The following is a 55,822-nucleotide window of genomic DNA, read 5'->3' as shown; positions in this document are numbered from 1 at the left end:
TCGACCGAACCGGGATCGCGCTCCACCGGCTCTCCGTATTTCGCCAAGAGATCGCGCCGCAGATCGAGGCACCGTCGCTCACCCGTAGGTGATAGCGTGACCTTTTGGAGGCCGCTGGCGTCGAACCAGAAGCTCGCGCGAAATGCGCGATCACCCGCGCTGTAATCCGCTTCTACATCGCGGGTGGTGTCACCCTGCACGGACTTGTCGCCCGCCGCCGCCTTCGCTTTGCCATTACCAGCCGCGATCACCTGTGCAGGTGTCATTCCCCACTTGGCATACTGCCAATGGGCCTGTGCAGGCGTCGCAGCCAGCAGCGCCACACCGGCGATAATCAGGTTTCGCATAGTTCCTCCCAACAAAGCAGTTGTATCCTATGGTCTACAGAGCATTCGGTTGCTAGCAACAACTATGTAGACTATCGGCTGTCGTTCTATCGGAGACATTGTGGTCCATCATCGTCGATGGACATCAGGGAGCGATTTGGCCGGAACGTGAGGTCGCTGCGCGAGGCAGCGGCTATCTCACAGGACGAGTTTGCGGATACGGTCGGCGTTCACCGGACCTATATGAGCGGGATAGAGCGCGGAAAGCGTGCGCCTACGATCATCGTCGTCGAGAAGCTGGCACTCGCGTTGAAGGTCGATCCGGGCGTTCTGTTTAAATAGCGCGGGTCATGTCTGCACCGGATTGACCCGATATGCCCTTTAGCATCCGTTCACGCAGGGACCGATAAACGCCGACCAGCCTATACCGAGCGATCTGGGATGGGCTGTATCTGTGACGTATCCGCCCTTTCTCGATCACGCCTGCCCGCTCCAGATAACGGATGGCAGCTATACTGATCTGAGGGTTGATCCCTATCGCCAATCCACCATCGACCAACAGCCTTTCCGTCAGCAAGTCGAACAGCTCTGCCGACCCATTCGCTGCGCGACAGATAGCCCGCATGACGTAGGCGAGATCGCCGATGCTAGGCAGGTCCGGTTCATCGAAAAACTCGAAGAGGTCGGTCCATCGGATTAGCCGGGCAGCATCTTGGCGCTCGACGCTCAGCAAAATGTTGACCAAACGCGCCATGTGCGGGGGGCAGCTTGCACCGCTATTTCCAATCGCATCCGACCCGTAGCGACCTCGCCGCTGACGGCGCACCTCAAAACGGATGCGGGAAGGCGTCTTGGCATAGACTGATAGAGTATGCCGACCATCAACCGTTGATGAGATCGTGGCGGTCAACGCCAGTCGATCACCATCTCGTTCCAGACTGGGCTGCTCCTGATATGCCGGGTACAGCGTAACACGCGAAGCGGTGTCCGCGTCGAGTATGGACACAGCGGCTCCCCTGACAGCGGGTATAGCGTTCCGGTGGAACCTCTCGAAATAGGTTTCGATCTGCGGAACTGCGATTTGCCCCCAACTCAGTCGGATTTCGCCGTCCGGCGATGCGATAACTTGATCGCTTCCGTCGAACCCGAACCCACCGTCGTATTCCGACAGCGTTCGGCTTAGCAGGATTTGCAACTGCGCGATGTAAGTGGGAATGAACGTGGCAAACGGATCATCACCAAGGAGGCTGTGGACAGGAGGACGATCCGGCAAATAGTTGTCTGAGCCATCGAGGCTGCGCGGGATGCCGGATGGTTCGACCGCGACGCCGAAGAGAGTCAGGACATCCATTGAGAATATCCGCGCCCGAAAATCCTCCTGATCGCCAAACCTCGCGATCAACGACGCGAGGGTGCGCGTGGGGTTCGCTGACAGCTCAGCGATGATTGCTCCCTCCGTCTCGCTGCAACGCGTTGCCGAAATCTTCAAGGACAACTTCAGCAAGGAGGGTTGGACAGTCTCGACAGTGACACCGCTCCTATTCGCATCGTGATTGCGTAGCCACGGCAGTGCAGGGTCGGACAACCGGGTAGCGAAAAAGGCGCGTCCATCGGCCAGCGTCGTGCGCCACTGTCCTGTCAGTTTCAGTTGCAGCTTGTCGATGCCCCATTCGCGCGTCTGTGGCGGGAAGTTCCGGTCGAAGCCGGGCAGTGAAGATGCGCGATCACGTTGCCTTGCCCTTACGATCTTCACCGCTGGTGGTCGCAATCGGATATCCTTCCTGCCGTTAAGTGCTCGCGCCCCACAATAGTAAGGGCATCGTCGCCGACGCCACCCGCGAAATCACGGGCGCTCACGCATGGGCGTGACAGCGAGATCATGCACCCACGTTTTTGCGCCAAGCTCACGCAGAAAGCGTTGCCAATAGTCCGGGCGGCGGAAGCGGATGTGTACCGCGTAATGGCACCGTCGACAGATTGGGTATGCGGATAGGGGAGCCGTGTAGTCCTCAAGGTGCCATTGGTGAGACAGCCCCAGGCCAGCAAGGCACACCGAACAGGACGAGGCAGGACGCAACCCGCCCTCGGCCAACGCATGACGGATCGCGCCGCCACCAGCGCGACGTTCGGCAGCGGTGAAGCCATTATAGCTGTTCCCGCTCATCGGTTTAGTGGGGCGACGGCGGGGACGATGTGACGCGCCAGACTGTGGGTATCCGTTCGCAAGCGTGCGATCAACGGCACCACCTCATCCGGCGACAGCTCGGGAACCTGTCCCTCAGTTGCAACCGCGTGCATGTCCTCCAGCGCGGCGGTGATAGTCGAGAAGGCAACGGCAACCCGGTTCACGCTGCCGCCCCCGACTGACTGGCAAGGATGCGGTAGACCGATGCTCGGGAAATGGAGAGCTTGGCCGCAATGGCGCTCGCGCCTACTCCTGTCTGTGCGAGAGCGCGGACGTCTTGGGCCTTGGCCCGCGCGGTCGGTGCTCGACCTCGATAGCGCCCCTCGCCCTTGGCTTTGGCGATGCCCTCGCGCTGCCGGGCCAACATTATACTCCTCTCGAACTCTGCGACGGCGGCGAACATCGTCAGCAGCATCCTGCCGCTCGGCGATTTCGTGTCCATTTCCGAACCGCCAAAATCGAGAACGCGAAGCGCGACCCCTTTACGCTCTAACGTTGAGACGATGGACAGCAGATCGGTCGTCGAACGCGCCAACCGGTCCAGCCGGGCGACGACTAGCGCGTCGCCTTCGCGCACGAACTCCAGCGCCAAATCGAGTTGGTCGCGGACAGCGACCGACGACACCTGTTCAGAGAACACCTTCGTGCAACCCGTTGCAACAAGCTGGCGCTGCTGCGCCTCCAGTCCAGCGAGCTGTTCCGCCGTACTGGTCCGGGCATATCCAATCAACATGGTCGATCCCCTTTGTTTACAAGAGGATAGCCGCCTGCCGAGCGCAGTCCAGACCTACGTTATTGTTTTATATGGATTTTCACTGACTTCTAAAACCCATGAGACAGCGTTTCATTGGCGAGGATCGGACCTGTGTGAGACAGCGATAACCGTTCGCCATGCTGTCTCACTGGAGCAAGGCCTTGTGACACCATACAACCACCGTTACCGATCACCACAAAGGCAAGTCCGATTTGCCTAAGGGAGAACATCATTGGAAACGCTGGATCATCGCCGCGCAGAGTTCGCTGCAAATGTATGGAACCATGCGGACGATCCATTCCAAATGTCTTTTGACGAGCGCCCTCCTTTGTCGGCAGCCGAAGTCGAGGCATTACGAGAGGTTATATCGACGGTCCTAGACGAAAGCCCTGAGCGTTCCGCGCAAATCATAGGGCGCGCGCTTGCGCGCGATCCCGTACTGATGGGGCATTGCCTGCAACTTGTCGGTCTAACCCGAAATAAAATAATCCAGGATTTGAAGGCTGCAACACGCACGGGAGCAGTCAAAGTTCAGGTGCCAAGCTCGTACAAGGGACTTCCGGGCAGCAACGCATGGAAGTATGCGGGGCCATACCTCACCAAAAAACTACAAACAGTTTTTTTGCCGTTCGCGAGCGACAGAACCGTACTAGACGCTGCAATTGAAGCGCTTAATCAGGCAACTTGGCCGGGGTACATCAGGCAAGAGCGCGCGAAACGCAGCGGTCACGAGGCAGAGTTCCGCATTGCAGCCTTGCACTTGGCGTGCGGCATACCGTTTGAGCCAGAGGAGAAGGCGCAAAACCCGCTATGCCGAGATTTGATTATCGGGAACGTATCATTTGATCTTGTCATACCGGGAGCAGCCCGCCCCGCTGTCTGCATCAAATCTACGGTCCATACTTCTAATATCGGTCAGTATGGCGAAAGCAAAGACCACTTAGAAGTCGACGAAGCAAAGCGCATGTTGGACAATGCGTATGGTAGCAATAACCGGCCAGTGCTGCTCGCCTTCATTGATGGCGTGGGCTTTGAAAGCAATCGAGCTGGTCTTCATGGTGTATTGGAAAAGGCGGATGAGTTTTGTCAGTTTAATACGATATGGAAGGCTATAATGATTTCCTCGACTAAGATATCGACGCCTATGACGTTCGTCATACCAAAAAACTCTCAGGCTAATCACAAGGCCTTTCTATCTCGCCACCAGGGCAACTCTCGCATAGTAGATCGAGAGAGCTACAATCTTACTGGGGACGAGATAGAGGCGGGCGAGGCCCTAATCCTTATTTGACTAGGCCGTCCAGCAAATCAGCGTCTTTAACGCGCTTTTGATATTGTGACTTCCTAGGTGCGCTACCAGTCGTCATTGTCGCGGAGTGGAGGATGTCGACCGACTTCCAGTCAGGCACCTCCCACTCCTCGCTGACCCGATCTTTGATGAGATTTGCGAAAGAACTGTTTATCTCGAAACCTATGCCCCTCCGCTCCATCACGCGGCAGACTTTTAAAGTTGTGCCAGACCCAACGAATGGATCGACAATGACATCGCCGGGGTCAGTGTATGAGGCCAAAAAAAAGGCAACCAGCTCCTCGGGGAAAGCTGCGACGTGGTAGTTGCCCTTTTTAACGTTTGGGGGACGATAGGCCGGTATTCTTAGAACGTTGCCCACACAACGACCCGCAGCATTTCGCTTCTCGCTACGGGGATCAGCGAGTAGATACTTCTGCGGAACGCGGGGTTTATGAAACTTGTAGGGCTTGCCGTCTTCCTCTTTTACAAACACTAGAAGATATTCAAACTTGTTATCAAAAAGCCTCTCGATATAATAGTTTGGCTGCGGCAAGGCATTCGGAATATACCAGATATTTACGTCATGGATTTTCCAATCACGCATCTTTGCCACTATATCGAACGCGATAGGGTAAAATACCTTCTGGTGCCGACGGGAGTTGACGTTAACAACCAGGATTGCTCCAGGCTTGGCTACTCGATAACACTCACGCCAAACCTCGTTCATCTCCTCAATATATTCGTCATATGCCACATGACCAATGGAACCGTCTCCACCTCCGTAATCCTTTAGGTTCCAATACGGCGGACTAGTAATCAGAAAGTCGACAGATGCGTCCTCCACGTTTTTCATGTTCCTCGCATCCGTGCAATAAAGGGTCTGACCACCGCTTATCTTCATCACTTACTCCAGAAGTATCTTAAAAATAAAAACACAACATCACAGTGCATACACATAACGACGACGTTCATCAGTTGCAGCCCAACTGAGAATACTCGTCTCTATCGGCCTCTGTGATGGCATATCGCGGGAGGCGTCTGATCTCTCTGAGCGTCGCACCGACCGATACGTCGCCGTACGCCTCTCCCTCTGTGCGAGGGGTGTGGCCTTGCATGCGATCCCTGATCTCCGGGTCCATGCGAACGTTTCGACTTTCTGTTTTGAATCGATGCCGCCAGCCGTGATTAGGCTGTACCGCAGGATCGTTGACGCCGATCTCGCGGACCCATCTCGCTAAAAACTCGCCCACCTTTTTTGACTGAGGGTTTTCATCCGCCCCTCCTCTGCGTCGCAACGGGTCGAAAAACAAATACCCCTTGGCCATTTTCGCAACAGCCGGAAATCCCTGTTCAACGAGATGGGGATGCAAGGCAACCGTTCGCGCTACGGACGTTTTGATAGGCCCGGCTTCCGGCGTGATGTGTATTGTCCAGATGCCATCAACTTGGGTGACGTCCTGGGAGCGGAGTTGGGTAATCTCGTTCACACGCGCGCCCGTATAAGCGCAAATCCAAGGCACCCATCGCCGCGCCAAAGCCCGTTCTGGTGAAAGGCGAGACGGTGGCGGCGTGAGCGTTGCCTTCAAAATCTGGTTGGCTTCCTCGTCGGTCAAACCCGGTCCACGCTTGCGAACCTTTTTCGCTCCTCGCACGCGGGTGGTCTCGGCAGGATTGTTAGGTATCTTGCGGTTCTCGACGGCCCAACGGAGCGTGGTTTTCAAAGCCGAGAGATACGTTTCCCCAACAGTCTTGGCGCTCAACCCGGAACCGTCTTTGCCAGCCTTGTGGAGCAGGTGGTCCTTCCATGCCACGACGTCTTCCGGCGTTATCTTGGCGGCGTCATCATGCCCGACGAACGCCACGAAGGCTGATAGCTGACGCCGCCACGCCTTGATCGTGGCCGCAGCGGGCTTCCGCTCTTTGGAGTAGCCATCGAACAGCCCCATCATAGACACCGGGGTCCGAGCCACTCGTTCGCGTTGGCGCTCAGCATCCAACCGATATTGCTCGGGCGAGAAAGTGTCATCCAACACGCGGACGGGATCGCCATTGGCCTCCTGCGCGAACCGACGCGCAGCCTCCATCTGACCGCGACCAACGAGCTTCGTCAGTCGACGGTGCAACAGGGTGCTAGGCGCGATCTGCCACCCGAAACGTTCTATCAGCGCCTCGACAATCCAATCGGTCATCATGGCGCTTTCGCTGCCTATCCTCATTCCGGCGGCGGCGTCTCCCAATAGGGCATCATAATCCCGCATAAGGTCGACCGCCCGATCTACATCGGTGATCGTATTCACCTCATCGACCATACGACCGACACGCTCCGCGAACCACAGACGCACGCCTTCTTCGGCTTCTTCCGCTGTCGGCTCTCGCTTGATGGTGTCAAGAACCACGGCTGGCGATCTGGTGCCGGTCGCCTCGGCCAGCAGACGGTCAAACTTTTCCAGTTCGCGGGCGAGCAAGTGCCGAGCCTCGGAAATGCTGCCGGAACCCAAGGACACCAGCACCTCGATTTTCCCGAAAGCGGCACGAGCGCGCTTGGGCACACCCCGCCGAAAGACGAGATGCTCGCCGCGTCGATACAGGTAACGATGCCCCTTCACCCGCTTCAAGGATTTCTCCCCTTTTTGTAGCAGATTTTGTAGCAAGCATCGTCGCAGAAAGCCCCGTTTACAAGGCTTTTTAGGCTTATCAGCAGCTTGACAGGTAAGTGGCGGAGAGGGAGGGATTCGAACCCTCGGTACCGTTGCCGGCACGCCGCATTTCGAGTGCGGTGCATTCGACCACTCTGCCACCTCTCCGCGAGGACGATCCGAAAAAGGCCGGTTGGCCTTCGGGGCTGATCGATTGGAGGCGCGCTGTTAGATCAGCTTTTTGCGCATTGCAAGCGCCTAAACTTGTGCGGCGCGATAAAGACATTAAATCGGGCGATATGGACGCCACCGACATGATGCCCCTGACCTCGCGCCTGGATGTGGACGCGCCGATGATCGCGACCGCGCGCTTCGCGATCGGGGATGTCGTGCGCCACCGCATGTTCGACATTCGCGGCGTCATCTTCGACGTCGACCCCGTCTTCGCCAACAGCGACGAATGGTATGACGCCATTCCCGAGCAGATCCGGCCCGCCAAGGACCAGCCCTTCTATCACCTGCTCGCGGAGAATGCCGAATCGAGCTATGTCGCCTATGTCAGCCAGCAGAATCTGTTGCACGACGACAGCGACGAACCGATCGAGCATCCCGCGATTCCCGGCCTGTTCACCGGCTATGCCGATGGGCGTTATCTGCTGCGGCGCGAACATCGCCACTGAGTCGGCTGCGGCAGCGGGGATTTGGGGTGCGCGGAACCCCTGACCCGGCATCAAAAGCTGCAATCCTTGGTTGACAATCGGGCCACCTTTGCCTAGCTGACCCTTCTTTCCCGACGGGCATTCCCGCGCGGGAGCCATGCATTTGGGAAGTGATAAGAGCCATGTTCGCAGTCGTGCGCACGGGCGGCAAGCAGTATCGCGTCGCCGCCGGAGATAAGATCGTCGTCGAGAAGATCGAGGGCGAAGCCGGCGCGTCGGTGACGCTGGGTGACGTTCTGCTGGCGGGCGAAGGCTCGGAGCTGAAGGCCGTCGACGGCATCACCGTTGCCGCCGAAATCATCGCACAGGCGAAGGCCGACAAGGTCATCGTCTTCAAGAAGCGTCGTCGCCACAACTATCGTCGTCGCAACGGCCACCGTCAGCAGCACACGATCCTGAAGATCGTGTCGGTCGGCGCCTGAATCTCAGCCGCGCCACCCAACGAAATCCAGGAGTAGTTCGCAATGGCACATAAGAAAGCAGGCGGTTCGTCGCGTAACGGTCGTGATTCGGCCGGCCGTCGCCTTGGCGTGAAGAAGTTCGGCGGCCAGGAAGCCATCGCCGGCAACATCCTCGTGCGTCAGCGCGGGACCAAGTTCTATCCGGGTCGCAACGTGGGCATGGGCAAGGACCATACCCTGTTTGCGCTCGTCGATGGCCGCGTCTCGTTCCACGAGGGCAAGCTGGGCCGTAAATTCTGCTCGGTCGAACTGGCCGCAGCGGCCGAATAATCGGGCAACCGCGCCGGGTTGCCCACCAGGGTGACCCGGGTTCCGCGCAGGAACCAGCAAAAAAGGGAGACGGGTCACCCCGGCTCCCTTTTTTTCATGCTCCCTCCACCGCCCCCGCGCCTGTCTCCGTCCCGTCATCGGGACGTGCCACAGGCGCCTGGCGTGACGAGGAGTTGTCGAGTGATGTTCGCGCGGACCCCAAGATTGTTGCTGCGGCCAGCCTGGCCGGAAGATGCCAGCGCCCTGACCCGGGCGATCGGCCATGAAGCCGTCGCCCGGATGGCGGCGCGTGTTCCCTACCCCTATGCGCAGGCCGATGCCGAGCGCTGGCTGGCCCTGCCCTGCGGCGCGACCGAGCCGCGCTTCCTGATCACCGCGCTGGATCGCGGCGGCGCGCCCGAACTGATCGGCGGCATCGCGATCATCACGGGCGATACCGGGCATGAGCTCGGCTATTGGCTGACCCCGGCGGCCTGGGGGCGCGGCTATGCGACCGAGGCGGGCCGCGCGGTCGTCGACATGGCGCGCCATGCCCTGCCGATCCGGCGGCTGGGCGCCTGGCACTTCGCCGACAACCCCGCCTCGGGGCAGGTGCTGACGAAGCTGGGCTTCCGCCCGAGCGGACAGCGCATGGCCCGCGCCTCCGCCGCGCGCGCGACATTGTCGCCCAGCATCCACTACGCGCTCGACCTGGATGACGACCGACGGGCGTCCATGCCCCTCGCCGCCTGAACCTCTTCGCCTTTCCATCACCGGAAAGGCGAAGCCGGGCCCCGTCCGAATCGCCGCGACTCGGGGGATGGGTCACGTCCTCCACGCGAGCGGCCGCGCGCGTTAACCATTCCCGCTTTGAGCACGTTATTTGCGCGCAACGACGCGATTCCTGTCCGTTCTGGTCGCATCTGCGAGCGCGTCCAAAAATTCACGGGGTCAGTGGGATAGATTTAGGCGATTGATAAGGATCAACGCCCCTGATGTGATATATCCATCAGCCGTCAGGGGGAAATCGATGGTCCATATTGCCCGTTCGCAGCCCTCACCCTGGGCGCTTAGATTTAGGCTCTCTCTCCCGTCCTCTTCGCTCGGCCGCGATCGTCGGGGCGTGGCGGTCGTGGAACTGGCGCTGGTGCTGCCCATCCTGTTGGGGCTGTTGATGGGGATCGTCAGCTTCGCCGACTATTTCCTGACCGCGCATATGGTGCAGCAGGCCGCCAACGATGCCGCCCGCGCCGCGCTGGCCGGGATCGATGCGGGCGAGCGCCGGACGATCGCGGTCGATACCGCCCGGCGGCTGCTCGGCGCGGCAGGCACGCTTCGGCCCGAACGGGGCGAGATCATCGCGGTCGAGCAGAATAATATCCTGACCGTCTCGATCCGCTATGATGCGCATGACGATCCTCTGCTGAACCTTCCCTTCGTGCCGACGCCCGGGCGCATACTGTCGGCCCGGGGCGTGGCGATGATCGGCGGCCTGTGAGGGCACGGCTCCGCGACGACCGGCGGGGCGGCGTCAGTATCCTGACCGCGATTTCCGCCATGGCGCTGATCGGCTGTGCGGCGCTGGGCGTCGATATCGGCATGCTCACCCTGTCGCAGCGCAAATTGCAGGGGGTGGCGGACCAGGCCGCGCTCGCCGCCGTCGCCTCCAGCCCCGAGCGGCGCGCCGAGGCGGTGCAGCGCCTGCTCGCGACGAACGGCCTGGTCCATGTATCGAGCACGCTGGCGATCGGCACCTACCGCGCCGACCGCTCGATCGCGCCGGAAAACCGCTTCGCGACGGGCGCGGATGGCGGGGCGATTCGGGTCGTGCTGCGCCAGCCGGTGCGGCTGTTTTTCGGGCGGGTGCTGACCGGCGATGCCCAGCGCCCCGTCGCGGCCAGCGCGGTGGCGCGGCGAGTCGATCTTGCCGCCTTCTCGCTCGGCACCCGGCTGGCGCAGGTTCAGGACGGGCTGCCCGGCGCGCTGCTCAGCGGCCTGGCGGGCAGCAACCTGTCGCTGTCGCTGCTCGATTACCGGGCGCTGGTCGACACGCGAATCGAGCTGCTGCCCATGATCAAGGCGCTCGGCACGCGGCTGAACCTGACCGGCGCCAGCTATAACGAGATACTGGCCGCCGACGTCACCCTGCCCACCTTGTTGAACGCCATGGCCGACACGACGGGCCAGGCGGGCACGGCCACGCTGCTGCGCCGTCTGGCCTTGCGGGTGCCGGGATCGCCGGTGCCGCTGACCCGGCTGATCGACCTGGGGCCGCTGGGCGATGCGACATCGGCGACATCGCGCGACCTGATCGGGGTCGATGCCTATTCGATGCTGCGCGAATCGCTGGCCATCGCCAATGGGCGGCGGCAGGTGGCGCTGGACCTGGGCGCGTCGGTGCCTGGACTGGTGTCGACCAGGGTGCTGCTGGCGATCGGCGAGCGGCCCGCCGCCTCGCCGTGGCTGGCGGTGACGCGCGACGGGTCGACGACCGTCCGCACCGCGCAACAGCGGTTGCTGGTCGATACCCAGATCGGGGTGCCGTTTCTCGCCAATATCCAGTTGCCGCTGTTCGTCGAGACCGCCTCGGCCCAGGCGCGGCTGAACGCGGTGCGCTGCACAGGCACGACCCCGACGGTGACGGTCGACAGCCTCCCCTCGCCCGGCACGCTGGCGGTCGCGCAGGTCGACCGGACGCTGTTCGACGACATGAACCGCGCGCCGATCACCGGCGCGGCGACGCTGCTCCAGATTCCGCTCGCCAAGGTCATGGGCCATGCGCGGATCGACCTGGCGAGCGACACCGCGTGGCAGCATATCCATTTCGACCAGACCGATATCGCCAATGCAATGACCAGGACGGTCACCGCCAATTCGGCGGTCCGCGGCATCGCCCAGTCGCTGATCCGGCAGGTCGACCTGCAACTGGTGCCGCTGGGCATCCCGATCGGGCTGGGCGGACTGACGGGCGCGGTTGGCGCGGCGCTGTTGCCGGTCGCCCCGGCGCTGGACCTGCTGATCGGCAACCTGACCGACCTGATGGGCCTGCATGTCGGCCAGGCCGATGTGACGATCAACGGCGTGCGGTGCGGCGGGGCCGTGCTGGTCGCCTGAATGGCGGGCAGGATGACGGGCGGGCTGGCCTCTTGGCGCGGCCCGGACTAAGAGCGCAGCCATGCATTTTCTCGATCAGGCCAAAATCTTCGTCCGCTCCGGCGCGGGCGGCCCCGGCGCCGTTTCCTTCCGGCGCGAGAAGTTCATGGAATATGGCGGCCCCGATGGCGGCAATGGCGGCAAGGGCGGCGACATCATCTTCGAGGCGGTCGCCGGACTGAACACGCTGATCGACTTCCGCTATACCCAGCATTTCCGCGCGCCGCGCGGCCATGGCGGGTCGGGGTCGAACCGCACCGGCGGCGGCGGCGACGATCTGGTCATCAAGGTGCCCGTCGGCACCCAGGTCCTGTCCGAGGACAAGGACGAAGTGCTGCTCGACTTCACCAAGGTCGGCCAGCGCGAGGTGTTCCTGCGCGGCGGCGACGGCGGACGCGGCAATGCCAGCTACAAGACCTCGACCAACCGCGCCCCGCGCCAGCACGGCACCGGCTGGCCGTCCGAGGAGGCATGGGTCTGGCTGCGGCTGAAGCTGCTGGCCGATGCGGGTCTGGTGGGCATGCCCAATGCGGGCAAGTCGACCTTCATCAACGCGGTGACGAACGCGCAGGCCAAGGTCGGCGCCTATGCCTTCACCACCACCCGGCCGCAGCTGGGCGTGGTGCGGCATCACCAGCGCGAATTCGTCGTCGCCGATATTCCCGGCCTGATCGAAGGCGCGGCGGACGGCGCCGGGATCGGCGACCGCTTCCTGGGTCATATCGAGCGGTGCCGCGTGCTGCTGCATCTGGTCGACGCCAATGATGCGGATGTCGCGCAAAGCTATCGCATCGTCCGCGACGAGCTGGAAGCCTATGGCGGCGGGCTTGCGGAAAAGCCGCACATCATCGCGCTCAACAAGATCGACACGCTGGACGACGAACTGATCGAGGCGCTGTCGGCCGAACTGGCCGAGGCGAGCGGCGCGGACGTGATCCCCTTGTCGGGCGCGGCCGGTATCGGCGTCGACTGGGTGCTCGACAAGCTGCTCGAGGCGATCGGGCCGGGGCCCGATTCGGTGCCGGAGGGTGACGAAGGCGAGGACGAAATCACGTGGTCGCCGCTGGCCTGACGGTGCGGGCGGCTGGCGCGGTGAGACACCCTGCCCTCCCCCATCCCCTCCCGCTTGCGGGAGGGAGAGCCAAGGTGGAACGCTTGCCCCACAACCTCTTCCCTCCCGCAAGCGGGAGGGGTTGGGGGGAGGGAAACGTGCCTCGCAGAGACCATCGCTCACGACATTCCTATCCTATGACCATTTCGCCATGATCTTCCCCCCCACCACCTGCCAGCGGCTGATCGTCAAGGTCGGCTCCGCCCTCCTCGTCACCCCGGAAGGCGAAGTCCGTCGCGACTGGCTGACCGGGCTGGTCGCCGACATCGCCGCGCGCGTCCGTGCAGGCCAGCAGATCGCGATCGTCTCCTCCGGCGCGATCGCGCTCGGCGCACGCCGCCTCGGTCTGCCCAAGGGCGGCCGCGCCAGCCTGGAGGATGCGCAGGCCGCCGCCGCGACCGGCCAGATCGCGCTCAGCCAGGCCTGGGCCGAGCTGCTCCAGGCGCAGGGTCTGACCGCCGCCCAGATGCTGGTGACGCTGGACGATCTGGAGGATCGCCGCCGCTATCTGAACGCGGCGGCGACGCTGGGGCGGTTGCTGGGGCTGGGCGTGGTGCCGGTCATCAACGAGAATGACAGCGTCGCGACCGAGGAAATCCGGTTCGGCGACAATGACCGGCTCGCCGCGCGGGTGGGCCAGGCGGCGGGCGCCAACGGGGTGCTGCTGCTCTCCGACGTGGACGGGCTGTACGACAGCAACCCGCATACCAATCCGGAGGCACGCCATATCGAACGGGTCGATCGGATCGACGCGGTCAGCGGCATGGCCGATGGCGGCTCGGCCTCGGGCATGGGCTCGGGCGGCATGGTGTCCAAGATCGCCGCCGCGCGCATCGCGGTCAGCGCGGGCGCCCACCTCGCCATCGCGTCGGGGCGGATCGAGCATCCGCTGTCGACCCCTGCGCGCCACACTATCTTCGTCGCCGAAAAGAGCGCACCCGCGCGCAAGGCATGGCTGGCGGGCGGGCTGACCGCGCGCGGAGCGATCACCGTGGATGCGGGCGCGGCCAAGGCGCTGGCCGAGGGCAACAGCCTGCTCGCCGCTGGAGCGACCGCCGTGCAGGGCCATTTCGCACGCGGTGACCTCGTCACGGTCGAGGGGCCGGGCGGCACCATCGCGCGCGGCCTCAGCGAATATGATTCGACCGAGGCGCGCGCACTGATCGGCACGCGGTCGGACCAGCAGGCGCGGATATTGGGCCATGCCCCGCGCGCCGCGCTGATCCATCGCAACCACCTCGCGCTGCTATGATCGTCGCGGTGACGGGAGCGACCGGTTTCGTCGGTCGCGCGGTGGTGGACCGCGCCGCCGGTTCGGGGCTGTCGCTGCGCGCGCTGACCCGGCGGGCCCAGCCGTCGCGCGCCGGCATCACCTGGATCGCGGGCGCGCTCGACAAGCCGGAGAGCCTCGCGACGCTGGTCGAGGGCGCGGATGCCGTGCTGCACATCGCGGGCGTGGTCAACGCACCCGATCGCGCGGGCTTCGTCGCGGGCAATATCGACGGCACCCGCGCCATGGTCGAGGCGGCCAAGGCGGCGGGCATCCGGCGCTTCGTCCATGTCTCCTCGCTGTCGGCGCGCGAGCCCGACCTCTCCACCTATGGCTGGTCCAAGCGGCAGGCCGAGGATGTGGTGACGGATAGCGGCCTCGACTGGACCATCGTCCGGCCCAGCGGCATCTATGGCCCCGGCGACATGGAGATGCGCGACATGTTCCGCGCCGCCAAACTAGGCCTCGCGCTGATGCCGCCGCCGGGCAAGCTGTCGCTGATCGCAGTCGAGGATTTCGCGCGGCTGCTGACCACGCTCGTCGCCGCCGACGGTCCGCGTGCGATGCTGGAGGTCGATGACGGCCAGGTCCTGACCCATACCGATCTCGCGACCGCGATCGGCGCGGCGGTGGGGCGGCGGGTGATGACGCTGCATCTGCCCAAGGCGCTGCTGAGCCTGGGCGCGAAGATCGACCGCAAGCTGCGCGGGAATGGCGCCAAGCTGACCCCCGACCGGGTCGGCTATCTCTGCCATCCCGACTGGACCGCCGACCCCGCGCGCCGCCCCGACCCCGCGCTTTGGGAACCGGCCATCGCGCTTTCCAAGGGGCTGGCGGATACGGCACGGTGGTATCGCGCCAACGGCTTGCTATAGCGAACGCCATCACGCGGTCGAAAAGCCGCCGCATTTGGGTGCCACTGGCCCCCTCGAAAGGATCATCATGAGCGACCGCCAAGCCATTTTCGACACCGTCGCGGCCCAGATCGCGCCCTTCAACAAAAAGGGTGTCGAACTGACCGAGGCGACGACCTTCCAGGGCGACCTGGAGTGGGACAGCCTGACCGTGATGGATTTCGTCGCCGCGATCGAGGACGAATTCGACATCATCATCACGATGAACATGCAGGCCGAGATCGAGAATGTCGGCCAGCTGGTCGACGCGGTCGAAAAGCTGAAGCAAGCCTGATCGCCTCCAAACGGACACCGACATGACCGAAGCCGCCGCCCAGCCCCACGCCCTGCCCGCCGACCCCGAGACGGTCGCCCCCGAGCATGACCTGCTGTCCAAGTTCGACGGCCTGATCGCCGAGCGGCAGAAGCTGCTCGACTCGGGCGTCACCGATCCCTTTGCGATCGTGATGGAACAGGTGAAGTCGCCCACCGAGGCGGTGATCCGGGGCAAGGACACGATCCTGCTCGGCACGTACAATTACATGGGCATGACCTTCGACGCGGACGTGATCGCGGCGGGCAAGACCGCGCTGGAACAGTTCGGCTCGGGCACCAATGGCAGCCGGATGCTCAACGGCACCTTTCACGACCATATGGAAGTCGAACAGGCGCTGCGCGATTTCTACGGCACGACCGGCGCGATCGTCTTCTCGACCGGCTATATGGCGAACCTCGGCATCATCTCGACGCTGGCGGGCAAGGGGGAATATGTCATCCTCGACGCCGACAGCCATGCCTCGATCTATGACGGCTGCCAGCAGGGCAATGCCGAGATCGTCCGCTTCCGCCACAATTCGGTCGAGGATCTCGACAAGCGGCTGGGCCGTCTGCCCAAGGAGCCCGCCAAGCTGGTGGTGCTGGAGGGCGTCTATTCGATGCTGGGCGACATCGCCCCGCTGAAGGAAATGGTCGCGGTCGCCAAGAAGCACGGGTGCATGGTGCTGGTCGACGAGGCGCATTCGATGGGCTTTTTCGGCCCCAACGGGCGCGGCGTGTACGAGGCGCAGGGGCTGGAAGGCCAGGTCGATTTCGTCGTCGGCACCTTCTCCAAGTCGGTCGGCACGGTCGGCGGCTTCGTCGTGTCCAACCATCCGAAGTTCGAGGCGGTGCGCCTGGCCTGCCGCCCGTATATCTTCACCGCCTCGCTGCCCCCCTCGGTGGTGGCGACCGCGACGACTTCGATCCGCAAGCTGATGACCGCGCACGAAAAGCGCGAGCGGCTGTGGTCGAACGCACGCGCGCTGCATGGTGGACTGAAGGCGATAGGGTTCAGGCTGGGCACCGAAAACTGCGACAGCGCGATCGTCGCGGTGATCCTGGACGACCAGGAACAGGCGGTCATCATGTGGCAGGCGCTGCTCGACGGCGGGCTCTACGTCAACATGGCGCGCCCGCCCGCGACCCCGGCGGGGACCTTCCTGCTGCGCTGCTCGATCTGCGCCGAGCATACGCCCGAACAGATCGAGACGGTGCTGGGCATGTTCCGGGCGGCGGGCCAGGCGGTCGGCGTTCTCGCCTGATCGGCCTATGCCCCTGGCGGCTTTGCAATATCCCATGCTTGCGATAGCGTGGCGACCGTGATCGAACAGGAGGACCAGGGAAGGGTCGGCCGGTGGCGGACCTTTGCGCTGATCGCCATGGCGCTGACCGGCGCGGCGACGCTGGTCCTGCTCATCGTCACGCTGGGCCATGCCAATCGCGAGCGGGACCGCGCGCTCGACCTGCAAAGCCGCAGCTATGACGTGATGATCCTGGCCCGCACCGTGGAGGGCACGATCGCCCGGTCGGAGGCGTCGCTGGGGCGGTACGTCATCTCGGGCGACAACAAGATCGGGCAAATCTATTCGGAAGAATGGTCGCTGGCGGCGGCGCAGCTCGACCGGCTGGACATGCTGGTCGAGGATTCCCGGCAGCAGCGGCTGGTCGACCAGTTGCGCGCCGCCTATGAGGCACGCGGGCGCGAGCTGTCGGCCATCGCCCTGTCGACCACCTATCACCGCGATCGCCAGGCCTATGCGCTCTACCATCAGGCGCGGCGGGCCGAGGCGCTGTTGCAGATCAACCGGACGCTCAACGTCCTGATCGCGGGCGAGCGCCGCCTGCTCGAACAACGCACCGCCGCAGCGCGCGACACGGTGCTGCATTCCAACAGGATCGCCAGCGGGCTGGGCCTGTTCGGGCTGGCGCTGGCGCTCGGCGCGATCCTGCTGGCTTGGATGATCGTCCATGCCGTCGGCGAGCGGGCGGAGGCGCGCGCCGAGGCGCATGCCGAACGCGCCCGTGCCGAGGAACTGGCGGACGCGGTCGATGCCGCGACCGAAGAACTCAAGCTCCAGGAAGCCAAGCTGCGCCAGGTGCAGAAGATGGATGCGCTGGGCCAGCTGACCGGCGGGATCGCGCATGATTTCAACAATATGCTGGCCGTCGTTCTGGGCGGGCTGGAACTGGCGCGCCGGGCGGACGGGGTGGAGGATGTCCGCCGCCATCTCGACAGCGCGACCGAGGGTGCGCACCGCGCCGCCGCGCTGACCCGGCGATTGCTGATGTTCAGCCGCGAGGAGGCGCTGACCCCCGAGCCGCTCGTGCCCCGGCAACTGGTGGCCGGGATGCGCGACCTGCTCGACCGGACGCTGGGCGACGGGGTGAAGGTAACGGTCGAGGACCGGACGACCGGCTGGATGCTGTTCGGCGACCGGACGCAGATGGAGAATGCGATCCTGAACCTCGCGGTGAATGCCCGCGACGCGATGGACGGGCGCGGCGAGCTGACCATCCGCACCGCCGAGGCGCATGTGATGGCGAACGAGCTGCCGCGCGCGGCGGCGGGTGACTATATCCTGTTGTCGGTGACCGACACCGGCGCGGGCATGTCCCCCGAGGTCGCCGAGCGGGTGTTCGAGCCCTTCTTCACCACCAAGCCCGCAGGCAAGGGCACCGGTCTGGGGCTCAGCCAGATTTTCGGGCTGGTCGGCCAGATGGACGGCGACGTCACCATCCGCACCGCGCCCGGCGCGGGCACCACGGTCCATCTCTATTTCCCGCGCCACCACGCCGCGACCGCCCCCGCCCCCGTGGCCGAGCCGGTCGCCCCCGCGCCGGACGCCGAGGATACCGGCGGCATGCGCATCCTGGTGGTCGAGGACGATCCGCGCGTGCTGTCGGCGACGATGGCCGCGCTGACCGAACTGGGGCATGATCCCCTGCCCTGCGGCGATCCGCGCGAGGCCGAGGGGATGCTGGCGCGCCAGGCCGACATCAGGCTGATCGTGTCGGACGTGCTGATGCCGCACCAGACCGGACCGGAGATGATCGCCACGCTCCGTCCCCGCTACCCCGAGGTCGCGGTATTGTTCGTCACCGGCTTCGCGGGCGATGCGCAGGCGACCGGGTTCGAGGGCTATGAGGTGCTGCGCAAGCCCTTTACCCTGGTGGGGCTGGAGCGGGCGGTGGCGGCGGCGCTGGCGCGCAATGTCGGGGATGGGTCGGTCAGCGCGGCGGCTTGAGCTGGGGTCGAGGCATGGCCCTCGATGTCACTCGCGCTGAACAGCCTTTTGCTGCCCCATACCGCACGCGACCTGGGTTCGGGCCCGGCGAAGTCGAGGCCCACGCCAATCCATCGCAAACAAGGGGTGACGCGCCCTTCCCCCGATCGTATAGCCATGGCCGTTTTATCGCGCGAGTGATGTCCCCCGCATGAAGTCCATCGATCGCTACATGGCCCGGCTGATCGCGTTGCCGCTGTTCGCGACGCTGATCATCTCGGCGATGCTGCTGGTGCTCGATCGCATCCGCCGCCTGTTCGAATTCGTCGCGACCGAAGGCGGGCCGATCAGCGTGGTATGGCGGATGCTCGCCAACCTGCTGCCCGAATATCTGGGGCTGGGCATTCCGATCGGGCTGATGCTGGGCATCCTGCTGGCCTTTCGACGCCTCGCCACCTCGTCCGAGCTGGACGTGATGCGCGGCGTCGGCATGAGCTATACGCGGCTGCTGCGCGTCCCCTATATGTACGCGATCGTGCTGGCCGCGCTGAACCTGGCGATCGTCGGCTATATCCAGCCGATCGCGCGCTATTATTATGAGGGGCTGCGCTACGAGCTGCGCACCGGCGCGCTGGGCGCCTCGATCAAGGTCGGCGAATTCACCCATCTGGGCGACCGCATGACGCTGCGCATCGAGGAGAGCCGCGAAAATGGCCGCGACCTGTCGGGCATCTTCGTCCACGCCAACACCTCCAAGGGCGACTGGATCGGCGTGACGGCGCAGCGCGGGCGGTTTCTGGCGACCGACGATCCCAATGTCATCATCTTCCGGCTGACCAACGGCACGCTGATCCACAACCGGCCCGAGTTCAAGGCGCCGCGCGTGCTGAGCTTCTCCAGCCACGACCTGCCGATCGACCTGCCCAAGTTCGACAATTTCCGCCAGCGCGGCGGCCGCGACCTGGAGTTCACCCTCCCCGAACTGGCCCGGCACGGCCAGGATGCCCAAAGCGCCGAGGCACGCGCGGGCAGCCGGGCGGAATTCCATTTCCGCGTGGTCGAGGTGGTGACGATGTTCCTGTTGCCGCTGCTCGCGGTGTCGCTGGGCATTCCACCCAAGCGATCGACCTCGGCGCTGGGCGTCTTCCTGTCGATCGTCATGCTCGTCACCTATTTCAAGGTGAACCAATATGCCGCCGATATCGGCGCGCTGGGCAAGGTCGATCCGCTGCTGGCGCTATGGGGGCCGTTCGCGGTCTTTGCGGGGCTGGTCCTCTGGATGTATTATGTGACCGCCTATGTCCCAGGCGGCCAGCCGATCGGGGCGCTGGAGCGCGGCGTGGCCAAGATCGCCAAGGCGATCGGCCGCTGGCTGCCCGGCCGCCGCCGGAAAAAGGCCTATACGGCATGAGCCTGTCCAACATTTTCCCGTCCAAGACGATCGCCATCTACATGGCGAAGATGTTCCTGATCCGCACCTTCGCCATCCTGTTCGCGGTGGCGCTGGTGCTCCAGACGCTGGACGTGTTGAGCGAGTCCGGCGCGGTGCTGGCCGCGCCCGGCAACGGCCAGGCGCAGGTGTGGCGTTACGTGTCGCTGCGCGCGCCGCAGATCATCTCGTTCCTGCTGCCCTTCTCGGTGCTGCTGGGCACCATCCTGACCTTCTTCACGATGAACCAGAATTCGGAAGTCATCGCGCTAAAGGCGGCGGGCATGTCCGCGCATCAGGTCCTCGCCCCGCTGCTGATCGCCAGTGCGGGCGTGGCGGTGGTCAGCTTCGTCTTCAACGACCGGATCGTACCGCGCGCCAGCGCGACGCTCAGCGCGTGGCAGAAGGTCCAGTATGGCCCGCTGCCCATCGACAGCGGCGACCGGTCCAATGTCTGGGTGCGCGACGGCGACGACCTGATCTCGGTCGATCTGATCCAGGGGCGCGGCGCCAGGACCCAGCTCGGCGGCGTGACGCTCTATGACCGGACGGGCGGCAGCCTGGTGGCGATCGTGCGTGCGCCGCGCGGGCAGCGCGACGGCGATGGCTGGCGGATCGGCCCTGCCACTCGGTTCCAGGTGGCGTCGGGCAAGGTCACCACCTTCCCCTCGCTGATCGTCGGCCGGGGCGTGACGCCCGAACAGCTGACCCTGGCCAGCGTCAGCGCCGACAACATGTCCTTCGACGCCTTGTCGAGCGCGATCGACGACCTGCGCGAGGCGGGCCGGCCGACCACCTCGCTGGAGGGATCGCTGTGGCACAAGCTGTCCGCGCCTATGTCGGCGATGCTGATGCCGCTGCTGGGCGCGGTCGCCGCCTTCGGCATCGCGCGTTCGGGCAAACTGTTCGTCCGCGCGGTGATCGGCATGGCGCTGGGCTTCGCCTATTTCGTGGCGGACAATTTCTCGATGGCGATGGGCGACCTGGGGGCGTACCCGCCCTTCCTCGCGGCATGGGCGCCGATCCTGCTGTTCCTGCTGATCGGCGAAGCGGTCCTGTTCCGGACCGAGGAATAGGGGCCAGATAGGATCGACATTCGGCCATGCCTTTCCTTCCCTCGCCCCTCGCAGAGGGGAGAGGGAAGAAGACGCAATACTGAATGTTGATCCAACCCAGCTTCGTCAGAAGCGCGGGCTAGGGATAGCAGCTGGACAGGGATTTCCCTTGGCCTTCGACTGCGCTCAGGCTGAACGGATGATGGGATTATCGGGAAGGCCGTTCGCGCCGAGCCAGGTCGAAGCGCACGCCCCCGTCCCTCGCCCGGCACCTTTCGCTCACTTCCCCCGGTGGAAGGTGCTCAGTCCGATCTTCGCGACCAGCCCCGGCAGACCCTTATAACTCGCCTTGTGATAGGGCGAGTTCGGCTCCAGCGCCGCGCTGATCCGGCGATGCGCCTCGCCCAGCGCATGATAGGGCAGCGACGGCAGCAGGTGGTGCAGCGCATGATAGCGCAGTCCCACCGGCGCCCACAGGCCGGGCAGCAAGGCGGGCGGCGGCACGTTGACCGAGTCGAGATATTGCGCGGTCACGGTCATCGGCTCGCCCTCATTCTCCCAGAGATGGGCAACGAGCGTCCGGACCTGGTTCAGCACCGCCACCGCCGAGCCGATCGCGAACCCGATCGCAAAGCCGCGCACCGGGATCACCCCCGTCGCGACCAGCGCCACCAACGCGATCGCCCAGATCGAGGCCGCCGCATCGGTCCGGTTGAAGCGGACCAGCGCCTCGCCCTCGGGCATGCGGCGGCGGAACTGCGGGTTGATCGCCAGCGCCGAATAGCGCTCGACCACGATCTTGCGCAGCCCCGGCACGACCCAGGACAAGGGCGACAGGATCGCGAAACGGATCAGCAACCCCAGCGGCGCCAGCGCGGACACCAGGACGAACATCGGCAAGGTCCACGGCTTCATCAGCGCCAGCGGCAGATATTCGGGATCGTCGGCCGTGCCATAGCGGGTCTTGGCATGGTGCAGATTGTGCACGCCCTCATACATGAAGGCGGGGGTCAGCAGCGGCACGCCGACCAGCGCGTTCCACCCCTCGCGGAAACGCGGCAGCGCCGAATGCTTCATATGGCTGACTTCGTGGATGAACAGCAGCGCGCGGTACAGCGCCAGCACCGACACGACCGACGCCGCGACGATCACCCCGGTCGACGAGGCTGTGACCGCCACCGCCAATGCGGCATAACCGACCAGCGCGCTGCCCACCATGTCGGCCCAATAGAGCCGGGGACGCGGCGCGATCAGGTCGCGGGTCAGTTCGGCGGCGGCGCGCAGCATCGCCTTGTCGTCCGCGATCGGGACACGCGCGGCGGGCGTCGCCGCAGCGGCGGGGACAGCCCGTTCGAAAGAAAGCGTCGATTCCATAGCTCTATCCTTTGCCCCCACATAGTGGCGACACGGTGGCATTCCCACGTCCGGCAATGACGGAATCCTCACTCGCCATGATCGAACCAGACGGTTAGGACATGGTTTTCCCGTTTCCGCTGGACCCGATCAGACATGGCCCTTTCGATCCGCCCCGTCGCCACCAAGCGCGACCGCAAGACCTTCGTGGACTTTCCCTTCGGTCTGTACGCGAACGATCCGCATTGGGTGCCGCCGCTGAAGGGCGAGGCGTTGGGGCTCATCACCCCGGAGAAGAACGGGTGGTACAGCCATGCCAAGGCACAGCTGTTCCTGGCGGAGGAGAATGGCCGCGTCGTCGGACGCATCTCCGCGCATCTCGACACGCTGGCGCTCGAGATGGATCCGTCCAAGGGCTTCGGGCCGGGCACCGGCTTCTGGGGCCTGATGGATGCCGAGCGGCAGGAGGTGTTCACCGCGCTGCTGGCCACGGCCGAGGGCTGGCTGCGCGAACAGGGCATGACCCGCGCGATCGGCCCCGTGTCGCAGTCGGTCTGGGAAGAGCCGGGCCTGCTGGTCCAGGGTTTCGACCAGGACCCGACGATCATGATGGGCCATGCGCGCCCCGAATATCAGGGCTGGATCGAGGCGGCGGGTTACACGACGATCAAGCAGCTCTTCACCTATGAGCTGGACATCACGCAGGAATTTCCGCCGATCGTCCAGCGGATCATCAAGTCGGGCGAGAAGAACGAGCGCATTCGCGTCCGCGAGGTTAACAAAGCCAAGTTCGAGGAAGAGGCCGCGATCATCCTGAGCATCCTGAACGATGCATGGTCGGACAATTGGGGCTTCATCCCGCTGACCCCGCCCGAGATCAAGGATGTCGGCGTCAAGCTGAAGCCGATCGTGTTCAACGACCTGATCCGCATCGCCGAACTGGACGGCAAGCCGGTCGCCTTCATGATCACCCTTCCCGACCTGAACGAGGCGATCAAGCCGCTCAAGGGCAGCCTGCTGCCCTTCGGCTGGGCCAAGCTGCTGCTGTGGCTCCGCGCGCCCAGGGTGCGGACGATGCGCGTGCCGTTGATGGGGGTGGTCAAGGAGCTTCAGTCGTCGCGCATGGCGAGCCAGCTGGCCTTCATGATGATCGAATATATCCGCCGCGCCTCGGTGACGAAATATGGCGCGTCGCGAGGCGAGATCGGCTGGATCCTCGACGACAATCAGGGGATGCGCTCGATCGCCGAGACGATCAACAGCCGGGTGAACAAGACCTACAATGTCTATGCCCGCGATCTGGGCTGATCGCGGCGGGCGGGGCCGCCCGGTCGCGGCGGCCCCTGCCCTTCACGGTCACTTGCGGCGGCCGATATAGTCGAGCGGGTCGACGCCATGCCACATCCACTGGGCACGGGTGCGGCAGAGCTTGCCGACGACGATATGGTCTTCCTGCACGTTGCGGAAGCAATAGCGGACCGTCTTGGCCGGGGCCAGGCCGGGCGTCTGGGCAGGCGGGACGGCCGCCGCGACGGACACGGGCTTGACCTCGGCCTCGTGCGCGGGGACTGCGGTCAGGCTGGCGGCGGCAGCGACGATCAGGGCGAACAGCATCGTTTCTCTCCGTTCCTCGGGGCGGCGATCAGCGGGTCTTGACCGGGACGCCGGGGACCTCGCCCTCGACCGCGATCCAGTCGGCCGCAGTGCGGCAGATCTTACGAGGAATGCGCGAGCCGGTGATGTTCGCGATGATGCAATAGCGGGTGGTGTCCGACACCGCCGTCCGGGCCGAGGAGGGCGAAGGCGTCGCGGCCGGTGCGGGGGCGGCGGAGAGGGCGGAGGCGATCAGCAGCGAAGCGAACATGGTGGTAACTCCCTTTGACGTCGGATCGGCTCCGACAGGTGAGTTACTGCATTATGCGTGCCATACAGTTGAAACGTTGAAAAACCGGGATTTTTCATTTTCGCATATGGCATAAACCGCCAAATGCCGGGGACTTATACCAATAGATTTGGCGAAATTCACCGACGCGACCCGACCTATCGCTTCTTATTCCCTCTCCCCTGGACAGGGGAGAGGGTTAGCGAAGCTTGCCAGCTCGCTGGCTAGCGCAGCTTGGGTGAGGGGTTGAGCGAGCCAAAAGGCTCGCGCGCTCGCTTCGCGAGCGCCCACCCCTCACCCAGCTCCGACTAAGCCTTTGCGAGAGCAAAGGCCAAGTCTGCGCAACCCTCTCCCCTCTGCGAGGGGCGAGAGAGGAAAGGCATCGCCGAATGGCGATTGGTCCCAGATCCAATGGCCCCGACGAATGCCGGGACCTAGGAAACAGGGATGGAGCGAAGGGGCCTGCTTGCCGGTATCGCCGGGCCCGGCGTCAGTCGCCGCGCAGCCGCACCCAGGTCGGGGCGTGGTCGCTGGCCTTTTCCCGGCCGCGATAGCTTTTGTCGACCCCGGCATCGACCAGCCGGTCCGCCGCCTGCGGGCTGAGCAGCAGATGGTCGATGCGGAAACCCGCATCGCGCTGCCACGACCCGGCCTGATAGTCCCAGAAGGTCCACACCCCGCCCTTGGGCGCGCGGGTGCGCAGCGAGTCGGTCCAGCCCTGCGCCAGCAACCGGCGATAGGCCGCGCGACTCTCCGGCTGCATCAGCGCGTCGCTGGCCATGGCGGGCACCGAGAAGGTGTCGTCGTCATTCGGGATGACGTTGTAATCCCCCGCCAGCACCGCAGGCACTTCCTCAGCCAGCAAGGCCCGTGCGCGCGCGGCCAGCCGCTCCATCCAGCGCAGCTTGTAATCGAATTTGGGCCCCGGCTGCGGATTGCCGTTGGGCAGATAGAGCGAGGCGACGACCAGATCGCCGACCTGACATTCCAGATAGCGGCTATGCTCGTCCTCGGGCTCGCCCGCCAGCCCGCGCTGCCGCTCGACCGGCTGGGTGCCGCGTGCCAGCACCGCGACGCCGTTCCAGCTCTTCTGCCCGTGCCACACCGCGCCGTACCCCGCCGCCTCGATCTCCGCGGCGGGAAAGGTCTCGTTGCTGGTCTTCAGTTCCTGGAGACAGACGATATCGGCGTCCGCCTCGGCCAGATATTCGAGCAGGCGGGGCAAACGGGCCTTGATCCCGTTGATATTGTAGGTGGTGATCTTCACGTCAGACCGCGAAGCTGGTGCCGCAGCCGCAGCCCGAGGCCGCGTTGGGATTGGTCACGCGAAACGCCGCGCCGCCCAGCGATTCGACATAATCGACCTCCGCCCCGCGCACGAGGTCCAGGCTGATGCTGTCGACGACCAGCCGGACGCCGTCGGTCTCGGCGACCGTGTCGTCCTCGGCGGGGCTGTCGGCCAGCCCGAACTTATACTGGAAGCCCGAACAGCCGCCCCCTTCGACCGAGAGGCGCAGGATGGCGGGCTTGTTCTGCCGCTCGGCGATCGCCGCGACGCGGGCGGCGGCGGACGGAGTCAGCGCGATGTCGGAAATCTGGGTGGCCATGGGGATCAGATAGGCGCAGGGGGCCGGGTGAACAATCCCGATCGCACTATTCCTCCCCTGCAAGGGAAGGTGGCCGTCCGGAGAATTGACGAAGGGGTGTCCCGGCCAGCGACACCCCTCCACCATGCTGCGCATGGTCCCCCTCCCCTTGCAGGGGAGGAATATCGATCAGTCCTGCGCGGCCGGACCGTCGGTCGACACCGGAATCTGGTGGATTGCATGATCCTGCGACGCCATCAGATAGTCGCCGGTGGTCAGGAAGGGCACCGGGTTGACCGCATGGCCGTCCATGCGGACTTCATAATGGAGGTGCGGGCCGGTCGAGCGGCCGGTCGAGCCCATCAGCGCGATCAGCTGGCCGCGCGTCACGCGCGCGCCGTCGGCGACCAGGATCTTGGACAAATGGCCATAGCGGGTGGCGATACCCTTGCCATGGTTGATCTCGACCAGATTGCCATAGCCGCCCTGCCAACCGGCATGATCGACGATGCCGTCGGCGGTGGCATAGATGGGGGTGCCGACCGGGCCGGGAATGTCGACCCCGGCATGCATCGCGGCGGTGCCACGGAACGGGTCGGAACGGATGCCGAAATTGCTGGTGAACTTGAGCTGCTCGACCGGCTGGACCGACGGAATGGCGATCACGCCCTTCTGGACCGAGTCCATCTTCTTCCAGGTCTGGAACAGGGTGCGGAACTGCTGGTCGGTGCGCAGGTCGGCGGAGGCTTCGGCGCTGTTGGCGGGGATATACTCGCCGCCGACCGCCTTGGCGGGAGCGGCATGGCCGGCGGGGCTGTGGGTGGCGGCGGCACGGCCGGTGGCGGCGATGGCGCCCTGGCCGGAAAGGGTGACAGTCAGGATTCCGACGAGTGCCGCAATCGATTTACCCCACGTATGACGCTGCTTCATCGAACCCCGGCAATTTTCCGGCCGAGCGCACCCATTGTCGGGATCGCCCGGCTTTCGTCCATCCAATGCTGTTTCGCAGCCCCACCGCGTTACAGACGGTCAGCTTGTGCCGTCGAAGGTTCCTCGTCCGCAAGGGGCGCATAGAAGTCGCGCGTCAGACCGGCAGCGGCGCGCGCCGAGTCGTTGAACGGTGGCTTAACGACCCCGCGAAAGTGGCGGCGGACCAGCATCCGCCAATGCTCGGCGGGCGCGATGTCATGGTTCGCGGCGAGATAGCCGAACCATTTGGCGCCGAATCCGACATGGCGGATCTCGTCGGTATAGATGCGCTGCAGGATGCGCGCGGACACCTCGTCGCCACCGGCGCGGACCCGCGCGACCGTCTCGGGCGTGACGTCGAGCCCGCGCGCCTCCAGCACCAGCGGCACCACCGCCAGCCGCGCCATCGCGTCATGCGCGGTCTCCTCGGCCGCCTCCCACAATCCGGCATGGGCGGGCAGCTCGCCATAACCCGACCCCAGCACCCGCAGCCGTCGATACAGCACCGCGAAGTGCATCGCCTCGTCCGCGCCGACCGAGATCCAGTCGTCGGCGAAGCTGCGCGGAAACTGCGCGCCGAACCGGCCCGCCGCATCGAAGGCCAGGTCGATCGCCGCGAACTCGATATGCGCCAGCGCATGGAGCAGCGCGATCCGCCCCTTTTCCGATCCGCCGCGCCCGCGCTTGGGCATCCGGTTGGGCGGCAGCAATTCGGGACGCGCGGGCCGCCCCGGCGCGTCGGGCATCGCCGCGTCGAACCGATGCGCCAGATCGCCGCGCCGCCACGCGCGCGCCGCCGCGCGGGCCAGCCGCACCTTGGTCAGCGGGTCGCTCTCGCGCAGCACCGCCGCGCACGCCTCGGCCAGGCTGGTCATGGTCAAAGCGCGCGCGCCGCCTCCAGCACGGCCTCGGCATGTCCCGGCACCTTCACCTTGCGCCAGCTGGTCGCCAGCCGCCCCTCGCGATCGAACAGGAAGGTCGCGCGCTCGATCCCCATATAGGTCTTGCCGTACAGCTTCTTCTCGCCCCACACGCCGAACGCCTCGCACGCGGTGCCGTCCTCGTCGCTGGCGAGTTCGACGGTCAGCGCGTATTTCGCCGCGAATTTCTGATGCTTGGCGGGGCTGTCCTTGGAGATGCCGATCACCCGCACGCCCGCCGCCTGGAATGCCTCGGCCAGCGCGGTGAAGTCCTGCGCCTCGCGGGTGCAGCCGCTCGTGTCGTCCTTGGGGTAGAAATAGACGACCAGCGGTCCCGCCACCTCGCCCAGCGCCAGCGGCTGTCCCTCGGCCGTGGTCACCGTGACCGCCGGAATCGGATCGCCCTTGTCCATCGCCTCATTCTCCTTGCCAGACGTGGAGCACCTCCTGCCGCGTCGCCTCCAGCGTGGCAACCACCGCCGCCCAATCGGCCAGCCCCATGGCGCGCGCGATCAGCGGGCGGGTGGCGACGGGCGGCTCCTGCCCATCGGGCACCAGCAGGCGGAAGGCGACCAGCGCGCGGGTCAGCACGTCATGCGCCTGCGCCATGGCGGGCGGCATCAGCCCCTGCCCGACCAGCGCCGCGATCGCCTGCGCAAGATCGGGGGCAAAGCCGGTCCGCTCGGCCAGCTGGGTCCGATGCACCGCAAACTCCAGATCGACCAGGCCGCCGGGCAGCAGCTTCACGTCGAAGGGGCCCTGCGGCAGCTTGTGCCGCGCCATCTCGCGGCGCATTTCGCCCGCCTCGGCCTGAACATCGCGCGGCGGGCGGCGGCCGTCCAGCACATCGGCGACGATCGCCGCGACATGCGCGCGCGCCGCCGCCGATCCGAAGATCGGCCGCGCACGGGTCAGCGCCATATGCTCCCAGGTCCAGGCATCCTCGCTCTGGTAGCGCGCAAAACTGTCGACCGAGACGACCAGCGGCCCCTGCGTTCCCGAGGGGCGCAGCCGGGTGTCGACCGGATAGAGCGGCCCCGCCTGGGTCGGCACCGACAGGGCCGCCGTCACCCGCTGCGCCAGCCGGTTATAATAGAGCGTCGCGCCCAGCGGCTTGGGACCGTCGGACTCGGCCGCGAAATCGCCGGTGAACAGATAGACGAGGTCGAGGTCCGAGGCATGGGTCAGCGCCGCCCCGCCCATCCGGCCCAGCGCCAATATCACCAGCTCGCTGTCCGGCACCCGGCCATGCGCCGCGACGAATGCGTCCACCGTCGCCTGCGCCAGCACCCCCACCGCCGCCTCGGCGACGCGGGCATAGCCGCCCGCCACCTCCAGCGGATCGGCGCGCCCCGCCACGATCTGCGCCCCCAGCGCGAACCGCAGCTCGCCGACGACACGGCGGACATGGTCCAGCCGGTCCTGATAATCCTGCCCCGCCTCGCCGCCGCGCATCGCGCGTTCGAGGACCGCGATCGCGGGCAGCGGCTCGAAGGCCGAAGCGTCGATCAGCCCGTCAAGCAAGGCCGGTCGCCGCGCCAGTTCGGTCGCCAGCGGCGCGGCATGGCTGAGGATCGCGACGGTCAGGCTGGCGAGCCCCGGCCGCGCCTCCAGCAGGCGGAAGATGTTGATCGCGCTCGTCATCCGCTCGAACAGCGAATCGAGCTTGAGCAGCGCGGCATCCGGGTCGGGCGCCTCGCCCAGCGCCTCGACCAGGGTGGGCAGCACCGCGTCGAGCGCCTCGCGCGCCGCCGGGCTGCGCAGCGCGGGATAGTCGCCGCCACGCCATGCCGCGATCCGCCGCGCCGCCGCCTCGATATCGCGCAGGCCCGCCGCGACCAGCCGTTCGCCCAGCAGCACCGGGTCGTGCGGCAGCCGCGGCCGCTCGTCGGCGTCCAGCGCATCATAGCATTGCCCCACCCGCGCGGTGACCGGGGCCAGCGTCGCGACCAGCGCCGCGCCGTCCGCCAGCCCGTGCAGATGCGCCACCCGGTCGAGCGCCTCGCTTTTGGGCAGTTGGTGCGTCTGGCGATCGTCGATCATCTGCACCCGGTGCTCGATCGTGCGCAGCAGGACATAGGCGTCGGACAGCGCCGCCGCCTCGCCCGGATCGATCCGCCCCGCCTCGGCCAGCCGCGCCAGCGCGTCGCGGGTGGCGGGCGCGCGCAGCGACGGGTCGCGGCCGCCATGGATCAGCTGGTGAATCTGCGCGAAGAATTCGATCTCGCGAATCCCGCCGCGCCCGCGCTTCAGATCATAGCCGGGGCCCAGCGCCTGCCCCTGCGCATGATGATCGCGGATTCGCCGGGTCAGGTCGCGGATTTCGCCCACCGCGCCAAAATCCAGCGCGCGGCGCCAGACGAAGGGCCGGATCGCGTCGAGGAAACGCTGCCCCAGCGCCATGTCCCCCGCCGCCGCGCGCGCACGGATGAACGCCGCGCGCTCCCAGGTCAGCGCCTGGCTTTCATAATAGGCGATCGCCCCCTCGACGGGAATCGCGATCGGCGTCGCCTCGGGCGAGGGCCGCAGCCGCAGATCGACGCGCAGGACATAGCCATCGCCGTCGCGCGCCTGGAGCAGTTCGACCACCCGCTTGCCGATCCGCACCGCCGCCTCTTCGGGTTCCTCGCGCGGGCGGTGGGGCAATGTCTCGGGATCGAAGATCAGGATGGGGTCGATATCGGAGGAATAGTTGAGCTCGCGGCTGCCCTGTTTCCCCAGCGCGATGGCGGCGAAGCCGACCGGCTCGGCATCCGGCGTTCGCTCCAGGATCGCGGCGCGGATCGCGTGAGACAATGCCTCGTCGGCAAAGTCGGTCAGCCGGCGGGTCACTTCGGTCAGGTCATAGATGCCCGCCAGATCACCCAGCGCGACGGTCAGCGCGAGCGCGCGTCGTCGCCGCCGCAGCGCGGTGCCGACCGGCAGCGTGGAGTCGAGCATCGGCAGATCGGCCAGCCGCCCTTCGCTTGCCATCGCCGCGATTTCCGGCTCGCGGTCGAGCAGCATCGCCAGAAAGGGGGAATGACGCCGCGCCCGGTCGAGGGCATCGGGCAATTGCGGACAGGCGGGGACATTCATGCCCCGCTTCTACCCTCTTGCGCGCGCACCGCAAAAGGCTTTCCCCGAGGTGAACGAAACAGCTTCACAATTTTTGCAACCTGTCAAGCCCTCACCCGTTATGATGGTATGACGAGCACAGAAGCATGGACCGGATCTATCCATATCGTCCCCGCGCCCCGGCGGGTGGACGATATCGGCTGCGCGCTGCGCGCCGCCTTTTCCGATCCGCTGCGCCTGCCCGACCATTGGGTCCGCCTACTCGCGCGACTGGACGAGCCCGCGCAGCGCCACTGATCCGGCCGCGATGCTCGGGCTGGTATGCCATGTCGGCCCGGCCCCAAGTCATGAAAACGGCCGCCCTAGCCCACCGGGCAGAGCGGCCGAGAAAAATTCGTCGGGTTGGCTTAGCGGCCGCCGCTCAACTGGTCCACATCGCCCATGATGCTGTCGAGCGCGGTCTTGCTGCTGTCGGTCTCGTGCAAGCGACGCGAGGGCAATGCGCCTTCGCTCAGGATCGCCTCCAGCGCGACGCGGCCTCGTGCGACCCGGCTCTTGATCGTGCCGACCGCGACGTTGCAGATTTCCGCCGCTTCCTCATAGGCGAAGCCACCCGCGCCGACGAGGATCAGCGCCTCGCGCTGCGGCTGCGGCAGGTGCATCAGCGCGCGCTGCATATCGCCCAGCTCGACATGGCGGTCCTGGCTGGCGGGCGCCGCAAGGATGCGGTCGGCAACCAGATCGTCCCACTCGCCCTTGAAGCGCGCGCGGCGCATCTGCGAGAGATAGAGGTTGCGCAGGATGATGAAGGTCCAGGCCCGCATATTGGTGCCCGCCTGGAACCGCTTGCGCGCCGCCCAGGCCTTGAGCAGCGTTTCCTGCACCAGATCGTCGGCCAGATCGCGACTGCCCGACAGCGAGCGCCCGAATGCGCGAAGATGGGGAATCACGCGCGCCAGCTCGGTCTTGAACTCGGAATCGGGCAGGGCGACGTGCTCGACGGGGGCGTCGACCTCGATATCGTCCTGCATCAGTGGCTGCGTCATGAAAATCCGATCGTCGGAAGCGGCCGCATGCGCGACCGCTTCGAAATATAGGGTTGCGGGCCCAAAATTGCCAGCCGGTCCAAAGCCATAATGGACCCGCCCGAAGGCCGTATCGCGATCAGCGGAGCACCAGCCAGGCAAAGATCGCGATGACCAGCACCAGCGATATGGGCAGGATGTACCGCGTCACATGCGGGGTCGATCCTGCCCGTGCGTCTTCCTTGGAGACATGGATGGGATGTTCGGGATCAACCATGTCCACCTCAACGCCTGTCGACCGTTTTGGGTCCGTAACCGATGATCTTTCGTCCCGACGGCCTTATTCGGCCGGAACGGTGCTCTGGTCGAAGAACAGCGCCTGGCTGATCGCCGCCTTCACCGTCGACCGCTGGAACGGCTTGGTGATGAGGAAGGTCGGCTCGGGCCGCTCGCCGGTCAGCAGACGCTCGGGGAAGGCGGTGATGAAGATCACCGGCACCTCGAACTCGGCCAGGATGTCCTTGACCGCGTCGATGCCCGAACTGTCGTCGGCCAGCTGGATGTCCGCCAGCACCAGGCCGGGCCGGTCTTCCATCGCCAGCGCCACCGCCTCGTCGCGGGTCACGGCGACGCCAGTCACCTCATGCCCCAAGTCGCGGACGATCGTCTCGATATCCATCGCGATGATCGGCTCGTCCTCGATGATGAGGACGCGGGCGCGGGTCTGCTTCTCGATCTCGGCCAGCGCCTCGGACACGAGATTCTCGACCTCGCTCGGCTCGACATCGATCAGATAGGCCGCATCCTCGGGCGTGAAGCCTTCCATCGCGGTCAGCAGCAGCGCCTGACGCGACAGCGGGGTCATCCGCGCCAGCCGGGCGCGCGCCACGCCCTCATTGCCGTCGGCATCGACGCCGTCATTGTCCAGTTCGTCGTAATTGGCCGACGACCAGATGCCCTGGAACATGCGGTAGAGGCCCAGGCGCGGATCGACGTCGCGCGGAAACTGGTCGGGGGCCGCGACGATCGCCTCCAGCGTGGCGCGGACATATTTGTCGCCGTGCATCTGGCTGCCGGTCAGGGCCCGGCCATAGCGCCGCAGGAAGGGAAGATGGGGCGCAAGCTGCTGTCCAAGCGACATGGGTAATGATCACTCCCTGAGGTATTCGCGAAAGCCTGATGTGCTGGCCAGCGCGCGTGTTTTCAATGCCGTTTTCTCCGAAATCCCCGATCGACGCGCCGCATGGACGTCCGTCCGGTTTTTTCGTATCGCATCGGGAACCAACAAGATCGAATTTGGTTTCATCGCCACATCAACTATGGCTCTGGCGTAACGCCGACCGGCGGCGCGATTGGGTCGCCATTGCGTCGGTTGCCCCGCTAGTGGGTCGTGCAGGGGGATATTTTGAGTTTGGGCAACAAGACCAAGAAGACGCCTTCCTCGACGCCCGAAAACGGTGGCGAGAAGGATGCCGGCTCGGCCCTGCGCCAGGCATATCAGAAGACCGTCGACGAAAAGATTCCTGACGAGATGCTTGACCTTCTCAGCAAGCTGGACTGACGATCCGGCCGCATGGCCAACGCCCCCATCATTCCCGCCCCGGCTGACCCCGTCGAACGCCCCCCGATCCCGGCACCGCGCCTGACCACGGGCGCGAAGCTCGTTCTGGTGTTGGGCAGCACGCTGCTGATCCTGGCGGCCATCGCGGTCTTCGCCACGTTGCAGACGACCCGGCTGGCCGACAGCGAGGCGAGCGGTCGCCTGCGCATCGCCGCGAACGAGGATGCGCGCGCCATCGCCACCGAACTGGTCGGCGACATGACCGCGCTGCGCGTCGCGGTCCGTGCGCTGGGCCAGGACCCGCTCGACATGCCCAGCTGCGCCCGCGCCCAGGGCGTGTTCGCGCAACAGTCGATGACCGGCGCCCGCTTCCTCATCACGGACCGGACGGGCAAGACGCTGTGCGGTGACCCGCTGCCCGCCGCATTGCCCGTGCTGGCCGACGGATCGCCGATCGGCGCCGATATCCTGGCCGGACAGGGCCTGGTCCTGTCGGTCGTGCATCAGGACGGCCGCACCCAGGCGCGCGCCTTCTTCCCCCTGCCCTTCCTGCGCACGCTGATCGACCAGAGCAATCACACCAGCGCGGTCGCATCGGTGATCGAGCTCGATGGCGAATCCCTGCCGCTGGCCAGCCTGCCCGGCCGGGGCGCGCTCGCGCGGATGAAGTCGATCCGGACCGAGCTGGGCATTGGCGGCCTGGTGCTGCGGACCTCGGCCCCCAGCGCGCCGATCACCTCCTCGCTGATCGTGGCGCTCGCGCTGCCGCTGCTGATGTGGCTGGCCGCCGTCGTGCTGGGCTGGTTCATCGTCGACCGCCTGCTCATCCGCCCCCTGCGCCAGCTGCGCGGGATCGTCGCCGCCTATCAGCCGGGCGAGACGCTCGACATCTCGCAGGTGGAGGCCGCGCCCGCGCAGGAAATCCGCGACCTGGCCGATACGTTCGAGGCGATCACCCAGACGGTCGCCACCCACGAGGCCGGACTCGCCGAAGGGCTGGTCCGCCAGACCAAGCTGACCCGCGAAGTCCATCACCGGGTGAAGAACAATCTCCAGGTCATCTCCAGCCTGATCAACTTCCACGCGCGCGGTGCGACGGGGCCGGAGGCGATGGCCGCCTATTCCTCGATCCAGCGGCGCGTCGATGCCTTGGCGGTGGTGCATCGCCATCACTTTGCCGAGCTGGAGGAAAATCGCGGGCTGAACCTGCGGACGATGATCGGCGAGCTGGCGGCGAACATCCGCGCCACTGCGCCGGAAAACGCCGCCGGGATCGGCATCTCGCTCGACGTCGCGCCGCTTCTGGTCAACCAGGACGTGGCGGTCGCGGTCGCCTTCCTCGTCACCGAGACGATCGAGCTGGCGATGAATTGCGACCCCGCCGCGCAGATCCGTGTCGCGGTCAAGCCCGCCGAGCAGGAGGGCCGCGCGGTCGTCCGCGTCGTATCGCGCGCGCTGGTCGAGACCGACGAGCTGCGCCACCTGATCGGCAAGCGCTATGGCCGGGTCATGGAGGGGCTGGCGCGGCAGCTTCGTGCGCCGTTGCACCATGATCCGCTGACCGGCGCCTATGAGATTTCGATCGCGATCGTCGGGCGCGACTGAAAAATCGGCGAAAAAGATTCGCAACTGCGAAAAAGCCGGGAACCCTTGCCCCGGCAGAGGGTTCTGCTCTTCGGATAGCGAACTTATGCCCCCCCGCTCTCGCTATCCAAGCCATAGGCCTGGAAGCGTCCACCCTCCCCCCCCCGGTGACGCTTCCAGGCCTTAATCTTTTCCGCAGTCCGAGATTCCGCCGCTTCGCCGCTCGTGTCGCTACCCGTGACAGGGCCGGAACGAATGCCGTGTTGACGCATTGGACGCGCAAGGATTTCACAAAGGAGACTGAGAATGCGTAAGCTCATGGGTCTGGCAATCGTCGCCGGTGCGTTGCTGGTCAGCGCATGCAACACCGTCGAGGGCGTGGGTCGCGACGTGAGCTCGGCAGGCAACACCGTCGCCAAGACGGCGGACGACGCCAAGTAAGCCCTTCACCCGGCTGAAAACAGGAAAGGCCCTGGCGGTTTCGCCGGGGCCTTTTTTGTTGGGGTTCGGTCCGTGGCCTTCGACTTCGCTCAGGCTGAACGGCGTTTGGGGCCTTGGAGCCCTTCCCTCGCTCCGTTCAGCCTGAGCGAAGTCGAAGGCCAAGCGATCACCAAAGAAAAAGGCCCCGGTTCTCACCGAGGCCTTTCCAGAACCATCCACACCGACATCACGCCGCCGCGTCGGCTTCCTCTTCGGGCGCCTGTCTGGCCCGGCTCCGTTCGGTGAACCAGATGCCGATGATCGCCAGTTCGTAGAGGATGATGAGCGGCACCGCGAGCAGAACCTGCGACATCAGGTCGGGCGGGGTCAGCACCGCCGCGATCGCGGTCGCCGCGACGATCGCATAGCGCCGAGCCCCAATCAGTTGCTTGCGCGTCACGATCCCCGCCCGCTCCAGCAGCATCAGCAGCACCGGCAACAGGAACGCCAGGCCGAAGGCGAACAGGAACTGCATGATGAAGGACAGGTAATTACCGATGGCGGGCAAGGCCTCGCGCCGCACGCCGCCGACGACCCCGTCAAAGCCCAGCAGGAAGTGCAGCGCCATCGGGATGGCGATATAATAGGCCATCGCCGCGCCCATCAGGAACAGCACCGGCGTCGCCAGCAGGAAGGGCAGCAGCGCGCGCTTTTCCTTGCGGTACAGCCCCGGCGCGACGAACTGCCACAGCTGGTTGGCGATCACCGGAAAGGCGATCATCATCGCAGCGAAGAAGGCGACCTTCACCTGGACGAAAAACGCCTCGAAGATCTCGGTATAGACCAGCTTGCCCTGCCCGGCCGCCAGCAGCGGCTTGGCGAGGAAGCCGAAGATCGACTCCGAGAAATACATCGACACGCCGAAACCCAGCGCGATCGCGACGATGCAATAGAGCAGCCGACGACGAAGCTCGATCAGATGGTCGAGCAGGGGCGCGCGGCTGGCGTCAATCTCGTCATGGTCGGTCACGACGCCGCCCCTTCATTGGGGCGCGCGGCCGGATGCGCGGCGGGATCGGCGGGCGCGGGGGCGACGACGGGCTTCTCGACCATCACCGGCCGGTCGCTGTGATCCTCGTGCGCGGGCGCATGAGGGTCGGACAAGGCGGGGTCGGCCAGGGCGGGGACGGACGCGGCGTGATCCGGCGCCGTGTGATCGGGCGCGGGATCGACGACCGGCGGCACCTCGGCGGCATGCTCGCGCATGATCCGCTCATTCTCCGCCGCCCAGCGCTTTTCCATTTCCTCCAGCTCGGCCTCGCGGACCATATTGTCAAAGCCCTGCCGGAACTGGCGCGAGACGCCGCGCGCCTTGCCGACCCAATAGCCGACGACGCGCATCGCCTTGGGCAGATCCTTGGGACCGATCACGACCAGCGCGACGATGGCGACGAGCAGGAACTCGCTGGAGTCGATATTGAACATGGACGTCCGGTATCAGCTGGCGGACGCGATCAGCGATCGTCGCGCACGCGCTCGCCATCACGGTCGAAGGCGGGCTCGGCCGACTTCTGCGCCTCGATCCGGGCGGACGGCTTGGCGGGCTTTTCGTCCTCTTCAGCCATGCCCTTCTTGAAGTTCTTCACACCCTTGGCGACATCGCCCATCAGGTTGGAGAAGCGGCCGCCGCCGAGCAGAAGGATGGCGACGATCGCGAGGACGAGAAGGTGAATCGGGCTAAAGCTGCCCATGGCACGTCTCCTGGGAATTCATGGTCTATCTAGGCCTTGGCATCGCCAGCGGCAATGGTTCAGCGATGCGTGCAAAGCCCCGAACGGGGAGCAAGGAGCCGTGCCGCCTCATTGTGACGTGGGCGTGACGCAAAGAAAAGCTCAATCGCCCTCCGGCGACGCATCGGATGCGGCCTCCTCCTCATCCTCCAGCCGCTCCAGCGCCAGATCGACGGGATCGAGCAGCCCGGCCGCGCGCAGATCCTCCAGGCCGGGCAGATCGCGCCGGCTGGTCAGCCCGAAATGCTGGAGAAAGGCGGGCGTCGTCGCATAGATCAGCGGCCGTCCGGGCACCTCGCGCCGCCCCGCGGGCCGCACCCAGCCCGCCTCCATCAGCACGTCCAGCGTCCCCTTGGAAATGGCGACGCCGCGGATCGCCTCGATCTCGGCGCGGCTGACGGGTTCGTGATAGGCGATGATCGCCAGCGTCTCGATACCCGCGCGCGACAGGCGGCGCATCTCCTCGCGGTCGCGGCGCAGCAAATGGGCGAGATCGGGCGCGGTCTGGAAATGCCAGCGGTCGCCGCGCCGGACCAGCGCGATCCCGCGCCCGGCATAATGCGCCTCCAGCGCGTCCAGCGCGGCGCGGATGTCGGCCGCCCCCTTCGTCACGCCGACATGGGCGCGGATCGAATCCACGCTCATCGGCTCGGGCGAGGCGAACAGCACCGCTTCCACCGCGCGGACGGTCGGGTCGATGGCGCTCATCGCGGCTGGCGTACCAGAAGCGGCGCGAAGGGCGCGGCCTGGCGCAGCTCGACCTTGCCCTGCCGCGCGAGTTCGAGGACGGCGAGAAAGCTGGACGCCAGCGCCGAACGCCGCAGCCGCTCGCTGCCGTCGGGCAGGAACGTCTCGATCGCCGACCAGTCGATCCGGCTTCCGACCAGCATCGACACGCGGTCCAGCGCCGCCTCCAGCGTCATCACCTGCCGGTCCGCGACGACATGCATGACCGGGCGGGTGCGCGCGTTGATCCGGCCATAGGCGGCGATCAGGTCATAGAGCCCGGCCTGCCACTGCGCCTTGCGCTGCACCGCCAGCCCCTCGGGCGCGCCGCGCGCGAAGACGTCGCGGCCCAGCCGGTCGCGCGCCATCAGCCGCGCCCCCACCTCACGCATCGCCGCCAACCGCTCCAGCCGGAGTTGCAGCCGCAGCGCCAGATCCTCGGGGTCCGGCTCCTCCTCGGGCTGGCGGGGCAGCAGCAGCGAGGATTTGAGATAGGCGAGCCACGCCGCCATCACGAGATAATCGGCGGCCAGCTCCAGCTGCATCCGCCCCGCCCGGTCGATGAAACGCAGATATTGCTCGACCAGCGCCAGGATCGAAATCTGCCGCAGATCGACCTTTTGCGAACGCGCCAGCGACAGCAACAGGTCGAGCGGCCCTTCCCACCCGTCCAGATCAAGCGTCAGCTGTTCCCCCGTCATCATGCGCCAGCTTAGCGGCGATGCGAAGCCATGGCGAGACGGGCGGGGTTTATCTTTCCGAAGCGGAAGGGGGGACGAGCATCCCTCCCATGTGAAGTGCGCGCCCGTGCCCCTCCACCACCGCTTCGCGGCGGTCCCCCTCCCCAAGCATAGCTTGGGGAGGAATGAGGAAACCTGCTAAATGCCATTTCAGTCCTCCCCAAGCTTGCTTGGGGAGGGGGACCATCGCGTAGCGATGGTGGAGGGGCGCCGTCGCAGACGGCGGCTGACGCCGCCACCCCTCCACCACGCCCTGCGGCGCGGTCCCCCTCCCCATCCTCGATGGGGAGGAATTGGGGGGCTCTTATTCCGCCAGCGCCAACAGCGCGTCGCGGCGGGCGATCAGTTCGGCGAAGTCGCCCTCCCCCGGACCGACACTCGCCATCGCGCGGTCGAGCCGGGCACGGGCCGCGTCGGTGATGGTCGGCACCCGGCCCGCAATCTCGACCATCTCGTCCATCCGCGCCCAGCAATCGAGCACCAGATCGCATCCCGCCGCCAGCGCGCCTGCCGCCTTCTCGCCCGCCGTACCGCTCAGCGCCTTCATGTCGATATCGTCGGTCATCAGCAGCCCGTCGAACCCGATCCGCCCCCGGATGATCCGCTCGATCACGGTCGGCGACAGCGTCGCGGGGCGTTCGGCGTCCCAGGCCTCGAACACGATATGGCTGGTCATGCCCATCGGCGCGGCGGGCAGCGTCCGGAAGGGTTCGAGATCGACCGCCAGCTCGGCCTCGCTCGCGGTGACGGTCGGCAGGAGGTGATGCGAGTCGACCAGCGCGCGGCCATGGCCGGGCATATGCTTGACCACGCCGACGACGCCCGCCGCCGCCAGCCCCTCCAGCATCGCACGGCCGAGCGCCGCGACCTGCATCGGCTCGGCACCGTAAGCGCGGCAGGCGATCGCCTCGGTCGTATCCGGCTGCACCACGTCGAGCAGCGGCGCACAGTCGACGCTGATCCCGACCTCGCGCAGCATCAGGCCCAGCGCCTGGCCATTGGCGCGCATCGCCTGGATCGCCGACATCGGCGCGGTCTGGTACAGTCGGGCAAAGACCGGCCCGGCGGGGAAAGCGGGCCATTCGGGCGGCCCCATGCGCGAAACCCGGCCGCCTTCCTGATCGATCAGGATCGCCAGATCGTCGCGCCCCGCCAGCGCGCGCAGCGAGTCGGTCAGCGCACGGACCTGTGCCCGGTCGACGATGTTGCGCTTGAACAGGATATAACCCGCCGGTTCGACCGAGGCGAAGAATGCCCGCTCGTCGGGGGTCAGCACCGGGCCCGACAGGCCGAAAATGACGGGGATCATGAACGCACACTCCGGCCCCTTCCCCGCATGGGCGGGAAAGGGGCGTGATGGATCAGCTGGCGACGAAGCAGCTCTCGCCCGCCACGCGCAGGCGACCGCAGATATCGGCGGCCTGGTTGGCCGACCCGGCATTCACCCGCAGGCGATAGAGCGTCTTGCCGTTCGACGCGACCGGCTGGACCACCTTGCCCAGCGCGCCGACATAGGAGAAGCGCTTGGAGAAGCGGTCCCATGCGGCATTGGCCGAGGATTCGCTGGGATAGGCGCCCAGCTGGACCATCGACCCGCTGCCGGTCGCGGCAGCCGGGGCGGGTCGCGCCGCCGCCACGGGTGCGGGCGCGACCAGCTTGCCGCCCGATTCGGGCACCTGCGCCACGGCGTTGCGGCCGCCATTGGGCTCGGCAGGCTTCTGGACGACGCGGGTGCCGTTCATCGGCGCCTCGGGCACGGCGCGCAGGTCGATCGCGCCGGTGCCGCCGGGCTTGCCCGCGCTGGTCGCGATCGCGGTATTGCCCTCGCCCTTGACCTTCAGCCCGCCCGGATCGGCCGGACGCACCTTATAGTCGCCCTCGGGCGCGGCAATGATCGCGCCGTCGCCATCGGCGGCGGCGGTGTGCGCCTGCCACTTGTACAACGCGAAGCCGATGAAGGCGAGAATGGCGAGGCCCAGGATGACCAGCGCCACGACCTTGCCGATGCCGACGCCCTCGGGCTCGTCCGCCTCGACGGTTTCCAGCCAGGGAAGACGATCGTCCTCCTGTTGGTCATAGCCGCGCAGGTCCATCTCGTTCGCCATCACTTCATCTCCGACACGGCCTCGACGCCCATCAGCGCCAGGCCGTTGCGGATAATCTGCCCGATCCCTTCGCTCAGGAAAAGCCGCGCGCGCGTGACATCGGGATTCTCCGCGATCAGGAAGCGGCGATCGACCCGGTCGTTGCCGACATTCCACGCGGCATGGAAGGCCGCCGCCAGGTCATAGAGATAGAAGGCGATGCGATGCGGCTCGCGCGCCGCCGCCGCCGTCTCGACGATGCGCGGGAATTGCGCGGCCAGCTTCACCAGCGCCAGATCCTCGGTATCGAGCAGCGACAGGTCGGCGGTGCCGCCCTCGATCCCCGCCTCGGCCGCGCGGCGCTTCAGCGAGGCGATGCGGGCATGGGCGTACTGGACGTAGAAGACGGGATTGTCCTTCGACGCCTCGACCACCTTGGCGAAGTCGAAGTCCATCTGCGCATCGGCGCGGCGGGTCAGCATGGTGAAGCGGACCACGTCCTTGCCGACCTCGCGCACGACATCGGCCAGCGTGACGAAATTGCCCGCGCGCTTCGACATCTTCACCGGCTCGCCACCGCGCAGCAGGCGGACCATCTGGACCAGCTTCACGTCGAACTTGGTCTTGCCGCCGGTCAGCGCCTCGACCGCCGCGACGATCCGCTTGACGGTGCCCGCATGGTCGGCGCCCCAGATGTCGATCAGCTGATCGGCGGACTGCGCCTTCTGATAGTGATAGGCCAGGTCGGCGCCGAAATAGGTCCAGCTGCCGTTCGACTTCTTGATCGGGCGATCCTGATCGTCGCCGAACTGGCTGGAGCGGAACAGCGGCAGCTCGACCGGCTCCCAATCCTCGGGCGTCTCGCCCTTGGGCGCTTCCAGCACGCCGTCATAGACCAGGCCGCGCGCGCGCAACTCGGCCTCGGCCGCCTCGGGCTTGCCCGCCGCCTGCAGCTCAGCCTCGGAGGAGAACAGGTCGTGATGGATGCCGAGCAGCGCCAGATCCTCGCGGATCATCGCCATCATCGCCGCCACCGCGCGGGTGCGGAACAGGATCAGCCATTCGCCCTCGGGCGCGTCGACATAGGCGTCGCCGAACTCGGCGGCCAGCGCCTCGCCCACCGGCTTCAGATATTCGCCCGGATAGAGCCCCTCGGGAATCTCGATCGTCGCGCCCAGCGCCTCGCGGTAGCGCAGATGCGCCGAGCGGGCGAGCACGTCGACCTGGCCGCCCGCATCGTTGACATAATATTCGCGGATGACCTTATGGCCCGCAAACTCCAGCAGCGTGGCGAGCGCGTCGCCCACCACCGCGCCCCGGCAATGGCCCATATGCATCGGGCCGGTCGGGTTGGCCGAAACATATTCGATGTTGACCGTCACACCGTTCCCGCGCGCCGAGCGACCATAATCGCCCCCCGCCTGCGGGATCGCCGCCAGCTCGTCACGCCAGGCGGCGTCGGTCAGCCGCATGTTGAGGAAGCCCGGCCCGGCGACCGCGACGCTGTCCACCTCGTCCAGCTTGCCCAGCTCGGCGGCCAGCGCCTCGGCCAGCGCGCGCGGGTTGGTCCCGGCGGGCTTGGCCAGCACCATCGCGGCGTTGGTGGCGAGGTCGCCATGCGACGCGTCGCGCGGCGGCTCGACCGTGACGTTGCGGCGATCCAGCCCGCCGGGCAACGTGCCGGCGGCAACCAGCGTGTCCAGCGCCGCATCGATATGCGCGGCAAAGCGGGTGTAGAGGGTCATCGCATCGTCCGATCGGGGGTAGGAAAGCGTTGCGCTCTAGCGAAATCGGGCGCGCGCTTCAAATCATGCTTGGCGGGCGGGCCGGGCGAGCGATTGCGCGCAGTGCATCCATGCCCCAGCCCTTTGCAGTTGCCGTCCATGCTGCGCCGCAATAACTCCGTATACGAAAGTTACAGCGCGAGAGGACCTGATCCGGCTCAACGCAAAAAGCGGGAGTTTCGATCATGCGCAAGACCATTCTAATCCTGGCCGCGGCCGTCGCCGCCATCCCCACCGTCGGTGCGATCGCCGCCGAGGGCGAGCAGCGCTTCGTTCACGAAGGCCAGACCTATGTCTACACCCGGTCGACCGAAAACGGCAATCCGGTGATCCAGGGCCGTCGCTATCCGGGCGGCGAGCCGTTCCGCTTCGTGGTGAAGGGCCACCGCGTGACCGGCACGACCGGCACCACCCAGGTCGCCTTCACGACCGAAGAAGCCCGTGGCGCACTGGGCGCAGGCGTCGAGACCAGCGCTCGCTGATCTCCGCCTTACGGCTTGAGAGAAACGGCCCGTTCTTCCGGTGGGAGGAGCGGGCCGTTTCCTATTCGGGGCGACCGACAGGCGTGTTCACGCACCGCTGATCTTCTGTTCCGAATGCCCGCCCTCCTTGTCCGATTTTCCGGAGGCGGTCTTCTTCGCGCCGGTGCCTGTGCCACCGCCTCGCCCGGTCCCCAAGTTGCCACGCGCGCCATCTCCGCCTTTGGCCGTAACCGCTCCGGGATTACCGCCTGCGCCCTTCTGTGCCATGATCGATCTCCTGTGCAACCGATCAAGAACAGGACCGAACCCCGGCACGTTCCATTAAATTTCAGTTACTTAGATCACATCGGACTGGTGCGACCCTCATCGGGGGAAGTCGCGTACGTCATAGTGGCTGAAGTGTCGCCCCGCCCGGCGATCACGCCATGCGTGCAGCTTCATCATGAGGTAGACGAGGACCGCCGGGACCACGGCCAATGGAGCATAGACCAGGGGCAGTCCCAAATCGCCCAGTCCCCCATAGCTGAGAAGGGTCAAGGGGAAGGCCATGCGAATCCATATTCGCCACCGATAGAGATCGTGATCGGACCGGAATGGCGGCGGTTCTGGACTGCTCGCTTCGGCTACCGGACCATGTGCAGCTCTTCGAGATCGCAACCAACTGGTCGAGCGCTGTCGCATGACGGCACGATAGCGCTTGTCGGGCCTCGATTGCCACCAATCCGAACACCGCCTTCCGGTCAGAAGCCGTCCGGCAGGTCGATCGCGCCGATCACCTCGCGATAGCAGCGCACCGCATAACGGTCCGTCATCCCCGCGATGAAGTCGGCGATATGCCGACTCCGTGCCGGTTCGTCCTCGGGCAAGCGCTCACGCCATTCCTCGGGCAGTTGCGCGGGGTCGGCGCGATAGGCGGCGAACAGGCCCTGGACGATGCCGTGCGCCGCATCCGCCGCCGCCAGCTGACGCGGGTGGTGGTAGAGATTGGCGTACATGAAACGCTTCAGGTCGCGCTCCTCGGCCCGCATCGCGTCCGAAAAGCCGACCAGCGCCCGGCCCGCCGCGCGGACATCGGCGACGTCCCCCACCCCGCTATCGGCGATGCGCGTCCGCGTCTCGGCGACGAGGTCGTTGACCATCACCCCGATCTGCGAGCGGATCAGCTCGCTCGCCAGCCTCTTGGGTGCGACATCGGGGAATTGCGCCCGCGCCACGTCCCACCCGCGCGCGACCAGCGGCACGCTCAGCAACTGGTCGAGGGTCAACAGCCCCGCGCGTAGGCCGTCGTCGATATCGTGATTGTCATAGGCGATATCGTCCGCCAGCGCCGCGACCTGCGCCTCCAGCGAGGCATGGCTGTCCAGGTCGAGCGGAAAGCCCGCATCCGCCTCGCGCAGCGCCCAGCCGGGGTGGCGGACCGGGCCGTTATGCTTGGCCAGCCCCTCCAGCGTCTCCCAGCTGAGGTTCAGCCCGTCCCAGCGGGGATAGGGCCGCTCGATCGCGGTCAGGGTGCGCAGCGTGTGGCCGTTGTGATCGAACCCGCCATGATCGGTCAGCGCCGCCTTCAGCGCATCCTCGCCCGCATGGCCGAAGGGCGGGTGGCCGATGTCATGCGCCAGGCACAGCGCCTCGGTCAGATCCTCGTTCAGCCCCAACGTTCGCGCGATCGTCCGCCCGATCTGCGCCACTTCCAGGCTGTGGGTCAGGCGGACGCGGAAATGGTCGCCATCGGGCGCCATGAACACCTGCGTCTTGTGCCGCAGCCGCCGGAAGCTGATCGAATGGATGATCCGGTCGCGGTCGCGCTGGAACGCGTCGCGCGGGCCGCGCTCCAGCCCCTTGGCCTCGTCATGGCGGCGGCCCCGGCTCCGGTCGGGATAAGAGGCCCAGGGGGCGAAGCGGCTCACTTCGCGTCGAGCCGCGTCACCGCCTGCCCTGCGTCGCTGGTCACGGGGAAGGCCGAAACCCCCTTCTTGGCGAGCTGGTTGACGAAGGCGCGCGCCTCCGCCTCTGTCTTGAACGGGCCGGTCAGCACCCGGTGGGTCGCGCGCAGCGGGGTCTTGTAGCCCTTGCGCGCAGCGAACAGCTCAGGGGCCTTCGCCTTGGTCGCGGCCCAGGCCTTGGGCAGATCGTCCTCGTTCGCGCCGCCCGCGACCTGGACCCAGATCCGCTCGGGATTGGCCCTGGCGCGCTTCTTTTCCTCGGCGGCTTCCTTGGCTTCGGCCGCCTTCTTCTCCGCCTCGGCCTTCTTAGCGGCAAGCGCCTTCTTCTCGGCGGCCGCCTTGGCTGCGGCGGCCTTGCGCTCGGCGGCGGTCGGCGTCTTGCTTTCCTTCGCGGCGGGCTCGGCGGCCTCGCTCGCCTTTTCGCGCGCCTGGTGATCGCGATCGGCCTTGGCGCGGGCTTCGGCCAGGACGCGCTGCGCCCCGCCCGATACCGGCGTGTTGGCGGCAACCACCGCCGGACGCTCCGGCCCTTCGACCCCCAGTTCGGAGGCGGGGATGGAGAGATTGGCGACGATCCGTGCCAGCACCGAATCCTCGCGCAAGGCGTGCGAGGCGGCGAGCGAGGGGCGACGCGACGCCGCGCGGGCCGGGCGCGACGGAGGCGTCGGTTCGCTGGTTTCGACCGGGACCGGCTGAACCATCGGGGTGGTCTCGGCCTTGGCGAGCTGGACCGGCGGGGCTGCGGGCGTCGGCTCGGGCGTGGTTGGAACCGCCTGGACCATCTGGACAGGCGGCGTGGTGACCGGTGCTGTGGCGACCGGCGCCGTGGCGGGCGCGGGCAGGGGCTGGATCATCGGCCGTGCGGGCTCGGCGGCGGCCAGCGCGACGGGGGCCGTGGGCGCGGCGGCCGGTTCCGCCGGGCGCGCGGCGGGCGCGGTCGGCAGCGTGGAGGTGAAGCCCGGCTGCGGCTGGACCGGGCGCATCGGCGAGGCGGCGGCCACGACGCGGTTCGTGTCGGGCAAGGGCTGGATCATCGCGGTCGACGCGGTCCGGACCGGAGCGGGAAGCGCCGCCGTCGCGACACCGGGATCGCGGCGCGACGAACCGCGACCGCCACGGCGCCGCTCGTCGCGGGCCGTCGCCTGCTGCACCGGCGCGGGCGTCGCCACCGTCGCGGAGGCCAGCGCGACGGGCGCATCCGGGGTCAGCACCGGCAGGCTGGGGGCCAGCCGGGCATCCGCCAGCCGCTCGGGCGTGGCGCGCGTCTCGCCGAAATGGACGGCGAAGGCGCGGTCGGTGGCGGGCAGCGTCGGCAGGCGCTGGAAAAAGGGTTGCAGCCCCTGCGCCAGCTGCGCGGGCATCATCGTGCCCGCGATGCGCGTCGCTTCGGGCAGGTCGCCCGCCATCGCCAGGATGAAGGCGCGGGCGCGCCACGCCGCGCGGTCGGTCTTGCGGAGCAGCGGATCGAGTTCTTGCAACGCCCGTTCGCGCTGGCCCGAAATGCCCAACGACAGCGCATAGCGGCGGACGATCTCGTCATTCGGCTCGCTCGCCAGCGCCAGCCGATAATCGCGCTGCGCCCGCACCTGATCGCCGACCAGATCATAGGCCAGACCGCGATCGGCGGCGAACTTCGCCGGGGCCAGTCCCGCCGCCTCGGCCTGCGCGAAATAGCGCAGCGCCTCGCCCGGTCGCTCGGATCGGACCAGGATCGATCCCATCCCCGCCTTGATCCGGGGATCGCGCGCATCGACCTTTTCGGCACGGGCGAACAGCGACGCCGCGCCCGACAGATCGTCGAGGCGGATCGACAACTCACCCGCCTCGATCAGCGCGTCGATGTCGCGCGGGTTCTGCGCGACGCGGCGCATCACATCGCCCAGCCGGTCGGCATCGGTCGTGCCGGGAAGCGGCTGGACCATGGCCTGTGCCAGAAGCGGAACGGGGGCCGATGCGAGCATCAGGGCGAGCGCCAGCGAAGCGCGGGAAAGATAGGGGAACGTCATGGGACCGATCCGCATAAAGCGCGTTTTGCCGTGCACGGCAATGCCCTTCCCGCCCCCGACGCGCCCGATCGCTCCACGCCGTCGACCAACAGGCGCGGCGACCGACCGCCGCCCCGGCCAAGGCTGGGGCCTTTTGCGGCACCGGGCCGAGGCGTGACATCGGACGCCCGGCAAGGGACAGCCCAGCGCCATCACCCCGGCAAAGGCCCGGCCTTTCGCGGCGGGGTCAGGGTTCGGGAAAGATTCTCGCCTCACCGGGATGACGGATGGAAACGGCGTCGCGGGGCCGCCGCCCAACGAAAAAGGCCCGCGCGAACGGATCGCGCGGGCCTCTCGTCCATCCCTTGCGGGACGGGATTACTGGTTGTTCTGCCGATGCAGGAAACGCGGAATGTCGAGCGACGAGTCGCCGCCCTGCGCATTCTCATCACGCTGCGCACCCCGTGCGGCGTTGGACATGCGCTCGAACAGCGTACCACCCAGCTTCACGCGCGGCGCGGGCTGGGCCGGAGCCTCGCCCGCTTCGCTGCCCGGGGCCAGCCAGCGGCGACGGGCATCGTCGCCACCCGCCGGAGCGGCCGGGGTCGCGGGCGTGGCGGGCGCTGCGGACGGCGCCGGGACCATCGTGTCCGCGCCCAGCACCAGTTCGTCTTCCTCGGTCGACTTGGCAGCGGCAGGCGCAGCGGCGGCGGGCGCCGGGGCGGGCTGTGCCACTGGGGCGGGTGCCGGGGCGGCGGCGACGGGCTGTTCGACCGGCGCGGGCGGGGTCACGCTCGCCTGCGGCGCGGGTGCCGGAGCGGCGGGCTCGCTGGGGCGATAGCTGGGCGTGTCGTCGGTCTTGCGCGCCATGCCGCCCATGCTGAAGCCGCTGCGGTTCGACTCGCTGGGCGACGGCGCGACCTTCACCTCGGCGTCGATGCCGGTGGCGACCACCGACACGCGGATGCGACCTTCCAGCTCGGGATTGAAGGCCGAGCCCCAGATGATGTTCGCGTCCGGATCGACCAGCTCGCGGATATGGTTCGCGGCCTCGTCCACCTCCAGCAGGCGCATGTCGTCTCCGCCGGTGATCGAGATGATGACGCCCTTGGCCCCCTGCATCGACACGCCGTCGAGCAGCGGGTTGGCGATCGCCTTCTGCGCCGCCTCGATCGCGCGATTGTCGCCGGTCGCCTCACCGGTGCCCATCATCGCCTTGCCCATCTCCTGCATCACCGAGCGGACGTCGGCGAAGTCGAGGTTGATGAGGCCGGGCATGACCATCAGGTCGGTGATGCCGCGCACGCCCTGCTGCAACACCTCGTCCGCCATCGCGAACGCTTCCTTGAAGGTGGTGTTGGCATTGGCGATCAGGAACAGATTCTGGTTGGGGATGACGATCAGCGTATCGACGTACTTCTGCAACTCCTCGATGCCGCCATCCGCCGACTTGGCGCGACGATTGCCCTCGAAGGCGAAGGGCTTGGTCACCACGCCGACGGTCAGGATGCCCATGTCGCGCGCCGCCTTGGCGATGACCGGGGCCGCACCCGTGCCGGTGCCGCCGCCCATGCCTGCCGCGATGAAGCACATATGGCTGCCCTCGAGCAGCTTCGACAGGTCGTCGATCGTCTCTTCGGCGGCCGCGCGGCCGATCTCGGGACGGCTACCGGCACCCAGCCCTTGCGTGATCTTGGCACCCAGCTGGATACGCTGCGGCGCGATCGACTGCTTCAGCGCCTGCGCGTCGGTGTTGGCGACGAGGAAATCCACGCCCTGCACCTCGGCGCGCATCATGTTCGCGATCGCGTTGCCGCCGGCACCGCCGACACCGATCACCGCGATGCGCGGCGTCAGTTCGTCGACCTCGGGTGCGATGAATTCGATGCTCATCCCAATATTACTCCGCCGTTCCCGGTCGATACGCTAAGACCGGGCCCCTGATTGATCGTTAGTGCACCAGAGGACTGCCCGGTGCCAACATAAAACCGTCCAGTTTGGAAGGCTTTTCGTTAATAATTGGCTTTTGCCGCCTGAATTAACCGCCGGAACAGCCCCATGCCGCTCGGCCGGTGCACCGTCTGGTTGACCGGAGCGATGCTGCGCAGGTCGATCGGATCGGTCGCGGCATAGAAAGCCAGACCCGCGAGCGTCGCGAAAGCCGGGCCGCCATGCGCATCGGGCAGACCGGCCAGCCCGCGCGGTCGGCCGATGCGGACCGAGCGGCCCAGCGCCTGCTGCGCATAGTCGGCGATGCCCTTCAACTCCGCGCCGCCGCCGGTCAGCACGACCTGGCGACCCACCGGCCCCTCGAACTTCAGATGCTGGAGCGCCTTGCGGATCTCGCCCATCTGATGTTCCAGCCGCTGGCGGATCACGCCGATCAGCTGCGCCTTGGTGATCTGCATCGTGTCGCCGCCATCCTCGGCAGAAATCGGCGTGACCTGGATCATGTCGTGATTGTCGCGCGGGGACGCATTGGCCGAGCCGTGGAAGCACTTCATCCGCTCTGCCATCTGGCGCCGCGTGCCGAAGGCCGACGCCACGTCGTCGGTTATATCCGCCGCCCCCATCGGCAGCGAGCACAGCCCGACCAGCATGCCCCCCGCGAACAGCGAGACATTGGTGATCCCCGCCCCCATCTCGACCAGCGCGACGCCCAGTTCGCGCTCCTCGTCGGACAGACAGGCCAGCCCCGTCGCGACCGGCGCGGCGATGATCGACTTCACCTCCAGATGCGCCGAGCGGACGCACAGGTCGAGGTTGCGCACCGGCGAACCGTCGGCGGCGACGACATGGATATGCACGCCCAGCCGGTCGGCATGCAGACCCAGCGGCTTCTTCACGCCGGTCAGCCCGTCGAGCGTATAGAGCGCGGGCTGCGCGTGCAGCACCATCCGCCCCTGCGGATCGATCGAGTTGCGCCCGGCCGCCAGCAGCGCGTCGATATCGCCCTGTTCGACCTGATGCCCGCCCAGCTCGAACTCGACCTCGGCCACGTCGGACACGAGCCCTCCGGCCGAGAAGCCGACCCAGACATTCTCGATATTCAGGCCCGCAATGCGTTCGGCCTGTTCGACCGCCTCGCGCACCGCCGCCTCGGTCGCGCCCATATCCGCGATATAGCCGCGCTTGACGCCCCGGCTCTCGCGCTGGCCGGTGCCCAGCACGATCAGCTCGCCGCCATCGCCTTTCCGCGCGATCAGGGCGGACACCTTGGACGATCCGATGTCCAGTGCGGTAATCAGTCCCTCGGGTGCGATCTTCGCCATGCCCCTGTTACCCCTGTGATGTCCCGTCGACCGCCGCCGCATCCGCGCCGTTCCCCGGTCCGACGTCGCCCGCCATGCCCCCGGCCTTCGCCGGATCGGCCAAGGCGTGATTCTGATTCAAACCGGGCCTGCGCGCAACCAGCTTTGCAGGGTCGCGCATGTCGAACCGCAACCAGCCGCGCCCCAGCAGCGGCCGCGATCCGTCCATCGCCGCGAACTTCATCAACGCGGCCGGTGCGCCGTCCTCCGGCAAGGCCAGCGTCTCGCCGCTGTCGAAGGTCAGGTCCCAGCGGCGATTGCCGATCCAGGTCGCCGCCTTCACACGCGGCTTCAGCGCGGGCGCGGCGGACAGCAGCGCCTGATAGCCCGGTTCCTGCAAATTCGCGCCCGGCCCGATGATCAGCGGCAGGTCGGGCATCGCCTCGGGCCGCACCGGTTCCAGCAGCACGCCGCCCGCGTCGATCAGGGTCAGCTGGCCATTGTCCTGCCACACCGCCGCCGGGCTCCGCTCCTCGATATCGACGAGCAGCGTGTCGGGCAGACGGCGCGAGACATGCGCGTCCTTGATCCAGCCGTAACGGAGCAGCTTGGCGCGGACATCCTCCAGATTGACGAGCGGCATCGCCCGGCTCTGCTGGTCGAGCGCGACGGCATAGACCGTCATCCGGTCCATCCGCTTCAGGCCCGTGACCTCGATCTGCTGGACGCGGAACCCCGCATGGCCCGCCTGTTCGGCGATGGCGGTGCCGATCATGCCGGGCACCCCGACCCAGGTCGCCAGCGCCAGCGCCGCCGCGCCCGCACCGCCCAGGATCGTCCAGGTCACGGCCTTCTTGACCGTCTCCTCGCTGACCGGCAGCTTCGCGAGCAATCGTTCGGAAAGCGTCGCGCGCTTGACCGGCTGGCGACGACGCGGCGCCGGGCGGCGGGGCGAGGTGCCGCGCTTGATCGTCCGGCTCATCCTGCCTGATCCTTGTACCAGTGGACCGCCTCATCGACGATCGCCTGGACCACCGCGTCGTAATCCATGCCGACATGGCGGCCCTGTTCGGGCACCAGGCTGAGCGGGGTCATGCCCGGCTGGGTGTTGACCTCCAGCAGGAACAGCCCGTCGACGCCGCGTTCGTCGTCCCAGCGGAAGTCGGAGCGCGAGGCCCCGCGACAGCCCAGGATGCGGTGCGCCTCCAGCGCCAGCGACTTACACGCCTCGGCGATCTCGTCCGGAATCTGCGCGGGGCAGACATGCTCGGTCAGGCCGTCGGTATATTTGGCGTCGAAATCGTACCAGCCATTTTTGGGCTTCAGCTCGGTCACGCCCAGCGCGCGGCCGCCCAGCACGGCGGTGGTCAGCTCGCGGCCCCGGATATAGGGCTCGGCCAGCAATTCCTCGAACTCAGCCCAGGGCCCCGCCCCATCACGGGCGATCGGGTTGCCGTGGTTGCTGGTGTCGGTGACGATCGCGACGCCGACCGACGAGCCTTCATTGACCGGCTTCAGCACATAGGGGCGCGGCAGCGGATCGCCCGCGAACAGTTCCTGCGACTTCACGATCCGGCCGCCGGGCATGGGGATGCCGTGCGGGACCAGCGCCTGCTTGGTCAGCACCTTGTCGATCGCGATGACCGAGGTGGCGAGACCCGAATGGGTGTACGGAATGCCCATCAGGTCGAGCATCCCCTGCACCGTGCCGTCCTCGCCAGGCGAGCCGTGCAGCGCGTTGAAGACGAGGTCGGGCTTGGCCTCGACCAGTTTCGCCGCGACGTCGCGGCCCATGTCGATCCGGGTCACGCGGTGGCCGTTCCGCTCCAGCGCATCGGCGACGCCCGCGCCCGACATCAGCGACACCGGCCGCTCCGCCGACCAGCCGCCCATCAGTACGACGATATGCATCACGCGATCCTTGTTGTTTGCGTGGGGTCTTCTTCATTCCTCCCCAAGCGTAGCTTGGGGAGGGGGACCAGCCGCAGGCTGGTGGAGGGGCAAGCCCCTCGCCCCTCCACCACCGCTTCGCGGCGGTCCCCCTCCCCATCTACGATGGGGAGGATGGAGGTGGCGGCCTTCACTTCGGCACCCCGACGCGCTGGATTTCCCATTCGAGGCAAACCCCCGACTGGGCCTTCACCCTGGTCCGGACTTCCTCGCCCAGCGCCTCGATCTCCGCCGCCGTGGCGCCGCCGAGGTTAAGCAGGAAGTTGCAATGCTTCTCAGACACCTGCGCATCGCCCAGGGTCAGCCCGCGACAGCCCGCCGCATCGACCAGCGCCCAGGCCTTGTGCCCGTCGGGATTCTTGAAGGTCGAGCCGCCGGTCTTGGAACGCAGCGGCTGCGACGCCTCGCGCGCGGCGGCGATGCGGTCCATCTCGGCCTGGATCGCCTCCGGCTCGGCGGCATGGCCCTGGAAGACCGCCTCGACCACCACCGTCCCATCGGTCAGGTTGGAGTGGCGATAGGTATATTCGAGGTCCGCGACGCCCAGCGTCTCGACCGTGCCGTCGCGGCGGACGACCGTGGCGGAGACCAGCACGTCGGCGACCTCGCGGCCATAGGCCCCGCCGTTCATCCGCACGAAGCCGCCGACCGTGCCGGGGATCGAGCGCAGGAACTCCAGCCCGCCAATCCCCGCATCGCGCGCATTGGACGAGACGAGGATGCCCGACGTGCCCCCGCCACAGGTGACGAGGTGCCCCTCCCCTGCCCGCGCATAGCTGAACGGTTTGCCGAGCCGCACGACCACGCCCGGCACGCCGCCGTCGCGCACGATCAGGTTGGAGCCGAGGCCCAGCGCCATCACCGGCACGTCCGGCGCAAGCGCGCGCAGGAACGCCGACAGGTCATCGACGTCCCTGGGCTCGAGCAGATATTCGGCCGCTCCGCCCGCCTTGAACCACACCAGCGGCGCCAGCGGCGCTCCGGGGGTCAGTCGGCCGGCGGTATCGGGCAGGGTCATCGGCGCGCCTCGATTGCTGCCGCGAGGCCCGCCGCCCATTTGGTGATGTCGCCCGCGCCCAGGCAGACGATCATGTCGTCCGCGCGGATCGAGCCCGCCAGTTCCTCGGCGAGCGCATCGGCATCGGCGACGGTCGCGGTCGAACGATGCCCGCGCCGCTTCAGTCCCTCGACCAGCGCGGAGGCGTCGACGCCCTCGATCGGCTGTTCGCCCGCGGCGAAGACCGGCGTCACCAGCACGCGGTCGGCATCGTTGAAGGCGGTCTGGAACTCCTCCATCAGATTGCCGAGCCGGGTGAAGCGATGCGGCTGCACCACCGCGATCACGCGCCCACGCGCGCCCTCGCGGGCGGCGGCCAGCACCGCGCGGATCTCGACCGGGTGGTGGCCGTAATCGTCGATCACGGTCACCGTGCCGCCGTCCACCGCGATCTCGCCGACCTTGGTGAAGCGCCGCTTCACGCCGCCGAACTGGCCGAAGCCCTGCTGGATGGTCGCATCGTCGATACCGAGCTCCAGCGCGACGCCGATCGCGGCCAGCGCGTTCTGGACATTGTGGCGGCCGGGCATGGGCAGCTCGATCCCCTCGATCGAGCGGCTGGAGCCGTCGCGGTTGCGGATGATCGCCTCGAACCGGTTGCCGCCGGGGATCGGCGTGACATTGACGCCGCGCACGTCCGCCTGCGCCGAAAAGCCATAGGTCACGACGCGCCGGTCGCGCACGCGCGGCAGGATGTTCTGCACCTCGGGATGGTCGAGGCACAGCAGGGCCGCACCGTAAAAGGGGACGTTCTCGACAAACTCGACGAACGCGTCCTTTACCCGGTCGAACGAGCCATAATGGTCGAGATGCTCGGGATCGATATTGGTCACGACCGCGATCGTGCCGTCCAGCCGCAAGAAGCTGCCGTCGCTCTCGTCCGCCTCCACGACCATCCAGTCGCTGGCGCCCAGACGCGCATTGGAGCCATAGCTGTTGATGATGCCGCCATTGATGACGGTCGGGTCCACCCCGCCCGCATCCAGCAGCGCGGCGACCATCGAGGTGGTCGTCGTCTTGCCATGCGTGCCAGCCACCGCGACGGTGGACTTCAGCCGCATCAACTCGGCCAGCATCTCGGCGCGGCGCACCACGGGGATGCGGCGTTCCAGCGCGGCTTCGACTTCGGGGTTGGAGCGGGTGATCGCGGTCGAGGTGACCACCACCGCCGCATCGCCCAGATTGTCGGCGGCATGACCGATCGCGACCGGAATGCCCTTGGTCCGCAGGCCCTGCACCACATAGCCCTCGGCCACGTCAGAGCCCTGCACCCGGTAGCCGAGATTCTTCATCACCTCGGCAATGCCCGACATGCCGATGCCGCCGATGCCGACGAAGTGGATCGTGCCGATATCCGTGGCGACGCCCTTCATGCGCCCATCCCTGCCAAATTCCGTGTCCTTTGCGATTTGCCCACTGGCAAGACCATGCGCGGCGCGTCGAGGCTTTCGACCAGATCGGCGAGATCGCTCGCCGCCTGCGGTCGGCCACAGCCCCGCGCCCGCCCCGCCGCATTCTCCAGCGCCGCCGGGTCGAGGCCCAGCTTCTGCATCTGCTTGGCCAGTTCGACCGGCGTGAAATCCTTCTGCGCGATCGTCCGCGCGCCGCCCGCCTTCGTCATCTCGCGCGCGTTCACCGTCTGGTGATCGTCGGTCGCGGAGGGCAGCGGCACCAGGATCGCCGGGCGACCCGCGACCGTCAGCTCGGCCAGCGTCGAGGCGCCCGCCCGCGCGATCACCAGATGTGCCCAGGCGAGTTGCTCGGGCAGGTCGGGCAGATAGGTGGCGAGTTCCGCCGGAATCTCATGCTCGGCATATTTGGCGCGCACCGCGTCGATATCCTCGATCCGCGCCTGATGCGTCACCTGCAACCGCCGCCGGAAGGTGACGGGCAGCATGGCGAGGCCATCGGGCACCACCTTGGACAGGATGTTCGCCCCCTGGCTGCCCCCCGTCACGAGGACGCGGAAGATGCCGTCCTCCTCCAGCAGCGGATAGGGCCGCGAGCGAAGCGCCAGAACCTGGTCGCGCACCGGATTGCCGATCAGCCGGGTCTTGGCCGCGTGCTTGGCGCTCAGCCGCTGCGTGTCCTCATAGGACAGAGCGATCGCATCGACCTTCCCCGCGACCAGCCGGTTGACCCGGCCCAGCACGGCATTCTGCTCATGGATCGCGGTCGGGATGCCTTCCGCGAATGCTGCCAGCAAAGCGGGCATCGCCGGATAGCCGCCAAAGCCGATGACGGCGGCGGGGCGGAAGGTGCTGTACAGTTCGCGCGCCATCGCCCGGCCGCGCCACATCTCGCGCAGCGCCTTGGCCCAGCCGACCGGCCCGCCCGCAAAGCGCCCGGCGGGCAGGACGTGGGTCTGGATATCCTCGAACAGCCCCGGAAAGCGCACCCCGCGCGCGTCCGATACCAGCGCGACGCGGTGGCCGCGCCGGGTCAGTTCGGCCGCCAGCGCGGCGGCGGGGACCATATGGCCGCCGGTACCCCCGGCGGCGAGGACGAAGTGACGGCTCATTGCCCGCTCCACCTGACTACATAGGGGCTGCGTGTCAGGAACGGATTGCGCCGGGTGAAAGCCAGCAACAACCCCATC

Annotated in this window: 58 protein-coding genes and 1 tRNA gene (2 of these 59 only partly in view); 22 read left to right on the top strand and 37 right to left on the bottom strand. The window is 66.8% G+C overall.

Features of this window, described 5'->3' with window-relative positions:
* A protein-coding gene (locus tag ACFX59_RS03845; RefSeq protein ID WP_058752077.1) for a hypothetical protein crosses the window boundary here: on the bottom strand, positions 1-347 show its 5' portion. It extends 118 nt beyond the left edge of the window; the window shows 347 of its 465 coding nt (coding positions 1-347); its start codon is at positions 345-347; its stop codon lies beyond the left edge, outside the window.
* On the opposite strand from ACFX59_RS03845, the gene ACFX59_RS03840 reads away from it, so the two are divergent.
* Positions 288-668 carry a helix-turn-helix domain-containing protein gene (locus tag ACFX59_RS03840; protein WP_387429815.1) on the top strand — a complete coding sequence of 127 codons (381 nt, stop codon included), beginning with the start codon at positions 288-290 and terminating at the stop codon, positions 666-668. The two genes, ACFX59_RS03845 and ACFX59_RS03840, sit on opposite strands and share 60 nt — an antisense overlap.
* Here ACFX59_RS03840 and ACFX59_RS03835 read toward each other — a convergent pair.
* Positions 661-2,079, bottom strand: coding sequence for a hypothetical protein (locus ACFX59_RS03835; protein WP_387429812.1), 1,419 nt, complete (start codon positions 2,077-2,079; stop codon positions 661-663). The genes ACFX59_RS03840 and ACFX59_RS03835 overlap by 8 nt on opposite strands.
* A 592-nt stretch (positions 2,080-2,671) precedes the next feature.
* Positions 2,672-3,244, bottom strand: coding sequence for a recombinase family protein (locus ACFX59_RS03830; protein WP_387429810.1), 573 nt, complete (start codon positions 3,242-3,244; stop codon positions 2,672-2,674).
* Between the two features lie 253 nt (positions 3,245-3,497).
* Between ACFX59_RS03830 and ACFX59_RS03825 the strand changes: the two genes are divergently transcribed.
* On the top strand, positions 3,498-4,556 hold the full coding sequence (locus ACFX59_RS03825; protein WP_387429808.1) for a hypothetical protein: 1,059 nt from the start codon (positions 3,498-3,500) through the stop codon (positions 4,554-4,556).
* Here the strand turns inward: ACFX59_RS03825 and ACFX59_RS03820 are convergent.
* The 3 genes from ACFX59_RS03820 to ACFX59_RS03810 form a co-directional block, all read right to left on the bottom strand.
* Complete coding sequence (locus tag ACFX59_RS03820; RefSeq protein WP_387429805.1) at positions 4,549-5,457, bottom strand: DNA-methyltransferase; 909 nt, start codon at positions 5,455-5,457, stop codon at positions 4,549-4,551. The two genes, ACFX59_RS03825 and ACFX59_RS03820, sit on opposite strands and share 8 nt — an antisense overlap.
* A gap of 70 nt (positions 5,458-5,527) precedes the next feature.
* Complete coding sequence (locus tag ACFX59_RS03815) at positions 5,528-7,162, bottom strand: DUF6538 domain-containing protein (RefSeq protein WP_387430270.1); 1,635 nt, start codon at positions 7,160-7,162, stop codon at positions 5,528-5,530.
* A gap of 108 nt (positions 7,163-7,270) precedes the next feature.
* A tRNA-Ser gene (locus ACFX59_RS03810) sits at positions 7,271-7,360 on the bottom strand.
* 146 nt (positions 7,361-7,506) lie between these two features.
* On the opposite strand from ACFX59_RS03810, the gene hspQ reads away from it, so the two are divergent.
* From hspQ to lptG, 14 genes are all read left to right on the top strand, one after another.
* Positions 7,507-7,872, top strand: coding sequence for a heat shock protein HspQ (hspQ, locus tag ACFX59_RS03805; RefSeq protein ID WP_373424686.1), 366 nt, complete (start codon positions 7,507-7,509; stop codon positions 7,870-7,872).
* A gap of 161 nt (positions 7,873-8,033) precedes the next feature.
* The gene (rplU, locus tag ACFX59_RS03800) at positions 8,034-8,333 is read left to right on the top strand and encodes a 50S ribosomal protein L21 (RefSeq protein ID WP_007405484.1); all 300 of its coding nucleotides are present in this window, start codon (positions 8,034-8,036) and stop codon (positions 8,331-8,333) included.
* 42 nt (positions 8,334-8,375) lie between these two features.
* On the top strand, positions 8,376-8,642 hold the full coding sequence (gene rpmA, locus ACFX59_RS03795; protein WP_183951678.1) for a 50S ribosomal protein L27: 267 nt from the start codon (positions 8,376-8,378) through the stop codon (positions 8,640-8,642).
* Between the two features lie 183 nt (positions 8,643-8,825).
* Complete coding sequence (locus tag ACFX59_RS03790; RefSeq protein WP_387429802.1) at positions 8,826-9,374, top strand: GNAT family N-acetyltransferase; 549 nt, start codon at positions 8,826-8,828, stop codon at positions 9,372-9,374.
* Positions 9,375-9,744: 370 nt separating this feature from the next.
* A complete protein-coding gene (locus ACFX59_RS03785) occupies positions 9,745-10,119 on the top strand; it encodes a TadE/TadG family type IV pilus assembly protein (protein ID WP_354296536.1) in 375 nt (124 codons plus the stop codon).
* Positions 10,116-11,735, top strand: a complete 1,620-nt coding sequence (locus ACFX59_RS03780; protein WP_387429799.1) for a pilus assembly protein TadG-related protein — start codon at positions 10,116-10,118, stop codon at positions 11,733-11,735. Before ACFX59_RS03785 ends, ACFX59_RS03780 begins: the two co-directional genes overlap by 4 nt.
* 61 nt (positions 11,736-11,796) lie before the next feature.
* Positions 11,797-12,846: a GTPase ObgE gene (gene obgE, locus ACFX59_RS03775; RefSeq protein ID WP_307103463.1), complete on the top strand. Its 1,050-nt coding sequence runs from the start codon at positions 11,797-11,799 to the stop codon at positions 12,844-12,846.
* A 190-nt stretch (positions 12,847-13,036) separates the two neighbouring features.
* Positions 13,037-14,137, top strand: a complete 1,101-nt coding sequence (proB, locus tag ACFX59_RS03770; protein ID WP_387429797.1) for a glutamate 5-kinase — start codon at positions 13,037-13,039, stop codon at positions 14,135-14,137.
* A complete protein-coding gene (locus ACFX59_RS03765; RefSeq protein WP_387429794.1) occupies positions 14,134-15,030 on the top strand; it encodes an SDR family oxidoreductase in 897 nt (298 codons plus the stop codon). The genes proB and ACFX59_RS03765 overlap by 4 nt, the downstream gene beginning before the upstream one ends.
* 67 nt (positions 15,031-15,097) lie before the next feature.
* The gene (locus ACFX59_RS03760) at positions 15,098-15,343 is read left to right on the top strand and encodes an acyl carrier protein (RefSeq protein WP_294272475.1); all 246 of its coding nucleotides are present in this window, start codon (positions 15,098-15,100) and stop codon (positions 15,341-15,343) included.
* 22 nt (positions 15,344-15,365) lie between these two features.
* Positions 15,366-16,628 carry a serine palmitoyltransferase gene (gene spt / locus ACFX59_RS03755; RefSeq protein ID WP_387429790.1) on the top strand — a complete coding sequence of 421 codons (1,263 nt, stop codon included), beginning with the start codon at positions 15,366-15,368 and terminating at the stop codon, positions 16,626-16,628.
* Positions 16,629-16,745: 117 nt separating this feature from the next.
* Positions 16,746-18,611, top strand: a complete 1,866-nt coding sequence (locus tag ACFX59_RS03750) for an ATP-binding protein (RefSeq protein WP_387430268.1) — start codon at positions 16,746-16,748, stop codon at positions 18,609-18,611.
* A gap of 190 nt (positions 18,612-18,801) precedes the next feature.
* On the top strand, positions 18,802-20,001 hold the full coding sequence (gene lptF / locus ACFX59_RS03745; protein ID WP_307103453.1) for an LPS export ABC transporter permease LptF: 1,200 nt from the start codon (positions 18,802-18,804) through the stop codon (positions 19,999-20,001).
* Positions 19,998-21,095, top strand: a complete 1,098-nt coding sequence (gene lptG / locus ACFX59_RS03740; RefSeq protein WP_387429788.1) for an LPS export ABC transporter permease LptG — start codon at positions 19,998-20,000, stop codon at positions 21,093-21,095. Before lptF ends, lptG begins: the two co-directional genes overlap by 4 nt.
* Before the next feature lie 258 nt (positions 21,096-21,353).
* On the opposite strand, the gene ACFX59_RS03735 is transcribed toward lptG, so the two are convergent.
* Positions 21,354-22,448, bottom strand: coding sequence for a fatty acid desaturase family protein (locus ACFX59_RS03735; RefSeq protein WP_387429785.1), 1,095 nt, complete (start codon positions 22,446-22,448; stop codon positions 21,354-21,356).
* Between the two features lie 135 nt (positions 22,449-22,583).
* On the opposite strand from ACFX59_RS03735, the gene ACFX59_RS03730 reads away from it, so the two are divergent.
* Complete coding sequence (locus ACFX59_RS03730; RefSeq protein WP_387429782.1) at positions 22,584-23,735, top strand: N-acetyltransferase; 1,152 nt, start codon at positions 22,584-22,586, stop codon at positions 23,733-23,735.
* A gap of 48 nt (positions 23,736-23,783) precedes the next feature.
* On the opposite strand, the gene ACFX59_RS03725 is transcribed toward ACFX59_RS03730, so the two are convergent.
* The 8 genes from ACFX59_RS03725 to ACFX59_RS03690 form a co-directional block, all read right to left on the bottom strand.
* Complete coding sequence (locus ACFX59_RS03725) at positions 23,784-24,041, bottom strand: hypothetical protein (protein WP_387429780.1); 258 nt, start codon at positions 24,039-24,041, stop codon at positions 23,784-23,786.
* A 28-nt stretch (positions 24,042-24,069) separates the two neighbouring features.
* On the bottom strand, positions 24,070-24,291 hold the full coding sequence (locus ACFX59_RS03720) for a hypothetical protein (protein WP_307103444.1): 222 nt from the start codon (positions 24,289-24,291) through the stop codon (positions 24,070-24,072).
* 508 nt (positions 24,292-24,799) lie between these two features.
* Positions 24,800-25,576 (bottom strand): exodeoxyribonuclease III, encoded by a 777-nt coding sequence (gene xth, locus ACFX59_RS03715; RefSeq protein ID WP_387429777.1) that lies wholly within the window; start codon positions 25,574-25,576, stop codon positions 24,800-24,802.
* A gap of 1 nt (position 25,577) precedes the next feature.
* Positions 25,578-25,916 carry an iron-sulfur cluster insertion protein ErpA gene (erpA, locus tag ACFX59_RS03710; RefSeq protein ID WP_354295606.1) on the bottom strand — a complete coding sequence of 113 codons (339 nt, stop codon included), beginning with the start codon at positions 25,914-25,916 and terminating at the stop codon, positions 25,578-25,580.
* Between the two features lie 168 nt (positions 25,917-26,084).
* Positions 26,085-26,825, bottom strand: coding sequence for a M23 family metallopeptidase (locus ACFX59_RS03705; RefSeq protein ID WP_309693425.1), 741 nt, complete (start codon positions 26,823-26,825; stop codon positions 26,085-26,087).
* 89 nt (positions 26,826-26,914) lie between these two features.
* On the bottom strand, positions 26,915-27,739 hold the full coding sequence (locus tag ACFX59_RS03700; RefSeq protein ID WP_387430266.1) for a ferritin-like domain-containing protein: 825 nt from the start codon (positions 27,737-27,739) through the stop codon (positions 26,915-26,917).
* Positions 27,740-27,741: 2 nt separating this feature from the next.
* The gene (locus ACFX59_RS03695) at positions 27,742-28,197 is read right to left on the bottom strand and encodes a peroxiredoxin (RefSeq protein ID WP_387429773.1); all 456 of its coding nucleotides are present in this window, start codon (positions 28,195-28,197) and stop codon (positions 27,742-27,744) included.
* Positions 28,198-28,201: 4 nt separating this feature from the next.
* The gene (locus ACFX59_RS03690) at positions 28,202-30,862 is read right to left on the bottom strand and encodes a bifunctional [glutamine synthetase] adenylyltransferase/[glutamine synthetase]-adenylyl-L-tyrosine phosphorylase (RefSeq protein WP_387429770.1); all 2,661 of its coding nucleotides are present in this window, start codon (positions 30,860-30,862) and stop codon (positions 28,202-28,204) included.
* Positions 30,863-30,970: 108 nt separating this feature from the next.
* Between ACFX59_RS03690 and ACFX59_RS03685 the strand changes: the two genes are divergently transcribed.
* Positions 30,971-31,138, top strand: coding sequence for a hypothetical protein (locus ACFX59_RS03685; protein WP_387429767.1), 168 nt, complete (start codon positions 30,971-30,973; stop codon positions 31,136-31,138).
* A gap of 110 nt (positions 31,139-31,248) precedes the next feature.
* Here ACFX59_RS03685 and ACFX59_RS03680 read toward each other — a convergent pair whose 3' ends face one another.
* The 3 genes from ACFX59_RS03680 to ACFX59_RS03670 form a co-directional block, all read right to left on the bottom strand.
* Positions 31,249-31,887 (bottom strand): sigma-70 family RNA polymerase sigma factor, encoded by a 639-nt coding sequence (locus ACFX59_RS03680; RefSeq protein WP_307103431.1) that lies wholly within the window; start codon positions 31,885-31,887, stop codon positions 31,249-31,251.
* 118 nt (positions 31,888-32,005) lie between these two features.
* Positions 32,006-32,143, bottom strand: coding sequence for a hypothetical protein (locus tag ACFX59_RS03675; protein ID WP_309698791.1), 138 nt, complete (start codon positions 32,141-32,143; stop codon positions 32,006-32,008).
* Positions 32,144-32,206: 63 nt separating this feature from the next.
* Positions 32,207-33,007: a response regulator gene (locus ACFX59_RS03670; RefSeq protein ID WP_183951702.1), complete on the bottom strand. Its 801-nt coding sequence runs from the start codon at positions 33,005-33,007 to the stop codon at positions 32,207-32,209.
* A 270-nt stretch (positions 33,008-33,277) separates the two neighbouring features.
* Between ACFX59_RS03670 and ACFX59_RS03665 the strand changes: the two genes are divergently transcribed.
* The 3 genes from ACFX59_RS03665 (at position 33,278) to ACFX59_RS03655 (ending at position 35,452) form a co-directional block, all read left to right on the top strand.
* On the top strand, positions 33,278-33,427 hold the full coding sequence (locus tag ACFX59_RS03665) for a NepR family anti-sigma factor (RefSeq protein ID WP_307103427.1): 150 nt from the start codon (positions 33,278-33,280) through the stop codon (positions 33,425-33,427).
* A 12-nt stretch (positions 33,428-33,439) separates the two neighbouring features.
* Complete coding sequence (locus tag ACFX59_RS03660) at positions 33,440-35,032, top strand: sensor histidine kinase (protein ID WP_387429764.1); 1,593 nt, start codon at positions 33,440-33,442, stop codon at positions 35,030-35,032.
* 285 nt (positions 35,033-35,317) lie between these two features.
* On the top strand, positions 35,318-35,452 hold the full coding sequence (locus tag ACFX59_RS03655; RefSeq protein WP_007405456.1) for an entericidin A/B family lipoprotein: 135 nt from the start codon (positions 35,318-35,320) through the stop codon (positions 35,450-35,452).
* 226 nt (positions 35,453-35,678) lie between these two features.
* Here the strand turns inward: ACFX59_RS03655 and tatC are convergent, their stop codons facing one another.
* From tatC to argS, 8 genes are all read right to left on the bottom strand, one after another.
* On the bottom strand, positions 35,679-36,461 hold the full coding sequence (gene tatC / locus ACFX59_RS03650) for a twin-arginine translocase subunit TatC (RefSeq protein WP_307103423.1): 783 nt from the start codon (positions 36,459-36,461) through the stop codon (positions 35,679-35,681).
* A complete protein-coding gene (gene tatB, locus ACFX59_RS03645; RefSeq protein ID WP_387429760.1) occupies positions 36,458-36,916 on the bottom strand; it encodes a Sec-independent protein translocase protein TatB in 459 nt (152 codons plus the stop codon). The genes tatC and tatB overlap by 4 nt, the downstream gene beginning before the upstream one ends.
* A 29-nt stretch (positions 36,917-36,945) precedes the next feature.
* On the bottom strand, positions 36,946-37,182 hold the full coding sequence (locus ACFX59_RS03640) for a Sec-independent protein translocase subunit TatA (RefSeq protein ID WP_007405493.1): 237 nt from the start codon (positions 37,180-37,182) through the stop codon (positions 36,946-36,948).
* Positions 37,183-37,323: 141 nt separating this feature from the next.
* The gene (gene scpB, locus ACFX59_RS03635; protein ID WP_387429757.1) at positions 37,324-37,929 is read right to left on the bottom strand and encodes an SMC-Scp complex subunit ScpB; all 606 of its coding nucleotides are present in this window, start codon (positions 37,927-37,929) and stop codon (positions 37,324-37,326) included.
* The gene (locus tag ACFX59_RS03630) at positions 37,926-38,651 is read right to left on the bottom strand and encodes a ScpA family protein (RefSeq protein WP_307103417.1); all 726 of its coding nucleotides are present in this window, start codon (positions 38,649-38,651) and stop codon (positions 37,926-37,928) included. The genes scpB and ACFX59_RS03630 overlap by 4 nt, the downstream gene beginning before the upstream one ends.
* 340 nt (positions 38,652-38,991) lie before the next feature.
* Positions 38,992-39,996, bottom strand: coding sequence for a glycoside hydrolase family 3 N-terminal domain-containing protein (locus tag ACFX59_RS03625; protein ID WP_387429755.1), 1,005 nt, complete (start codon positions 39,994-39,996; stop codon positions 38,992-38,994).
* Positions 39,997-40,048: 52 nt separating this feature from the next.
* Positions 40,049-40,792, bottom strand: a complete 744-nt coding sequence (locus tag ACFX59_RS03620) for an SPOR domain-containing protein (protein ID WP_309693386.1) — start codon at positions 40,790-40,792, stop codon at positions 40,049-40,051.
* Positions 40,792-42,516, bottom strand: coding sequence for an arginine--tRNA ligase (argS, locus tag ACFX59_RS03615; RefSeq protein WP_354295587.1), 1,725 nt, complete (start codon positions 42,514-42,516; stop codon positions 40,792-40,794). The genes ACFX59_RS03620 and argS overlap by 1 nt, the downstream gene beginning before the upstream one ends.
* Before the next feature lie 224 nt (positions 42,517-42,740).
* On the opposite strand from argS, the gene ACFX59_RS03610 reads away from it, so the two are divergent.
* On the top strand, positions 42,741-43,037 hold the full coding sequence (locus ACFX59_RS03610; RefSeq protein ID WP_387429752.1) for a hypothetical protein: 297 nt from the start codon (positions 42,741-42,743) through the stop codon (positions 43,035-43,037).
* 87 nt (positions 43,038-43,124) lie between these two features.
* On the opposite strand, the gene ACFX59_RS03605 is transcribed toward ACFX59_RS03610, so the two are convergent.
* The 11 genes from ACFX59_RS03605 to ACFX59_RS03555 all read right to left on the bottom strand — a co-directional run.
* Positions 43,125-43,304 (bottom strand): hypothetical protein, encoded by a 180-nt coding sequence (locus ACFX59_RS03605; protein ID WP_387429749.1) that lies wholly within the window; start codon positions 43,302-43,304, stop codon positions 43,125-43,127.
* Between the two features lie 473 nt (positions 43,305-43,777).
* On the bottom strand, positions 43,778-44,944 hold the full coding sequence (locus ACFX59_RS03600; RefSeq protein WP_387429747.1) for a deoxyguanosinetriphosphate triphosphohydrolase: 1,167 nt from the start codon (positions 44,942-44,944) through the stop codon (positions 43,778-43,780).
* Positions 44,941-46,986, bottom strand: a complete 2,046-nt coding sequence (locus ACFX59_RS03595; RefSeq protein WP_387429745.1) for an SPOR domain-containing protein — start codon at positions 46,984-46,986, stop codon at positions 44,941-44,943. Before ACFX59_RS03595 ends, ACFX59_RS03600 begins: the two co-directional genes overlap by 4 nt.
* Positions 46,987-47,343: 357 nt before the next feature.
* Entirely contained in the window at positions 47,344-48,858 is a 1,515-nt protein-coding gene (gene ftsZ, locus ACFX59_RS03590) for a cell division protein FtsZ (RefSeq protein ID WP_387429743.1), read from the bottom strand.
* A gap of 119 nt (positions 48,859-48,977) precedes the next feature.
* The gene (gene ftsA, locus ACFX59_RS03585; RefSeq protein ID WP_307103401.1) at positions 48,978-50,237 is read right to left on the bottom strand and encodes a cell division protein FtsA; all 1,260 of its coding nucleotides are present in this window, start codon (positions 50,235-50,237) and stop codon (positions 48,978-48,980) included.
* Positions 50,238-50,244: 7 nt separating this feature from the next.
* Positions 50,245-51,198, bottom strand: a complete 954-nt coding sequence (locus tag ACFX59_RS03580; protein ID WP_307103399.1) for a cell division protein FtsQ/DivIB — start codon at positions 51,196-51,198, stop codon at positions 50,245-50,247.
* Complete coding sequence (locus ACFX59_RS03575) at positions 51,195-52,127, bottom strand: D-alanine--D-alanine ligase (protein ID WP_309698817.1); 933 nt, start codon at positions 52,125-52,127, stop codon at positions 51,195-51,197. The genes ACFX59_RS03580 and ACFX59_RS03575 overlap by 4 nt, the downstream gene beginning before the upstream one ends.
* Before the next feature lie 169 nt (positions 52,128-52,296).
* Positions 52,297-53,184, bottom strand: coding sequence for a UDP-N-acetylmuramate dehydrogenase (gene murB, locus ACFX59_RS03570; protein ID WP_387429740.1), 888 nt, complete (start codon positions 53,182-53,184; stop codon positions 52,297-52,299).
* Complete coding sequence (gene murC / locus ACFX59_RS03565) at positions 53,181-54,596, bottom strand: UDP-N-acetylmuramate--L-alanine ligase (RefSeq protein ID WP_387429737.1); 1,416 nt, start codon at positions 54,594-54,596, stop codon at positions 53,181-53,183. Before murC ends, murB begins: the two co-directional genes overlap by 4 nt.
* The gene (gene murG / locus ACFX59_RS03560) at positions 54,593-55,744 is read right to left on the bottom strand and encodes an undecaprenyldiphospho-muramoylpentapeptide beta-N-acetylglucosaminyltransferase (RefSeq protein WP_387429736.1); all 1,152 of its coding nucleotides are present in this window, start codon (positions 55,742-55,744) and stop codon (positions 54,593-54,595) included. Before murG ends, murC begins: the two co-directional genes overlap by 4 nt.
* Positions 55,741-55,822 carry the end of an FtsW/RodA/SpoVE family cell cycle protein gene (locus ACFX59_RS03555; RefSeq protein ID WP_307104767.1) on the bottom strand. The gene runs 1,100 nt beyond the window's last position, so only the last 82 of its 1,182 coding nucleotides appear in the window; the start codon falls outside the window, past its right edge; its stop codon occupies positions 55,741-55,743. Before ACFX59_RS03555 ends, murG begins: the two co-directional genes overlap by 4 nt.

This window comes from Sphingomonas sp. NCPPB 2930 (assembly GCF_042867205.1).
Lineage (GTDB): Bacteria > Pseudomonadota > Alphaproteobacteria > Sphingomonadales > Sphingomonadaceae > Sphingomonas.
Note: the sequence above shows the minus strand (reverse complement) of the source record. Positions and strands in the feature narration are given on the sequence as shown.

Coding starts and splice junctions, on each gene's coding strand:
- ACFX59_RS03840 (WP_387429815.1), top strand. CDS start 288: ATGGGCCTGTGCAGGCGTCGCAGCCAGCAGCGCCACACCGGCGATAAT.
- ACFX59_RS03830 (WP_387429810.1), bottom strand. CDS start 3,244: ATGTTGATTGGATATGCCCGGACCAGTACGGCGGAACAGCTCGCTGGA.
- ACFX59_RS03820 (WP_387429805.1), bottom strand. CDS start 5,457: ATGAAGATAAGCGGTGGTCAGACCCTTTATTGCACGGATGCGAGGAAC.
- hspQ (WP_373424686.1), top strand. CDS start 7,507: ATGATGCCCCTGACCTCGCGCCTGGATGTGGACGCGCCGATGATCGCG.
- rplU (WP_007405484.1), top strand. CDS start 8,034: ATGTTCGCAGTCGTGCGCACGGGCGGCAAGCAGTATCGCGTCGCCGCC.
- rpmA (WP_183951678.1), top strand. CDS start 8,376: ATGGCACATAAGAAAGCAGGCGGTTCGTCGCGTAACGGTCGTGATTCG.
- ACFX59_RS03790 (WP_387429802.1), top strand. CDS start 8,826: ATGTTCGCGCGGACCCCAAGATTGTTGCTGCGGCCAGCCTGGCCGGAA.
- obgE (WP_307103463.1), top strand. CDS start 11,797: ATGCATTTTCTCGATCAGGCCAAAATCTTCGTCCGCTCCGGCGCGGGC.
- proB (WP_387429797.1), top strand. CDS start 13,037: ATGATCTTCCCCCCCACCACCTGCCAGCGGCTGATCGTCAAGGTCGGC.
- ACFX59_RS03765 (WP_387429794.1), top strand. CDS start 14,134: ATGATCGTCGCGGTGACGGGAGCGACCGGTTTCGTCGGTCGCGCGGTG.
- ACFX59_RS03760 (WP_294272475.1), top strand. CDS start 15,098: ATGAGCGACCGCCAAGCCATTTTCGACACCGTCGCGGCCCAGATCGCG.
- spt (WP_387429790.1), top strand. CDS start 15,366: ATGACCGAAGCCGCCGCCCAGCCCCACGCCCTGCCCGCCGACCCCGAG.
- ACFX59_RS03750 (WP_387430268.1), top strand. CDS start 16,746: ATGGCGCTGACCGGCGCGGCGACGCTGGTCCTGCTCATCGTCACGCTG.
- lptF (WP_307103453.1), top strand. CDS start 18,802: ATGAAGTCCATCGATCGCTACATGGCCCGGCTGATCGCGTTGCCGCTG.
- lptG (WP_387429788.1), top strand. CDS start 19,998: ATGAGCCTGTCCAACATTTTCCCGTCCAAGACGATCGCCATCTACATG.
- ACFX59_RS03735 (WP_387429785.1), bottom strand. CDS start 22,448: ATGGAATCGACGCTTTCTTTCGAACGGGCTGTCCCCGCCGCTGCGGCG.
- ACFX59_RS03730 (WP_387429782.1), top strand. CDS start 22,584: ATGGCCCTTTCGATCCGCCCCGTCGCCACCAAGCGCGACCGCAAGACC.
- ACFX59_RS03725 (WP_387429780.1), bottom strand. CDS start 24,041: ATGCTGTTCGCCCTGATCGTCGCTGCCGCCGCCAGCCTGACCGCAGTC.
- ACFX59_RS03720 (WP_307103444.1), bottom strand. CDS start 24,291: ATGTTCGCTTCGCTGCTGATCGCCTCCGCCCTCTCCGCCGCCCCCGCA.
- erpA (WP_354295606.1), bottom strand. CDS start 25,916: ATGGCCACCCAGATTTCCGACATCGCGCTGACTCCGTCCGCCGCCGCC.
- ACFX59_RS03705 (WP_309693425.1), bottom strand. CDS start 26,825: ATGAAGCAGCGTCATACGTGGGGTAAATCGATTGCGGCACTCGTCGGA.
- ACFX59_RS03700 (WP_387430266.1), bottom strand. CDS start 27,739: ATGACCAGCCTGGCCGAGGCGTGCGCGGCGGTGCTGCGCGAGAGCGAC.
- ACFX59_RS03695 (WP_387429773.1), bottom strand. CDS start 28,197: ATGGACAAGGGCGATCCGATTCCGGCGGTCACGGTGACCACGGCCGAG.
- ACFX59_RS03690 (WP_387429770.1), bottom strand. CDS start 30,862: ATGAATGTCCCCGCCTGTCCGCAATTGCCCGATGCCCTCGACCGGGCG.
- ACFX59_RS03685 (WP_387429767.1), top strand. CDS start 30,971: ATGACGAGCACAGAAGCATGGACCGGATCTATCCATATCGTCCCCGCG.
- ACFX59_RS03680 (WP_307103431.1), bottom strand. CDS start 31,887: ATGACGCAGCCACTGATGCAGGACGATATCGAGGTCGACGCCCCCGTC.
- ACFX59_RS03675 (WP_309698791.1), bottom strand. CDS start 32,143: ATGGTTGATCCCGAACATCCCATCCATGTCTCCAAGGAAGACGCACGG.
- ACFX59_RS03670 (WP_183951702.1), bottom strand. CDS start 33,007: ATGTCGCTTGGACAGCAGCTTGCGCCCCATCTTCCCTTCCTGCGGCGC.
- ACFX59_RS03660 (WP_387429764.1), top strand. CDS start 33,440: ATGGCCAACGCCCCCATCATTCCCGCCCCGGCTGACCCCGTCGAACGC.
- ACFX59_RS03655 (WP_007405456.1), top strand. CDS start 35,318: ATGCGTAAGCTCATGGGTCTGGCAATCGTCGCCGGTGCGTTGCTGGTC.
- tatB (WP_387429760.1), bottom strand. CDS start 36,916: ATGTTCAATATCGACTCCAGCGAGTTCCTGCTCGTCGCCATCGTCGCG.
- ACFX59_RS03640 (WP_007405493.1), bottom strand. CDS start 37,182: ATGGGCAGCTTTAGCCCGATTCACCTTCTCGTCCTCGCGATCGTCGCC.
- scpB (WP_387429757.1), bottom strand. CDS start 37,929: ATGAGCGCCATCGACCCGACCGTCCGCGCGGTGGAAGCGGTGCTGTTC.
- ACFX59_RS03630 (WP_307103417.1), bottom strand. CDS start 38,651: ATGATGACGGGGGAACAGCTGACGCTTGATCTGGACGGGTGGGAAGGG.
- ACFX59_RS03625 (WP_387429755.1), bottom strand. CDS start 39,996: ATGATCCCCGTCATTTTCGGCCTGTCGGGCCCGGTGCTGACCCCCGAC.
- ACFX59_RS03620 (WP_309693386.1), bottom strand. CDS start 40,792: ATGGCGAACGAGATGGACCTGCGCGGCTATGACCAACAGGAGGACGAT.
- argS (WP_354295587.1), bottom strand. CDS start 42,516: ATGACCCTCTACACCCGCTTTGCCGCGCATATCGATGCGGCGCTGGAC.
- ACFX59_RS03610 (WP_387429752.1), top strand. CDS start 42,741: ATGCGCAAGACCATTCTAATCCTGGCCGCGGCCGTCGCCGCCATCCCC.
- ACFX59_RS03605 (WP_387429749.1), bottom strand. CDS start 43,304: ATGGCACAGAAGGGCGCAGGCGGTAATCCCGGAGCGGTTACGGCCAAA.
- ACFX59_RS03595 (WP_387429745.1), bottom strand. CDS start 46,986: ATGACGTTCCCCTATCTTTCCCGCGCTTCGCTGGCGCTCGCCCTGATG.
- ftsZ (WP_387429743.1), bottom strand. CDS start 48,858: ATGAGCATCGAATTCATCGCACCCGAGGTCGACGAACTGACGCCGCGC.
- ftsA (WP_307103401.1), bottom strand. CDS start 50,237: ATGGCGAAGATCGCACCCGAGGGACTGATTACCGCACTGGACATCGGA.
- ACFX59_RS03580 (WP_307103399.1), bottom strand. CDS start 51,198: ATGAGCCGGACGATCAAGCGCGGCACCTCGCCCCGCCGCCCGGCGCCG.
- ACFX59_RS03575 (WP_309698817.1), bottom strand. CDS start 52,127: ATGCATATCGTCGTACTGATGGGCGGCTGGTCGGCGGAGCGGCCGGTG.
- murB (WP_387429740.1), bottom strand. CDS start 53,184: ATGACCCTGCCCGATACCGCCGGCCGACTGACCCCCGGAGCGCCGCTG.
- murC (WP_387429737.1), bottom strand. CDS start 54,596: ATGAAGGGCGTCGCCACGGATATCGGCACGATCCACTTCGTCGGCATC.
- murG (WP_387429736.1), bottom strand. CDS start 55,744: ATGAGCCGTCACTTCGTCCTCGCCGCCGGGGGTACCGGCGGCCATATG.